Annotated in this window: 55 protein-coding genes, 1 tRNA gene and 1 pseudogene (1 of these 57 cut by a window edge); 47 read left to right on the top strand and 10 right to left on the bottom strand. The window is 64.2% G+C overall.

Annotation, left to right across the window (positions count from 1 at the left end; genetic code table 11):
* The 15 genes from rpsN to rplQ form a co-directional block, all read left to right on the top strand.
* A protein-coding gene (gene rpsN / locus AC56KZ_RS19910) for a 30S ribosomal protein S14 (RefSeq protein ID WP_497163918.1) crosses the window boundary here: on the top strand, positions 1–85 show its final stretch. It extends 221 nt beyond the left edge of the window; only the last 85 of its 306 coding nucleotides appear in the window; its start codon lies beyond the left edge, outside the window; its stop codon occupies positions 83–85.
* A 14-nt stretch (positions 86–99) separates the two neighbouring features.
* Complete coding sequence (gene rpsH, locus AC56KZ_RS19905; RefSeq protein WP_497163917.1) at positions 100–495, top strand: 30S ribosomal protein S8; 396 nt, start codon at positions 100–102, stop codon at positions 493–495.
* 10 nt (positions 496–505) lie between these two features.
* Complete coding sequence (rplF, locus tag AC56KZ_RS19900) at positions 506–1,039, top strand: 50S ribosomal protein L6 (RefSeq protein WP_497163916.1); 534 nt, start codon at positions 506–508, stop codon at positions 1,037–1,039.
* A gap of 12 nt (positions 1,040–1,051) precedes the next feature.
* Positions 1,052–1,414 (top strand): 50S ribosomal protein L18, encoded by a 363-nt coding sequence (rplR, locus tag AC56KZ_RS19895; protein WP_379724223.1) that lies wholly within the window; start codon positions 1,052–1,054, stop codon positions 1,412–1,414.
* A gap of 11 nt (positions 1,415–1,425) precedes the next feature.
* The gene (gene rpsE / locus AC56KZ_RS19890) at positions 1,426–1,944 is read left to right on the top strand and encodes a 30S ribosomal protein S5 (RefSeq protein ID WP_036208946.1); all 519 of its coding nucleotides are present in this window, start codon (positions 1,426–1,428) and stop codon (positions 1,942–1,944) included.
* Between the two features lie 11 nt (positions 1,945–1,955).
* Positions 1,956–2,135, top strand: coding sequence for a 50S ribosomal protein L30 (rpmD, locus tag AC56KZ_RS19885; protein WP_497163915.1), 180 nt, complete (start codon positions 1,956–1,958; stop codon positions 2,133–2,135).
* A gap of 29 nt (positions 2,136–2,164) precedes the next feature.
* On the top strand, positions 2,165–2,596 hold the full coding sequence (rplO, locus tag AC56KZ_RS19880) for a 50S ribosomal protein L15 (protein WP_497163914.1): 432 nt from the start codon (positions 2,165–2,167) through the stop codon (positions 2,594–2,596).
* A gap of 27 nt (positions 2,597–2,623) precedes the next feature.
* On the top strand, positions 2,624–3,958 hold the full coding sequence (gene secY / locus AC56KZ_RS19875; protein WP_497163913.1) for a preprotein translocase subunit SecY: 1,335 nt from the start codon (positions 2,624–2,626) through the stop codon (positions 3,956–3,958).
* Between the two features lie 20 nt (positions 3,959–3,978).
* Positions 3,979–4,197: a translation initiation factor IF-1 gene (gene infA / locus AC56KZ_RS19870; protein WP_005663428.1), complete on the top strand. Its 219-nt coding sequence runs from the start codon at positions 3,979–3,981 to the stop codon at positions 4,195–4,197.
* Positions 4,198–4,233: 36 nt separating this feature from the next.
* Positions 4,234–4,347 carry a 50S ribosomal protein L36 gene (gene rpmJ, locus AC56KZ_RS19865; RefSeq protein WP_005663407.1) on the top strand — a complete coding sequence of 38 codons (114 nt, stop codon included), beginning with the start codon at positions 4,234–4,236 and terminating at the stop codon, positions 4,345–4,347.
* A gap of 12 nt (positions 4,348–4,359) precedes the next feature.
* Positions 4,360–4,725 (top strand): 30S ribosomal protein S13, encoded by a 366-nt coding sequence (rpsM, locus tag AC56KZ_RS19860; protein ID WP_497163912.1) that lies wholly within the window; start codon positions 4,360–4,362, stop codon positions 4,723–4,725.
* A gap of 14 nt (positions 4,726–4,739) precedes the next feature.
* Positions 4,740–5,144, top strand: coding sequence for a 30S ribosomal protein S11 (gene rpsK, locus AC56KZ_RS19855; protein ID WP_005663404.1), 405 nt, complete (start codon positions 4,740–4,742; stop codon positions 5,142–5,144).
* A 237-nt stretch (positions 5,145–5,381) separates the two neighbouring features.
* Entirely contained in the window at positions 5,382–6,005 is a 624-nt protein-coding gene (rpsD, locus tag AC56KZ_RS19850) for a 30S ribosomal protein S4 (RefSeq protein WP_497163911.1), read from the top strand.
* A gap of 114 nt (positions 6,006–6,119) precedes the next feature.
* Positions 6,120–7,097, top strand: a complete 978-nt coding sequence (locus tag AC56KZ_RS19845) for a DNA-directed RNA polymerase subunit alpha (RefSeq protein WP_497163910.1) — start codon at positions 6,120–6,122, stop codon at positions 7,095–7,097.
* 121 nt (positions 7,098–7,218) lie between these two features.
* Positions 7,219–7,614 carry a 50S ribosomal protein L17 gene (gene rplQ / locus AC56KZ_RS19840; RefSeq protein WP_497163909.1) on the top strand — a complete coding sequence of 132 codons (396 nt, stop codon included), beginning with the start codon at positions 7,219–7,221 and terminating at the stop codon, positions 7,612–7,614.
* 74 nt (positions 7,615–7,688) lie between these two features.
* Here the strand turns inward: rplQ and AC56KZ_RS19835 are convergent, their stop codons facing one another.
* The gene (locus AC56KZ_RS19835; protein WP_497163908.1) at positions 7,689–8,588 is read right to left on the bottom strand and encodes a LysR family transcriptional regulator; all 900 of its coding nucleotides are present in this window, start codon (positions 8,586–8,588) and stop codon (positions 7,689–7,691) included.
* Between the two features lie 133 nt (positions 8,589–8,721).
* Between AC56KZ_RS19835 and AC56KZ_RS19830 the strand changes: the two genes are divergently transcribed.
* Together AC56KZ_RS19830 and dsbD are read left to right on the top strand one after the other, a co-directional pair.
* The gene (locus AC56KZ_RS19830; protein ID WP_497163907.1) at positions 8,722–9,480 is read left to right on the top strand and encodes an SDR family NAD(P)-dependent oxidoreductase; all 759 of its coding nucleotides are present in this window, start codon (positions 8,722–8,724) and stop codon (positions 9,478–9,480) included.
* Between the two features lie 84 nt (positions 9,481–9,564).
* Positions 9,565–11,448, top strand: a complete 1,884-nt coding sequence (dsbD, locus tag AC56KZ_RS19825) for a protein-disulfide reductase DsbD (RefSeq protein ID WP_497163906.1) — start codon at positions 9,565–9,567, stop codon at positions 11,446–11,448.
* Between the two features lie 65 nt (positions 11,449–11,513).
* Here dsbD and AC56KZ_RS19820 read toward each other — a convergent pair whose 3' ends face one another.
* Positions 11,514–12,044: a Spy/CpxP family protein refolding chaperone gene (locus AC56KZ_RS19820; protein ID WP_497163905.1), complete on the bottom strand. Its 531-nt coding sequence runs from the start codon at positions 12,042–12,044 to the stop codon at positions 11,514–11,516.
* Between the two features lie 198 nt (positions 12,045–12,242).
* Between AC56KZ_RS19820 and AC56KZ_RS19815 the strand changes: the two genes are divergently transcribed.
* The 5 genes from AC56KZ_RS19815 (at position 12,243) to AC56KZ_RS19795 (ending at position 19,784) form a co-directional block, all read left to right on the top strand.
* On the top strand, positions 12,243–12,971 hold the full coding sequence (locus tag AC56KZ_RS19815; RefSeq protein WP_497163904.1) for a response regulator: 729 nt from the start codon (positions 12,243–12,245) through the stop codon (positions 12,969–12,971).
* Positions 12,968–14,326, top strand: a complete 1,359-nt coding sequence (locus tag AC56KZ_RS19810) for an ATP-binding protein (protein WP_497163903.1) — start codon at positions 12,968–12,970, stop codon at positions 14,324–14,326. Before AC56KZ_RS19815 ends, AC56KZ_RS19810 begins: the two co-directional genes overlap by 4 nt.
* A 100-nt stretch (positions 14,327–14,426) precedes the next feature.
* Positions 14,427–15,602, top strand: coding sequence for an efflux RND transporter periplasmic adaptor subunit (locus AC56KZ_RS19805; RefSeq protein ID WP_497163902.1), 1,176 nt, complete (start codon positions 14,427–14,429; stop codon positions 15,600–15,602).
* Positions 15,599–18,742 (top strand): efflux RND transporter permease subunit, encoded by a 3,144-nt coding sequence (locus AC56KZ_RS19800; protein WP_497163901.1) that lies wholly within the window; start codon positions 15,599–15,601, stop codon positions 18,740–18,742. Before AC56KZ_RS19805 ends, AC56KZ_RS19800 begins: the two co-directional genes overlap by 4 nt.
* 136 nt (positions 18,743–18,878) lie before the next feature.
* Positions 18,879–19,784, top strand: a complete 906-nt coding sequence (locus AC56KZ_RS19795) for a hypothetical protein (RefSeq protein ID WP_497163900.1) — start codon at positions 18,879–18,881, stop codon at positions 19,782–19,784.
* 63 nt (positions 19,785–19,847) lie between these two features.
* On the opposite strand, the gene hemB is transcribed toward AC56KZ_RS19795, so the two are convergent.
* Together hemB and yihA are read right to left on the bottom strand one after the other, a co-directional pair.
* A complete protein-coding gene (gene hemB / locus AC56KZ_RS19790; protein WP_497163899.1) occupies positions 19,848–20,861 on the bottom strand; it encodes a porphobilinogen synthase in 1,014 nt (337 codons plus the stop codon).
* 13 nt (positions 20,862–20,874) lie between these two features.
* A complete protein-coding gene (yihA, locus tag AC56KZ_RS19785; protein ID WP_497163898.1) occupies positions 20,875–21,624 on the bottom strand; it encodes a ribosome biogenesis GTP-binding protein YihA/YsxC in 750 nt (249 codons plus the stop codon).
* Positions 21,625–21,774: 150 nt separating this feature from the next.
* Between yihA and AC56KZ_RS19780 the strand changes: the two genes are divergently transcribed.
* The 9 genes and pseudogenes from AC56KZ_RS19780 (at position 21,775) to AC56KZ_RS19740 (ending at position 30,748) form a co-directional block, all read left to right on the top strand.
* The gene (locus tag AC56KZ_RS19780; protein ID WP_497163897.1) at positions 21,775–22,458 is read left to right on the top strand and encodes a c-type cytochrome; all 684 of its coding nucleotides are present in this window, start codon (positions 21,775–21,777) and stop codon (positions 22,456–22,458) included.
* 103 nt (positions 22,459–22,561) lie between these two features.
* Positions 22,562–24,652, top strand: coding sequence for a cytochrome c biogenesis protein ResB (locus AC56KZ_RS19775; protein ID WP_497163896.1), 2,091 nt, complete (start codon positions 22,562–22,564; stop codon positions 24,650–24,652).
* A gap of 56 nt (positions 24,653–24,708) precedes the next feature.
* Positions 24,709–25,884 carry a c-type cytochrome biogenesis protein CcsB gene (gene ccsB, locus AC56KZ_RS19770; RefSeq protein ID WP_497163895.1) on the top strand — a complete coding sequence of 392 codons (1,176 nt, stop codon included), beginning with the start codon at positions 24,709–24,711 and terminating at the stop codon, positions 25,882–25,884.
* A gap of 104 nt (positions 25,885–25,988) precedes the next feature.
* Positions 25,989–26,420, top strand: a complete 432-nt coding sequence (locus AC56KZ_RS19765) for a DUF2231 domain-containing protein (protein WP_497163894.1) — start codon at positions 25,989–25,991, stop codon at positions 26,418–26,420.
* Positions 26,417–27,709 carry a PQQ-dependent sugar dehydrogenase gene (locus AC56KZ_RS19760; protein WP_497163893.1) on the top strand — a complete coding sequence of 431 codons (1,293 nt, stop codon included), beginning with the start codon at positions 26,417–26,419 and terminating at the stop codon, positions 27,707–27,709. Before AC56KZ_RS19765 ends, AC56KZ_RS19760 begins: the two co-directional genes overlap by 4 nt.
* A gap of 86 nt (positions 27,710–27,795) precedes the next feature.
* Entirely contained in the window at positions 27,796–28,776 is a 981-nt protein-coding gene (msrP, locus tag AC56KZ_RS19755) for a protein-methionine-sulfoxide reductase catalytic subunit MsrP (protein ID WP_497163892.1), read from the top strand.
* A gap of 3 nt (positions 28,777–28,779) precedes the next feature.
* Positions 28,780–29,403, top strand: a complete 624-nt coding sequence (gene msrQ / locus AC56KZ_RS19750; RefSeq protein ID WP_497163891.1) for a protein-methionine-sulfoxide reductase heme-binding subunit MsrQ — start codon at positions 28,780–28,782, stop codon at positions 29,401–29,403.
* Between the two features lie 624 nt (positions 29,404–30,027).
* Positions 30,028–30,138, top strand: a pseudogene (locus AC56KZ_RS19745) (PEP-CTERM sorting domain-containing protein); the annotation flags it as partial.
* A gap of 142 nt (positions 30,139–30,280) precedes the next feature.
* Positions 30,281–30,748: an RcnB family protein gene (locus AC56KZ_RS19740; protein ID WP_497163890.1), complete on the top strand. Its 468-nt coding sequence runs from the start codon at positions 30,281–30,283 to the stop codon at positions 30,746–30,748.
* Positions 30,749–30,818: 70 nt separating this feature from the next.
* On the opposite strand, the gene lysA is transcribed toward AC56KZ_RS19740, so the two are convergent.
* On the bottom strand, positions 30,819–32,099 hold the full coding sequence (gene lysA, locus AC56KZ_RS19735) for a diaminopimelate decarboxylase (protein WP_497163889.1): 1,281 nt from the start codon (positions 32,097–32,099) through the stop codon (positions 30,819–30,821).
* A gap of 5 nt (positions 32,100–32,104) precedes the next feature.
* Positions 32,105–32,287 (bottom strand): LPS translocon maturation chaperone LptM, encoded by a 183-nt coding sequence (gene lptM / locus AC56KZ_RS19730; RefSeq protein WP_497163888.1) that lies wholly within the window; start codon positions 32,285–32,287, stop codon positions 32,105–32,107.
* A gap of 39 nt (positions 32,288–32,326) precedes the next feature.
* Between lptM and cyaY the strand changes: the two genes are divergently transcribed.
* Entirely contained in the window at positions 32,327–32,656 is a 330-nt protein-coding gene (gene cyaY, locus AC56KZ_RS19725) for an iron donor protein CyaY (RefSeq protein WP_497163887.1), read from the top strand.
* A gap of 10 nt (positions 32,657–32,666) precedes the next feature.
* Here the strand turns inward: cyaY and AC56KZ_RS19720 are convergent, their stop codons facing one another.
* Complete coding sequence (locus tag AC56KZ_RS19720) at positions 32,667–35,006, bottom strand: penicillin-binding protein 1A (RefSeq protein ID WP_497163886.1); 2,340 nt, start codon at positions 35,004–35,006, stop codon at positions 32,667–32,669.
* Positions 35,007–35,315: 309 nt separating this feature from the next.
* Between AC56KZ_RS19720 and AC56KZ_RS19715 the strand changes: the two genes are divergently transcribed.
* The 8 genes from AC56KZ_RS19715 (at position 35,316) to AC56KZ_RS19680 (ending at position 45,362) form a co-directional block, all read left to right on the top strand.
* Positions 35,316–36,380 (top strand): pilus assembly protein PilM, encoded by a 1,065-nt coding sequence (locus AC56KZ_RS19715; RefSeq protein WP_497163885.1) that lies wholly within the window; start codon positions 35,316–35,318, stop codon positions 36,378–36,380.
* Complete coding sequence (locus AC56KZ_RS19710; RefSeq protein WP_497163884.1) at positions 36,380–37,006, top strand: PilN domain-containing protein; 627 nt, start codon at positions 36,380–36,382, stop codon at positions 37,004–37,006. The genes AC56KZ_RS19715 and AC56KZ_RS19710 overlap by 1 nt, the downstream gene beginning before the upstream one ends.
* On the top strand, positions 37,003–37,680 hold the full coding sequence (locus AC56KZ_RS19705) for a type IV pilus inner membrane component PilO (protein ID WP_497163883.1): 678 nt from the start codon (positions 37,003–37,005) through the stop codon (positions 37,678–37,680). Before AC56KZ_RS19710 ends, AC56KZ_RS19705 begins: the two co-directional genes overlap by 4 nt.
* Positions 37,677–38,213: a pilus assembly protein PilP gene (locus tag AC56KZ_RS19700; protein WP_497163882.1), complete on the top strand. Its 537-nt coding sequence runs from the start codon at positions 37,677–37,679 to the stop codon at positions 38,211–38,213. The genes AC56KZ_RS19705 and AC56KZ_RS19700 overlap by 4 nt, the downstream gene beginning before the upstream one ends.
* A complete protein-coding gene (locus AC56KZ_RS19695) occupies positions 38,210–40,378 on the top strand; it encodes a type IV pilus secretin PilQ (RefSeq protein WP_497163881.1) in 2,169 nt (722 codons plus the stop codon). Before AC56KZ_RS19700 ends, AC56KZ_RS19695 begins: the two co-directional genes overlap by 4 nt.
* Before the next feature lie 141 nt (positions 40,379–40,519).
* On the top strand, positions 40,520–42,496 hold the full coding sequence (locus tag AC56KZ_RS19690) for an Ig-like domain-containing protein (RefSeq protein ID WP_497163880.1): 1,977 nt from the start codon (positions 40,520–40,522) through the stop codon (positions 42,494–42,496).
* Positions 42,497–42,576: 80 nt separating this feature from the next.
* Positions 42,577–44,226, top strand: a complete 1,650-nt coding sequence (gene aroKB / locus AC56KZ_RS19685; protein WP_497163879.1) for a bifunctional shikimate kinase/3-dehydroquinate synthase AroKB — start codon at positions 42,577–42,579, stop codon at positions 44,224–44,226.
* The gene (locus AC56KZ_RS19680) at positions 44,223–45,362 is read left to right on the top strand and encodes a deoxyguanosinetriphosphate triphosphohydrolase (RefSeq protein WP_497163878.1); all 1,140 of its coding nucleotides are present in this window, start codon (positions 44,223–44,225) and stop codon (positions 45,360–45,362) included. The genes aroKB and AC56KZ_RS19680 overlap by 4 nt, the downstream gene beginning before the upstream one ends.
* A gap of 32 nt (positions 45,363–45,394) precedes the next feature.
* Here the strand turns inward: AC56KZ_RS19680 and mutY are convergent, their stop codons facing one another.
* The 3 genes from mutY to mutM are packed head-to-tail and all read right to left on the bottom strand — an operon-like array spanning position 45,395 to position 49,288.
* Complete coding sequence (gene mutY, locus AC56KZ_RS19675; RefSeq protein WP_497163877.1) at positions 45,395–46,504, bottom strand: A/G-specific adenine glycosylase; 1,110 nt, start codon at positions 46,502–46,504, stop codon at positions 45,395–45,397.
* Positions 46,501–48,420, bottom strand: a complete 1,920-nt coding sequence (locus AC56KZ_RS19670) for a dynamin family protein (protein WP_497163876.1) — start codon at positions 48,418–48,420, stop codon at positions 46,501–46,503. The genes mutY and AC56KZ_RS19670 overlap by 4 nt, the downstream gene beginning before the upstream one ends.
* A gap of 22 nt (positions 48,421–48,442) precedes the next feature.
* Positions 48,443–49,288 carry a bifunctional DNA-formamidopyrimidine glycosylase/DNA-(apurinic or apyrimidinic site) lyase gene (gene mutM / locus AC56KZ_RS19665; protein ID WP_497163875.1) on the bottom strand — a complete coding sequence of 282 codons (846 nt, stop codon included), beginning with the start codon at positions 49,286–49,288 and terminating at the stop codon, positions 48,443–48,445.
* A gap of 98 nt (positions 49,289–49,386) precedes the next feature.
* Between mutM and AC56KZ_RS19660 the strand changes: the two genes are divergently transcribed.
* From AC56KZ_RS19660 to AC56KZ_RS19630, 7 genes are all read left to right on the top strand, one after another.
* Positions 49,387–51,201 carry a tetratricopeptide repeat protein gene (locus AC56KZ_RS19660; protein WP_497163874.1) on the top strand — a complete coding sequence of 605 codons (1,815 nt, stop codon included), beginning with the start codon at positions 49,387–49,389 and terminating at the stop codon, positions 51,199–51,201.
* A gap of 34 nt (positions 51,202–51,235) precedes the next feature.
* Positions 51,236–51,817: a lipoprotein insertase outer membrane protein LolB gene (lolB, locus tag AC56KZ_RS19655; protein WP_497163873.1), complete on the top strand. Its 582-nt coding sequence runs from the start codon at positions 51,236–51,238 to the stop codon at positions 51,815–51,817.
* 2 nt (positions 51,818–51,819) lie between these two features.
* Positions 51,820–52,713, top strand: coding sequence for a 4-(cytidine 5'-diphospho)-2-C-methyl-D-erythritol kinase (gene ispE / locus AC56KZ_RS19650; RefSeq protein WP_497163936.1), 894 nt, complete (start codon positions 51,820–51,822; stop codon positions 52,711–52,713).
* Positions 52,714–52,779: 66 nt separating this feature from the next.
* A tRNA-Gln gene (locus AC56KZ_RS19645) sits at positions 52,780–52,856 on the top strand.
* 145 nt (positions 52,857–53,001) lie between these two features.
* The gene (locus AC56KZ_RS19640; RefSeq protein ID WP_497163872.1) at positions 53,002–53,952 is read left to right on the top strand and encodes a ribose-phosphate pyrophosphokinase; all 951 of its coding nucleotides are present in this window, start codon (positions 53,002–53,004) and stop codon (positions 53,950–53,952) included.
* A 190-nt stretch (positions 53,953–54,142) separates the two neighbouring features.
* Complete coding sequence (locus AC56KZ_RS19635) at positions 54,143–54,748, top strand: 50S ribosomal protein L25/general stress protein Ctc (RefSeq protein WP_497163871.1); 606 nt, start codon at positions 54,143–54,145, stop codon at positions 54,746–54,748.
* Positions 54,711–54,919 (top strand): hypothetical protein (locus AC56KZ_RS19630; protein ID WP_497163939.1); only part of this gene is annotated, 209 nt, incomplete at its 3' end. The genes AC56KZ_RS19635 and AC56KZ_RS19630, both read left to right, overlap by 38 nt.

The following is a 54,919-nucleotide window of genomic DNA, read 5'->3' as shown; positions in this document are numbered from 1 at the left end:
CCGTAAATTCGGCCTTGCCCGTACCAAACTCCGTGAATTCGCCATGAAAGGCGAAATCCCGGGTATGACCAAAGCCAGCTGGTAATAGGAGAATATGCAATGAGTATGAGCGATCCTATCGCCGATATGCTGACCCGCATTCGCAACGCACAAACTGTCCAAAAGACCACGGTCGCAATGCCGTCGTCGAAAGTCAAGGTTGCCATTGCCAACGTCCTGAAGGACGAGGGTTACATTGAGGATTTCGCCGTGACCACCGAAGGTGGCAAGTCGGAACTGAAAATCGGTTTGAAGTATTACACCGGCCGTCCGGTCATCGAGCGCATCGAGCGCGTTTCCCGTCCTGGCCTGCGTGTCTACAAAGGCAAAGACGAGATCCCGACCGTCATGAACGGCCTGGGCGTGGCGATTGTCTCGACCCCGCAAGGCGTGATGACTGACCGCAAAGCCCGCGCCACTGGCGTCGGCGGCGAAGTTATCTGCTACGTAGCTTAAGGAGTAGACAATGTCTCGAGTAGCTAAGATGCCAATCGCAGTTCCAGCTGGCGCCGAAGTGGCGATCACTGCAGCAGCGATCACGGTAAAAGGCCCATTGGGCACCCTGACCCAGCCGTTGACCGGCCAGGTCAAAGTAGAAAACAACGACGGCACGCTGACGTTCGCCGTGGCAGACGATTCCCGCGAATCGAACGCCATGTCGGGCACGCTGCGCGCCCTGGTCAACAACATGGTGACCGGCGTGACCAAGGGCTTCGAAAAGAAGCTGAACCTGGTCGGCGTGGGCTACAAGGCAGCAGTGCAGGGCAACGCCCTGAACCTGTCCCTGGGCTTCTCGCACCCGGTGCTGCACGCGATGCCTGAAGGCATCACTGCAACCACCCCGACCCCGACCGAGATCCTGATCAAGGGTATCGATCGTCAAAAGGTCGGCCAGGTTGCTGCCGAAGTGCGCGCTTACCGCTCCCCTGAGCCTTACAAGGGCAAGGGCGTCCGTTATTCGGACGAAGTGGTCAAGCTTAAAGAAACCAAGAAGAAATAATCGGAGCTGACGATGGACAAGAAAGAATCGCGTCTACGCCGCGGACGCCAAACCCGCATCAAGATTGCGCAGCTGGGCGTGAACCGCTTGTCGGTTCACCGCACCAACCTGCACATCTATGCGAACCTGATCAGCCCGGATGCGAAGGTCCTGGTTTCGGCTTCGACGCTGGAAGCAGATGTGCGCGCTGAACTGGCAGGCCAGACTGGCAAGGGCGGCAACGCCGCTGCCGCTGCCCTGGTTGGCAAGCGCGTCGCAGAGAAAGCACTGCAAGCAGGGATCACCGAAGTCGCGTTCGACCGCTCCGGTTTCCGTTACCACGGCCGTGTCAAGGCGCTGGCTGAAGCCGCGCGTGAAGCCGGTCTGAAGTTCTAAGGATAATTGTCATGGCAAAAATGCAAGCGAAAATGGCAAGCGACAAGCCGGATGATGGCATGCGCGAAAAAATGATCGCGATCAACCGCGTGACCAAAGTGGTCAAGGGTGGTCGTATCATGGGTTTTGCAGCGCTGACCGTGGTCGGTGACGGCGATGGCCGCATCGGTATGGGCAAGGGCAAGTCGAAGGAAGTTCCGGTTGGTGTGCAGAAGGCAATGGAAGAAGCCCGTCGCAACCTGATCAAGGTTCCTCTCAAGAACGGCACCCTGCACCACACCGTTACTGGTCGTCACGGCGCCTCGCGCGTCATGATGTCGCCAGCCAAGCCGGGTACCGGCGTGATCGCAGGTGGCGCAATGCGCGCTATCTTCGAGGTGATGGGCGTGACGGACGTGGTCGCTAAATCGACCGGTTCGTCGAACCCGTACAACCTGGTTCGCGCCACGCTCGACGGCCTGTCGAAAATGAGCACTGCTTCCGACATCGCCGCCAAGCGCGGCAAGTCGGTTGAAGACATCCTGGGTTAAGGGGAAAAAACATGGCAAACACTGTCAAAGTCAAGCTCGTCAAGGGCCTGATCGGCACCCGTCAGGATCACCGCGCCACCGTGCGCGGCCTGGGTCTGCGCCGCGTCAACTCGGTTTCCGAGTTGCAGGACACCCCATCGGTGCGTGGCATGATCAACAAAGTCTCGTACCTCGTTAAAGTAGTCGCGTAAGCCCTCGGGCTTGCGTAACGGAGAAAACAATGGAATTGAATACCATTCAACCCGCTGACGGCGCCAAGCACTACAAGCGTCGCGTCGGCCGGGGCATCGGCTCAGGCATCGGCAAGACTGCCGGTCGCGGTCACAAGGGTCAGAAGTCGCGTTCGGGCGGTTTCCACAAGGTCGGCTTCGAAGGCGGTCAGATGCCTCTGCAGCGTCGTCTGCCGAAGCGCGGCTTCAAGTCGCTCAACGCTACCTTCAAGGCGGAAATTCGCCTGTCGGACCTGAACAACCTGGCGGTCGGCGATGTCGACATCCTGGTGCTCAAGCAAGCAGGCATCCTGCCAGTGCTGGCGCGCGATGTGCGCGTCATCCTGTCGGGCGAGATCACCCGCGCGGTGAACCTCAAGGGCCTGAAGGCAACGGCGGGCGCGAAAGCGGCCATCGAAGCAGCTGGCGGTTCGGTCGCTTAAAGCGACTGTCCCTGATCGGAGCACAAATTGGCGACTAATTCACAACTTGGTAAAAGCGCCGCTGCCGGCTTCCCCTGGAGTCGGCTGTGGTTTTTGCTTGGCGCGTTGGTCGTGTACCGCCTCGGTGCCCACGTCCCGGTTCCCGGGATCGACCCGGTTGCGCTGGCATCGCTGTTCAAGCAGAACGCCAGCGGCGTCCTCGGCATGTTCAACATGTTCTCGGGCGGCGCGCTTGAACGCTTTACCGTGTTCGCACTCGGGATCATGCCTTACATTTCGGCTTCGATCATCATGCAGCTGGGGTCGATCGTCTCGCCGCAGCTGGAAGCGCTGAAAAAGGAAGGCGAAGCAGGGCGCCGCAAGATCACCCAGTACACCCGGTATTTCACGGTCGTGCTGGCACTGTTCCAGGCGTTCGGCATTGCCGCCGCGCTCGAAACCCAGCCGGGCCTCGTGCTCGACCCGGGTCTCGGCTTCCGCTTCGTCACGGTCGTGACCCTGTTGACCGGCACCATGTTCCTCATGTGGCTGGGCGAGCAGATTACCGAACGTGGCCTGGGCAACGGCATTTCGATCATTATTTTCGCCGGTATCGCAGCCGGTCTGCCGTCGGCACTGGGTGGCTTGTTCACCCTGGTCTCAAACGGTTCGATCAGCAGCATTGCCGCGATCATTATCGTGATCCTGGTGGCGCTTACGACGTATGCGGTGGTGTTCGTGGAGCGTGGGCAGCGCAAGATTCTCGTGAATTACGCTAAGCGCCAGGTCGGCAACAAGGTGTACGGTGGCCAAACCAGCCACCTGCCCCTGAAGCTGAACATGGCCGGCGTGATCCCGCCGATTTTCGCGTCCTCGATCATCCTGTTCCCTGCGACGATCGTCGACTGGTACACCCGCGGCAAGGACACCAGCAGCCCGTTCATCGGGTTCCTGAAAGACCTCGCTGCTTCGCTGTCGACCGGTGAGCCGATCTATGCGTTGGTGTATGCCTCGGCGATCATCTTCTTCTGCTTCTTCTATACCGCGCTGGTCTTTAACAGCAAGGAAACGGCGGATAACTTGAAGAAAAGCGGCGCGTTTGTTCCGGGCATCCGCCCTGGTGACCAGACCGCTCGCTATATCGACAAGATCCTGATGCGTCTTACCCTCGCTGGTGCGGTGTATATCACCCTCGTGTGCCTGGTTCCGGAGTTCCTGCAGTCGTACTGGAAAGTTCCTTTCTATTTCGGCGGCACCTCCCTCCTGATCATCGTGGTTGTCACGATGGACTTCATGGCACAAGTGCAGAACTACGTCATGTCGCAGCAATATGAATCACTGCTGCGGAAGGCGAACTTCAAGGGCGGAATTCCGACGCGATAAGCGGGGAGCGCATAGACCGAATGGCAAAAGACGACGTCATCCAAATGCAGGGCGAGATTCTCGAGAATCTCCCAAATGCGACATTTCGCGTAAAGCTGGAAAACGGGCATGTGGTCCTGGGGCATATCTCGGGTAAAATGCGGATGAACTATATCCGCATCCTCCCGGGCGACAAGGTGACGGTGGAATTGACCCCGTACGACTTGTCCCGGGCGCGCATCGTATTCCGCACCAAGTAAAAATATCAAGTAACCTCACCAGGAAGAGAGTACAAAATGAAAGTTAATGCTTCAGTCAAGCGGATCTGCCGCAACTGCAAGATCATCAAGCGCAAGGGCGTGGTCCGTGTGATCTGCGTCGAGCCGCGTCACAAGCAGCGTCAAGGTTAAGAGGAATAACGAATGGCACGTATTGCAGGGGTTAACATCCCAAATCATCAGCACACTGTTATCGGCCTCACGGCGATTTACGGTGTTGGCCGCCCGCGCTCGCAGAAGATCTGCGATTCGACCGGTATCGCGACCAACAAGAAGGTCAAGGACCTCGACGATAACGAACTCGAGAAGCTGCGTGACGAAGTCGCGAAGTTTGTCGTGGAAGGCGATCTGCGCCGCGAACTGTCCATGAACATCAAGCGTCTGATGGATCTGGGCTGCTACCGCGGCATGCGTCACCGTAAGGGTCTGCCAGTGCGCGGTCAGCGTACCCGCACCAATGCACGTACCCGCAAAGGTCCGCGCAAGGCCGCTCAATCGTTGAAGAAATAATCTAGGAACCGACCATGGCCAAGCAACAAAGCAGCGCAGCAGCAGCACGCGTACGTAAAAAAGTGAAAAAGAACGTGGCTGAGGGCATCGCCCACGTCCACGCTTCGTTCAACAACACCATCATCACGATCACCGACCGTCAGGGCAATGCCCTGTCGTGGGCGACGTCGGGCGGCGCCGGTTTCAAAGGCTCGCGCAAGTCGACCCCGTTCGCGGCTCAGGTCGCTGCTGAAGCAGCCGGCAAGGTCGCACAGGAAAGTGGCGTGAAGAACCTGGAAGTGCGTATCAAGGGCCCAGGCCCAGGCCGTGAATCGGCTGTCCGCGCACTGAACAACCTGGGTATCAAGATCACCGAAATCCAGGACGTGACGCCAGTGCCGCACAACGGCTGCCGTCCACCAAAGCGTCGTCGTATCTAAATCCAGCCGGGCGGCTTTGCTGCCCAGTTGTTTTTGGTATGGGTCGCAGTAGTAAACGCCGGTGCAGTTGCCCGAATTCGGGTATACTGCCCGGCTGTTGTCGCCTTGCGCAGTGCTTACGCACTTGCCCCGGGCGTCATTTTTTTAGCCACGTCCGCTCATTCATGGGTCGGACTAGCGCCTGCCGCATCAGCGATGATGCCTCTGGGGCGTGATTAATACATCAAAGGATTCAACGTGGCACGTTATATCGGACCAAAAGCAAAACTGTCGCGCCGTGAAGGCACTGACCTGTTCCTCAAGAGCGCACGCCGTTCGCTCGACTCGAAGTGCAAACTGGACGTCAAGCCAGGCCAGCACGGTGTCAAGTCGGGTGCCCGCACCTCGGACTACGGCAACCAGCTGCGTGAAAAGCAGAAGGTCAAGCGCATGTACGGCATCCTCGAGCGCCAGTTCCGCCGCTACTTCGCAGAAGCGTCGCGCCGCAAGGGCAACACCGGCGAGACCCTGCTCAAGCTGCTGGAATCGCGCCTGGACAACGTCACCTACCGCATGGGCTTCGGCTCGACCCGCGCCGAAGCGCGCCAGCTGGTCAGCCACAAGGCTTTCACGGTCAACGGTAACGTCGTCAACATCGCTTCCTACGCTGTCAAGACCGGCGACGTCATCGCCGTTCGCGAAAAGGCGAAGAAGCAAGTGCGTATCGTCGAAGCGCTGTCGCTGGCTGAACAAGTCGGCATGCCAAGCTGGGTCTCGGTCGATGCCAAGAAGATGGAAGGCACCTTCCGTTCGTTCCCGGAGCGTAACGAGATCGCCGCTGACGTCAACGAAGCACTGATCGTCGAACTGTACTCGCGTTAATCGTTAGTCGGACATTGCGCCCGCTCCCCTCCGAGCGGGCGTTTGCACTTCAGATAATTCAAAGCCATCAGCCTTATCGGTGTAACGAGCCGAGGGTATTGAAAAGGATATTTCATGCAAAATAGTTTGTTGAAGCCACGTATCATCGACGTCGAAGCGCTCGGCCCCGGTCATGCCAAAGTCGTGATGGAGCCGTTCGAACGCGGCTACGGCCACACGCTGGGTAACGCGCTGCGCCGCGTGCTGCTGTCGTCGATGATCGGCTACGCGCCGACCGAAGTCACCATCGCCGGCGTCGTGCACGAGTATTCGTCGCTCGACGGCGTGCAGGAAGACGTCGTCGACCTGCTGCTGAACCTGAAGGGTGTCGTGTTCAAGGTGCACAACCGTGACTCCGTGACGCTGACCCTGAAAAAGGAAGGCGAAGGCGCCGTCCTGGCTTCGGACATCGACCTGCCGCATGACGTGGAACTGATCAACCCGGATCACGTGATCGCTCACCTGACCGCCGGTGGCAAGCTGGACATGCAGATCAAGGTCGAGAAGGGCCGTGGTTACGTGCCGGGCAATGTCCGTCGCCTGTCGGAAGACACCAACAAGACGATCGGCCGCATCATCCTGGACGCTTCGTTCTCGCCAGTGCGCCGCGTGTCGTACGCGGTGGAATCGGCGCGCGTCGAACAGCGTACCGACCTCGACAAGCTGATCATCAACATCGAGACCAACGGCGTCATCACCCCGGAAGAGGCGATTCGCCAGTCGGCCCGCGTGCTGGTTGACCAGCTGAACGTGTTCGCCGCCCTGGAAGGCACGGAAGCCGCCGCCGAAGCGCCATCGCGCGCTCCGCTGGTCGATCCGATCCTGCTGCGTCCGGTCGACGACCTGGAACTGACGGTGCGTTCGGCAAACTGCCTGAAGGCAGAGAACATTTACTATATTGGCGACCTGATCCAGCGTTCGGAAAACGAACTGCTCAAGACGCCAAACCTGGGCCGCAAGTCGCTCAACGAAATCAAGGAAGTCCTGGCTTCGCGTGGCTTGACCCTGGGCATGAAACTCGAGAACTGGCCACCAGCCGGCCTAGAAAAGTAAAAGCACTACCTGCCTGGGCAATGTTGTCCGGGCAGTTTTAAACCATAAGAACCGGCCCGCGGTCATGCGCCATGCATGAACGATCGAAGAGCTGGATTTAAAAACCTCGAAAGGAATTACCATGCGTCACCGTCACGGCCTTCGCAAGCTGAACCGTACTTCGTCCCACCGCCTCGCCATGCTGCGCAACATGACCGTTTCCCTGCTGCGTCATGAAGCCATCAAGACCACCGTGCCAAAAGCCAAGGAACTGCGTCGCGTCATCGAGCCGATCCTGACCCTGGGCAAGACCGACACGCTGGCCAACAAGCGCCTGGCATTCGCCCGCCTGCGCGACCGCGAAATGGTCCTGAAGCTGTTCGCCGAACTCGGCCCACGTTACGCCAACCGTAACGGCGGCTACCTGCGCATCCTGAAAATGGGTTTCCGCGTCGGCGACAATGCGCCGATGGCGTATGTCGAACTGATGGACCGTCCGGAAGTCAGCGACATGGAAGAAGCGCCTACGGCTGAGTAATCAGTCCGTGCGACATGAAAAAACCAGGCCTTGTGCCTGGTTTTTTTTCGCTTGTTGGCGCCGTGCGCGCCCCATCATGCGCCGGTGCCGGGTGGACTCTCCACATGCGGGCGCATCAGCTCGGCCAGCCAGGTCATCACGTGCTGGGCGCGCCGGCTGAGGTGGCGCCGGCTCGCGTACAGCAGGGTTACCGGCATCGCTGCGGCGCGATGCTCGGGCAGCAGGGTCTGCAGCCGCCCCTGGGCGATCAATTCGCGTACCCCCGTTTCAGGTACCTGGATGATTCCCAGGCCGGCCAGGCAGCTTGCCTGGTAGGCATCGCTGTTATTGACCGCGACCGACGCCGCCACCGGCACGCTGACGCGCCGGCCCTCGTCGACGTACTCGAAAAGTGCCGTGCGCGGACCCAGGCTGGAGGCGTAGTCGACCAGGACATGCCCGGCCAGGTCGGCCAGCGTGCGCGGGGTTCCGCGGCGCGCCAGATAGGCGGGACTGGCGCAATTGACCATTCTGAACTGGCCCAGGCGACGCGCCACCAGCGTCGAGTCGTTCAATTCGCCGACCCGCATGATGCAGTCGAAGCCCTCGGCCACCAGATCGACGCGGCGGTCGGTGCTGCTTAGTTCGATCTGCAGGCCCGGATAGGCGTCCAACAATGCGGGCAGCTGCGGAATCACGATCGTGCGGGCGACCGCCTGCGGCAGGTCGACCCGCAGCCTGCCCGCCAGGTCGGCGTCGGCCTGGAACATGGTTTCCAGCTCGTCGAGCTCGTCGAGCATGTCGCGGCTGCGTTCGTAGAAGGCCAGGCCATCCTGGGTCATCTGCACCTTGCGCGTGGTGCGTTGCAGGAGGCGCGTGCCGAGCGCTGCCTCCAGGTCGCGGACAGCGGAGGAAATGGCGCCTTTCGACAGGCCAAGGCTGTCGGCCGCGCGGGTAAAGCTGGCCAGTTCCGCCACGCGCAGAAAAATTTGCAAGGAATCCGGGTTCAGCATTATCGTGATCTGTTTAGTTGGTGTGAACAGTGTATTCACAGAATGCTGGTTTGTCTCCAGCGCGAATACAAATACACTGGCTTGCCTTGCAGTCCCATCCATCCAGGAGCCTTTCATGCACACTCCCATCGCCCTCATAACCGGCGGCAGCCGCGGCCTCGGCCGCAATACCGCATTGACGCTGGCCGCGCGCGGTGTCGACATCATCCTGACTTACCACAGCCGCGAGGCCGAAGCCCTGGACGTGGCCGCCCAGATCGAGACGGCCGGCCGGCGCGCCGCCGTTTTGCGGCTGGACGTCGGCAACGCACCATCGTTCCCGGCGTTCGCGCGCGCGGTAAGCGCCTTGCTCGCTGATCGCTGGCAGCGCGCACGCTTCGACTTCCTGGTCAACAATGCGGGGATCGGCATCCATGCACCGTTTCGCGAGGTCAGCCAGGAGCAGTTCACGCAACTCTTCGATATTCACCTGAAGGGGCCGTTCTTCCTGACCCAGGCGCTCGAGCCCCTGATCGCCGACGGCGGCCGCATCGTCAACCTGTCCTCGGGGCTGACCCGTTTCGCGCTGCCGGGCTACTCGGCGTACGCTGCGATGAAGGGCGGGGTCGAAGTGCTGACCCGCTACCTGGCCAAGGAGCTGGGCGAGCGCGGGATCAGCGTCAACACGCTGGCTCCCGGCGCGATCGAGACCGATTTCGGCGGCGGCGCCGTGCGCGATAACGCACAGCTGAACGCCTTTGTCGCTGCCCAGACGGCGCTCGGACGCGCGGGGCGGCCGGACGATGTCGGCGGCGCCATCGCCAGCCTGCTCGATCCCGGCAGCGGCTGGATCAACGCCCAGCGTGTCGAAGCTTCTGGCGGCATGTTCGTCTAGCCCCCCGCTTCCCCCTGTGCAACGATTCGCGGCGGTGTACTATGCTGCCTGCACGCCGCCGCTCTCGTTCACTCGAAGGAAGTTATGTCCCGCATTCTGTCCGCCATCGCCTGCCGCTTCCGCATCGCCTGCCTGCTCATGCTGGCCCTCGGCGTGCTGCAGGCTGCGCCCGCCCACGCCGCCCAGGAGTTCCTCGATCCGTCGATCGCTTTCCGCGTCTCCGCGCGCATGGAAGGCGAGAAGATGGCTGTGGTCACCTATGCCATTGCCGACGGCTACTACATGTACCGCGAGCGCTTTGCGTTCACTGCCACCGGCGTGAAACTGGGCGTACCGCAGATCCCGCCGGGCAAGGTGAAATACGACGAGACCTTCCAAAAAGACGTCGAAACGTATAAAACTTCGGTAACGATCCGCATTCCGGTCGAGGGCAGCGGGGCGTTCACCTTGATTGCGACCAGCCAGGGCTGCGCCGACGCCGGCCTGTGCTACCCACCGCAGGAAGCGAGCCTGCAACTGGCCGCCGGCGGCGCCGCAAACCAGACCAGCCTGCCGATCGGCGCCAACGCAAACCCGCCGGCGCCGCTATCGTCCAGTCCCGCCAGCGAGGGCGGCACTGCCGGCCTGAGCGGCACGCCTTTCGGTGCAGCTCCAGCGCCCGCACAAGAAGGTCCAAAGACGTCGGCGACGACGAGCGCTGCCCAGGCGCCGTCCGAGATGGCAGGCATCGACGCCATCCTGCAGGGCGGCCGCCTGCTCGCCATCGTGCCTGCGTTCGCGCTGCTCGGGCTGGGGCTCGCGTTCACGCCCTGCGTGCTGCCGATGGTGCCGATCCTGTCTTCGATCATCGTGGGCGAAGGCGGCAAAGTGAAGCGTTCGCGCGGCCTGCTGCTCTCGATCACCTATTCGCTGGGCATGGCCATCGTCTACACCACGCTCGGGGTTGCCGCCGGCCTGATTGGCGAAGGCCTGGCCGCGGCCCTGCAAAACCCCTGGGTGCTGGGCACCTTTGCCTTGCTGATCGTGGCGATGGCGATGTCGATGTTCGGCTTCTACGAGCTGCAAGTGCCGGGCGCCTTGCAAACCAAACTGGCCGGTGCATCGAGCCGCCAGGCGTCGGGCAAGCTGGCGGGCGTGTTCGCCATGGGCGCGATCTCGGCCCTGATCGTCGGGCCCTGCGTCGCCGCGCCGCTGGCCGGCGCCCTGGTCTACATCAGCCAGACGCGCGACGTCTTTATCGGCGGCGCCGCCCTGTTTTCGATGGCGGTCGGGATGAGCATTCCGCTGCTGCTGGTCGGCGTTTCGGCCGGCTCCTTGCTGCCGCGCGCCGGCGCCTGGATGGAATCGGTCAAACGCTTCTTCGGCGTGCTGATGCTGGCGATGGCCCTGTGGCTGGTGTCGCCGGTGTTGCCGGCGGCGCTGCAGATGCTGCTGTGGGCCGCGCTGCTGCTCGGGTATGGCGCCTGGCTGCTGAGCCGGCGCGGGCACTGGGCGGGTCTCGCCCTGGGCGCCGCATTCGGCATCCTCGGCGCGATGCAGCTGGTGGGCGTGGCCAGCGGCGGGCGCGATGCCCTGGCGCCGCTGGCGCACCTGAGCGGCGCCCCGCGCCATGCGCTCGAGTTCAAGCGCGTGAAAACCGTGGCCGACCTCGACGCGGCGCTGGCCGCGAACCGCGGCAACCCGGCGATGCTCGACTTCTATGCCGACTGGTGCGTGTCGTGCAAGGAGATGGAAAAGCTGACCTTCGTCGACCCGGCCGTGCAGGCCAAGCTCGCCAATACCGTGCTGCTCCAGGTGGACGTGACCGCCAATGACGTCCACGACAAAGCCATGCTCAAGCGTTTCGGCTTGTTCGGGCCGCCGGGCATCATTTTCTTCGACCGGAATGGCGCCGAGATCGCCGACAGCAGGGTGATCGGCTACCAGAACGCGAGCAAGTTCCTCGGCTCGCTGCAGAAGGTGAATTAAGCCAGTGTCGCGCTACAAAAATGGGATGCCGAGGCATCCCATTTTTGTTCAATCAGCCAAATGATTCAGCTCTGCATCGCCGCGCCGCGCCCGCCGTGGCGGCCATGATGCCGGCCGTGCTTGCCGCCCATGCGCATCTTCTTGCTGTCCATGACCTGCCGCTGTTCCGGGCTCAGCACGGCGTAGAAGCTGTTCAGCGCCGCCAGGCGTGCTTCCATGCGCGCGATGCGCTGCTTCTGGCGCTCGAGGCGCAGCTCCATGCGCTGCGGCGCCGGCAGGGCGGCGATCCTGGCACGCTCGCCGCCGACCCGGGCCAGTGGACGCTGGACCGGCTTGCCGGCGGCGAGGAAGGCGGCGAAGGCCGGTTCCTGCTGGGCCGTGAGCTTCAGTTCGGCACGCAGCTTGGCGGCGCGCTGGGCCTGGCGCTCGGCCATTTTCGCCTGGCGCTCGGCCTTGTGGGCGGCGCGCTGCTCGACGCTCATGGCATTCGCGTGGCGGCCTTCGGCCGGCTGCACCGCGGCGGTCTGGGCGACGGCGGCGCCGGCGAAGCCGATGGCGGCCAGGGCGATCAGGACATTCTTGCGAAGGGTGTTCATGTGTTTCCTTTGGTGTGAGAGTGGGTCGGGGTGTCCAGCTGAACCGCTCGCTGCACAGGACTCATCATGACCAACAAGTGTAAGCCCAGCATGTCCTGTCCCGCGCACTTTGTATCAATATGTTTCCTTCTTAAATCCATATACAGTCCGATACAAAAACACTGCGCGCGCCCCGGGTAAGCAGGGATAATTGCGGCCATGGACAATCCTTCTACTATTCTCATCGTCGACGACGACCGCGACATCCGCCAGCTGCTCGCAGATTACCTCGAGTCGAATGGTTACCGCGCGCTGGCCGCCGGCGACGGCGTCGCGATGTGGAAGATCCTCGACGAATCGCGCCCCGACCTGATCGTGCTCGACCTGAACCTGCCGGGCGACGATGGCCTGACGCTGTGCCGCAAGCTGCGCGCCACCTCCAGCCTGCCGGTGATCATGCTGACCGCCCGCAACGAGCCGCTCGACCGCATCCTGGGCCTGGAAATGGGCGCCGACGACTACCTGCCGAAGCCCTTCGAGCCGCGCGAACTGCTGGCGCGCATCCGCAGCGTGCTGCGCCGTTCGCATGCGATGCCCTCCAACGCGCCGGCCGAGAACGTGCAGCAGATGCGCTTTTCGAACTGGACGCTCGACCTCACCGCGCGCCACCTGGTCAACCCCGACGGCCTAGTCATCATGCTCTCGGGCGCCGAGTTCCGCCTGCTGCGCGTCTTCCTCGAGCACCCGAACCGCGTACTCAACCGCGACCAGCTGCTCAACCTCACCCAGGGCCGTGACGCCGATCCCTTCGATCGCTCGATCGACATCCAGATCAGCCGCCTGCGCCAGAAGCTGGGCGAAGACGCGCGCATGCCGCAAATCATCAAAACCGTGCGCAACGGCGGCTATGTGCTGGCCGGCCAGGTGACCGTGGAGCCGACCGCGTGAAAGCGTTTATCGGCTCGATGACCGGCCGCGTCTTCCTCACTTTGCTGCTGGGGATCCTGGTGTCGGCCGCGCTGACCCAGTGGCTGGCCGATGTCGAGCGCCAGCGCGTGCTCGAGCGCGCGCGCGACCAGACCCTGATCGAACGCGCCGAAACCCTGATCATGGCGACCGAAATCGTGCCGTCCTCGACACGGCGCGCCTACCTCGCCGTCGCCAACCGGCCCGGCCTGCAGCTGGAAGTCGGCCAGCCGTATGCGCTGGCGCCGCAGCCTTCCACTTTTGTGAAGACCCTGTCCGAGCGGCTCGGCAGTCACTACCAGATCAGCGCCGCGGCCGGCGCGCCTGCGGCCTGCGCCCAACCGCCGCGCATGCCGATCCTGTACGGCCTGCTGAGCACCGAATGGCGCGGCGCCTGCGAAAGCCTCAACGTGCGCCTGCGCGACGGCGAACAGCTGCACCTGGCCGTGCTGCCGCCGCGTACCCTGGTGGCGGCCGAGACCGACTACCGGGCCGTGCTCGCCCTGTTCTTCCTCAGCATCGCGGCCCTCGCCTACGTGGTTGCGCGCATGACCACGCGTCCGCTGAAACAGCTGGCGCAAGCCGCGCAGGACCTCGGCAACGACATCAACCGCGCGCCGCTCGACCTGACCGGCGCCAGCGAGATCCGCCAGGCCAGCGCCGCCTTCAATGCGATGCAGGCGCGCATCCGCCAGTACATCTTCCAGCGCACGCAAATGCTGGCGGCGATCACCCACGACCTGCAGACGCCGCTGACGCGGATGCGCCTGCGCCTGGAAAAAGTGTCGGACCACGAATTGCAGGAACGCCTGATCGGCGACCTGTCGGCGATGCAGGCGATGGTGCGCGAAGGGCTCGACCTGGCGCGCAGCATGGACACCACCGAGAGCATGCAGATGCTCGACCTCGATTCGCTGCTCGACGCCAGCGTCGACGACGCCGCCGACGCCAACCAGCCGGTCACGCTGGCCGGGCGCTCGAACATGGCGCTGCTGGGCCGCCCGCTCGACCTGCGCCGCTGCCTGGGCAACCTGATCGACAATGCCGTGAAATACGGCCACAAGGCGCAGGTCGTCGTCGACCGGGTCAAGGGTGCGGCGCGCATCCGCGTGCGCGATGCCGGCCCCGGCATTCCGCAGGCGGAAATGCAGCGCGTGTTCGACCCGTTCTACCGCGTCGAAACCTCGCGCTCGCGCGAATCGGGCGGCACCGGGCTGGGCCTGACGATCGCCCGCAACATCGCCGAACAGCACGGCGGCAGCATCACGCTGGCCAACCTGGCCGAAGGCGGCCTGGAAGTGACGCTGATGCTGCCGGAGTACTACCCGGGAAAATAAGCGCTGTGCATACGCGCGTCATATTAAATTGGTAGCATCGCAGATTCGCAAAGTATTTATTGATTGATAAAGCCGCCGGTACGCGCGGTAAGGGACTTGGATGAAAAAGAATACGCTAGCAACTATCGCCGTTGTCGTCGCCGTCGCCGGGGCAGGCGTCTGGTACATGAACCGGGGCGCCCAGGCCGAGGGCGAGGGCGGGAAGGGCGGACCCGGGGGCAAGGGCGGCATGCCGCCGACCACCGTCAATGTGGTCGCGCCGCAGCGCCAGGACGTCGGTGTCGACGTCGCGGCCAACGGCACCGTCACGCCGCAGCGCACGGTCGACTTGCGTTCGCAGACGACCAGCACGATCCGCCAGGTGCACATCAAGGAAGGCCAGTTCGTCAAAGCCGGCCAGTTGATGTTCTCGCTCGACGACCGCAGCGACCAGGCCAGCGTGGCCCAGGCCCAGGCCGAAGTCCAGCGCGGCCGCGCCACCCTGGCCGACCTCGAGCGCCAGTACAAACGCAGCCAGGAACTGGTTGCACAGAAATTTCTCGCCCAGAGCGCCGTCGACACGCTGCGCAGCCAGGTCGAAGGCGCGCGCGCCGCCCTGGCCGCCAACGCGGCCGCGGTGCGCGCCAGCCAGGTCAGCGCCAGCTATTCGTCGATCCGCGCGCCGATGGCCGGCCGCGTCGGCGCCATCAATGTCTATCCGGGTTCGCTGGTGCAGCCGGCCACCTCATTGACCACCGTCACCCAGCTCGACCCGATCGACGTCGCCTTCACGCTGCCGGAATCGAGCCTCGGCTCGCTGCTGGCGGCGCAAAGGGCGGGCAAGGTCAGCGTCGAAGCGAGCACCGGCGTGGCCGATGCCAAGCCGATCACGGGCGAACTGTCGTTTGTCGACAACACCGTCGACGCCACCAGCGGCACCATCCGCGTCAAGGCGCAATTCGGCAACGGCGACGGTTTGCTGTGGCCAGGACAATACGTGAACACCCGCGTGACCGTGCGCACGCTCAAGGACGCCGTCGTGATCCCGCAAAATGCGATTATCATCAACGCACAGGGCACCTTCGTCTACGTCGTCGACGCCGGCGGCACTGCGCGCATGGTGCCGATCGAACGCCAGCACGGATTCGGCCTGAACGCGGCGGTCACCGGCCTGACCGGCACCGAGCGGGTGATTACCGAAGGCAAGCAGAACCTGCGTCCGGGCGGCAAGGTCCGTCTCGCAGGCGCCAAGCCACAAGGCGCGCCGGCGCCTGCAGGAAAGGATAAAGCCGCATGAATTTGTCCGAACTGTGTATCCGCCGCCCCGTGATGGTGGTGCTGCTGTCGATCAGCCTGGTGCTGGTCGGCGTGCTGGCTTACATGCATATCCCGGTCGCGGCGCTCCCCAGCTATAACACCCCGGTCATCAACGTCGGCGCCAACTTGCCCGGGGCCAGCCCGGAAACCATGGCGTCCTCGGTCGCCTTGCCCCTGGAAAAGCAGTTTTCCACCATCGCCGGCATCAAGCTGATCACCTCGACCAGTACCCAGGGCAATACCAACCTGACTCTGGAATTCGCCAACGAGATTGACGTCGACAAGGCTGCCGTGGACGTGCAGGCGGCGCTGCTGGCCGCGCAGCGCCAGTTGCCGCAGGAAATGACGGACCTGCCGTCCTACCGCAAGGTCAATCCGGCCGACTCGCCGATCCTGTTCATGCACATGACCTCGCCGTCGATGAACCTGTCGGAGCTCAACGATTACGCCGAGAACATGGTCTCGCCCGCGATCTCGACCCTGCCGGGCATCGCCCAGGTCACGGTGAATGGCGGCAAGCGCTTTGCGGTGCGCGTGCGCGCCCGCTCCGACCTGATGAACGCACGTAACATTTCGATGGACGAGTTGGCCGCCTCCCTGCGCGCCGCCAACTCGAACGCGCCCCTGGGCGTGCTCGACGGTCCGGCCCAGACACTGACCATCCAGGGCGGCGGCCAGCTGATGCGCGCCGCTGATTTCGCCAAGCTGATCGTCGCCACCCGCGACGGCTTGCCGGTACGCCTGCAGGACGTGGCGAACGTCGAAGACAGTTACCAGTCCGTAAAAGCGGCGGGCAGCCTGAACGGCGAGCGCTCGATCGTGCTGATGGTGCAGCGCCAGCCGAACGCGAACACGGTGCAGGTGGTCGACTCGGTGCGCGCGCTGATGCCGAAATTCGAGCAGCAATTGCCTGCCTCGATCAAGATCCACCTGGTCAACGACCGCTCGATCTCGATCCGCGAAGCCATCCACGACGTCAACCTGACCCTGGCCGGCACCGTCATCCTCGTCATCCTGGTGATCTTCCTGTTCCTGCACCGCTTGACCGCCACCCTGATTCCGGCCGTTACCGTGCCGATTTCGCTGCTGGGCGCGCTCTCCTTGCTCTACGCCTTCGGCTATAGCCTCGACAATATCTCCCTGCTCGGCATTACGCTGGCGGTCGGCCTGGTGGTCGACGATGCCATCGTGGTGCTGGAAAATATCGTGCGCCACATGGAAATGGGGAAAAAACCCTTCCATGCAGCCCTGGTCGGCTCGCGTGAGATGGGTTTTACCATCATTTCGATCTCGATTTCGCTGGTGGCCGTGTTCATCCCGATCTTCTTCATGCCGGGCGTGATCGGCCTGCTGTTCCGTGAATTCGCGGTCGTGGTCGGCCTGGCGGTGCTGGTGTCGGCGGTGGTCTCGCTGACCCTGGTGCCGATGCTGTGCTCGCGCCTGATCAAGGGCGGCGGCCACATCGAGCCGCATGAAATGTCCTGGATCGGCCGCCGCTTCGAAGCCATGTTCATGAGCGTGCGCAACGGCTACGAGCGTTCGCTCGACCGTGCGCTGCGGCACCGCTTCCTGGTGCTGATGTTGGCCGTGGGCACCCTGGTGCTGACCGTCATCCTGTATTCGACCATGCCTAAGGGCTTCTTCCCCGAGGAAGACCTGGGCCAGCTGCGCATCACCGTCGAGGCGGCCGAAGACACGTCGTCGGCCAAGCTGATGGAACTGCAAGGCAAGGTGGTGGACGCCATCCAGACCAACAAACACGTGCAGGACGTCACCTCGTTCACCGGCGGCGGCAATACCGGCCGCATGTTCCTGGTGCTGGTGCCGCGTTCGGAACGCCCGGCCATGCCGGCGGTGCTGGACGAATTGCGCAAGGCCACGCGCAACATCGCCGGCGTGCAGGTGTACATGTCGCCGGTGCAGAACCTGCAGCTGGGCGGCCGCCAGAGCAAGAGCCGTTACCAGTACACGCTGCAGAGCGTCTCGGGCGGAGAAATCGGCGGCTGGGCCGACCAGTTCCTCGAGCGCATGCGCGCCAACCCGATTTTCCGCGACGTCACCAGCGACTCGCAGAACCGCGGTTTGCAGGCCACCCTCGACATCGACCGCGACAAGGCGGCCCTGCTCGGCGTCGACATGGCCGCCGTGCGCACCGTGCTGTACGCCGCCTTTGGCGAGCGCCAGGTCTCGACCATCTATTCGAGCGCGGCCAGCTATTACGTGATCCTCGAAGCGGCCGAAGCCGACCGCTATTACGACGATGCGCTGGCCAAGGTCTCGGTGCGCGCCAAATCCGGCGAGCTGGTCAAGCTGTCGAGCTTTGCCAGCGTACGCCGCACGGTGGGCCCGATCGCCATCAACCACCAGGGGCAACTCCAGGCAATTACCCTGTCGTTCAACCTGGCGCCGGACGTGCCGCTGGGCGACGCCACCGAAGCGATCACCGAGATGGGCCGCGACATGAAGCTGCCCGCTTCGGTCATCACCCAGTACGGCGGCGACGCGGCGGTGTTCCAGGATACCCAGTCGAGCCAGCTGATCCTGATCATCACCGCCATCCTGGTCATCTACGTGCTGCTCGGCGTGCTCTACGAGAGTTATATTCACCCGCTGACCATCCTCGCCGGCCTGCCGTCGGCGGCGGTAGGAGCGCTCCTGACCTTGTGGCTGTTCGACATGGACCTGACCCTGATCGCGATGATCGGCATCCTGATGCTGATCGGTATCGTGAAGAAGAACGCGATCATGATGATCGACTTCGCGCTCGACGCCCAGAGGAACGCCGGCATGAAGCCCGAGGAAGCGATCCGCGAGGCCTGCATCCTGCGCTTCCGCCCGATCCTGATGACGACCCTGGCGGCGATGATGGGCGCGCTGCCGATCGCGCTCGGCATCGGCGCCGGCGCCGAGCTGCGCCAGCCGCTGGGCCTGGCCGTGGTGGGCGGCCTGATCTTCTCGCAGGTGATCACGCTCTACATCACGCCGGTGATTTATCTCTACCTCGACAAGTACAGCGGCACCGGGCCGATGACGGACGACGACGTGGCCGCGGCCGAGACCGCTCACAGCGCGCCCGAGCAGCACGCGCCGGTGAAGCACCATCCATCGCGCGCCGCCTGATACAAGTTGTAACAACTGTCAAGTTGGCAGGACTGTAAGCTAGGGCAGGGCAGGCCGTGCGGGAAGCACCCAAACCGGGTAGACTTCCGCACTGGCCGCCCTTCGCCGACTTGGTTCTGTTTCTCAGGAAGTGCTATTGAACTTGCGTGACGCCCCCCATACCTGCACGATCGAGAGCGATGTCTGCGCGCATTGCGGGCAAACCCTGCCCGATCGCATCGTGCCGCAGTATGGCGAGCGGCGCGCCAGCCGTACCGGCCTGGCCGTCACGATAGCGTTGCACCTGCTGCTGGTCGGCCTGTATTTCTACGAGCCGGACCGGCCCGAGAAAAAGGCCTCGGCCCCGGCCGGCGAGGAAATCGTCTACGTTGCCCCGCTCGCCAAGCCAGCGCCCCCGCCGCCGCAAAAATCGGCAGTGCGCAAACCTACCGAGCCCAGCAAAACGCCGCCGCCGCGCCAGCGCGTCGAGCGCCTGCCCGACACCATCACCATCCCCGAGGAAAAGCCGGTCGAAGTCGCCAAGGCGGAACCGACCCCCATACCGGAAAAGCGCGAGGAAATCACGCCCGAGATGGACATGTCGGAATACCTCGCCAAGCGGCGCCAGGCCCGTGGCGCGACCGACCCCAGCACGACCACCGAGGAAAGCGAAGCCGCACGCGGCAGCCGCAACGCGCTGGCCAACATCGCCGCCATCAATAACCGTGGCCGCGACGATGCCAACGAAAGCGGCGGCGTCTTTTCGATCTCGAACAAGACCTTCCACAGCATGGACCTGAAATTCCGCGGCTGGAACCCGAACTTCAAGCGCCGCTGGCTGACAGCGGTGACGGTGGAGCAGGGCAGCGAACCGGATGTCGAGACGGCCGTGGTCAAGAAGATGATCGAACTGATCCGCCGCGAAAAGAAGGGCGACTTCGACTGGGAATCGGATCGCATGGGCCGCGTCGTGAAGATGAGCGCGCGGGTACAGGATACGGCGGAGTTGCAAGCGTTTTTGATGAAGGAAATGTTCCCGGAGTACCGGCCGCCGGTCCGATAAATTCACATGCGTAAAAAAACCGTGCTTTGGCACGGTTTTTTATGTCCAACGCAGCGCTAAGCCTTACCCGCCCGCCTTCAGCTTGCGTGCAATATCCAGCGCAAAATAAGTCAGCACCCCATCGGCGCCGGCCCGTTTGAAGGCCATCATCGCTTCCATCATCACCTTGTCGTGGTCCAGCCAGCCGTTCTGGGCGGCGGCCTTGATCATCGCGTATTCGCCGCTGACCTGGTAAGCGAAGGTCGGCACCTTGAATTCGTCTTTCACGCGGCGCACCACGTCCAGGTAGGGCATACCGGGCTTGACCATCACCATGTCGGCGCCTTCGCCGATATCGAGCGCCACTTCGCGCAGCGCTTCGTCGCTGTTGGCCGGGTCCATCTGGTAGGTGTTCTTGTCGGCCTTGCCGAGATTGGCACTGGAGCCGACGGCGTCGCGGAAGGGGCCATAGAAGCTGGAAGCATATTTGGCCGAGTAGGCCATGATGCGCGTGTGGACAAAGCCGCCCGCTTCCAGAGCATTGCGGATCACGCCGATGCGCCCGTCCATCATGTCCGAGGGCGCGACGATGTCGACGCCGGCTTCGGCATGGGTCAGCGCCTGGCGCACCAGCATCTCGATGGTCTTGTCGTTGACGATATAGCCGGTCTCGTCGGGCAGGCCATCCTGGCCGTGCGTCGTGTACGGGTCGAGCGCGATGTCGGTGAGCAGGCCCAGCTGCGGGAAGCGGCTTTTCAGCGCCTTCACTGCGCGCGGCACCAGGCCGTCGGGATTGGTCGCCTCCACGCCGTCATAGGTCTTCAGGGAAGCGTCGATCACCGGGAACAGCGCCATCACCGGAATGCCCAGCGCCACGCACTCCTCGGCCACGCCAATGAGCACGTCGACCGACATCCGTTCCACGCCCGGCATCGAGGCCACCTGCTGGCGCTGGTTCTCGCCGTCGAGGATGAAGACCGGGTAGATCAGGTCCGATGCGGTGACAGTGTTTTCGCGCATCAGGGCGCGCGAAAACGGGTCGCGGCGCATGCGGCGCGGGCGGGCGGCAGGGTACATGGCGGAGGTAATCGAGCTCATCGAGGCACTTTCTTCAGATGGAATCGTCGGGCTTGGCTTCTGCATCGGCAGCGTCGTCTTCGACGGCATCGTCACCCGCCTCGTCCTCGTATTCGATTTCGCGGTCGAGTCCGACCAGCTCCTGGATCTTGGCGTCGGCTTCCTCGAGGCCAATGCGCTTCAGGGCCGAGAACAGCTGCACCGTGAACGGGAAGCCTTCGCCGTCCTCGTCGACATAGCTTTCCAGCACGCCCTTGGCTTCACGCAGCACGTTGGCCTGCTCGTTGCGGTTCAGCTTGTCGGCCTTGGTCAGGATGCAGTGGATTGGTTTGCCGGTCGGGGCGAACCATTCGAGCATCTGCACGTCGAGGTCGGTGAACGGGCGGCGCGAATCCATGATCAGCACCAGCGCGGCCAATTGCTCGCGGCGCTGCACATAGTCGCCCAGCAGCTTTTGCCAGTGCAGTTTCGCGGTGCCCGACACTTCGGCGTAGCCGTAACCCGGCAAGTCGACCAGCATGCAGCGGATTTCATCGACGATGGTCGGGTCCTTGCGGTGCTGGCCGACGTGGGCGCCGCCGATCGAGAAGTAATTGATGTGCTGGGTGCGGCCAGGGGTCTTCGAGGCGAACGCCAGGCCCTTCTGGTTGGTCAGGATATTGATCGCGGTCGACTTGCCCGCGTTGGAACGGCCGGCAAAGGCAATCTCGGGCACATCGGTGTCGGGGAGATCGCGCAGTTGGTTGACGGTCGTGAAGAAGCGGGCTTGCCAGAGTTTGGACATGGGAGAGAGGTGAGAAATGCAATGAAATGAAGCAATAGAGAAACAAAGCTATTGTACAATAAGGGGTTCTCGAATGTAGGCGTGTGGTCTTTGACGCCGGTAAGCTGCTGTATTTACAATAATTTGTTGTCGACTTTTCAGGGTGCTCGAATGAATCGTGTGTCTGTACCGTCCGCTAGCGCGGTCTTCGTGAAATCGTTATTGGTTGCAAGCCTGGGGTTCGGCGCGTTTGTGAATGCGGCCGGCGCGGCAGAAGTAGCCCGTGCAGCCAAACCCGACCCTGCCAAGGGCGCCACCCTGTACGACAGCGGCGATACCGCACGCGGCCTGCCGGCCTGCCTGTCGTGCCACGGCGCCAACGGCAACTCGACCATCGCGGCGAACCCCAAGCTGTCGAACCAGATCGAAGCCTACACCCACAAGCAACTGGTCGACTTCACCACGCCGCAGCGTGTGAATCCGATCATGACCACGTATTCCAAGATGCTCACCGACGAGGAAAAGCGCAACGTCGCCGCCTACCTCGCGATGCAGAGGGCCAAGCCGGGCGCCGCGAAGAACAAGGATACGGTCGAACTGGGCCGCAAGATCTACCGCGGCGGCATCGCCGACAAGGGCGTTGCAGCCTGCGCCAGCTGCCACGGCGCCAACGGCGGCGGCATGCCGATCCAGTATCCGCGCCTCGCCGGCCAGCAGCAGGACTATACTGTGGCGCAGCTGGTGGCCTTCCGCACCGGCGCGCGCAACAACAGTGCGCAAATGACGGTGCTGGCCCAGCGCATGTCGGACGCCGAAATGAAGGCAGTGGCAGACTACATCGCCGGCCTCCGCTAAGGATTTGAGTCATCAGTGAGAAAAGGGCGGCAGCGCGAGCTGGCGCCCTTTTTGCTGCAAGCTTGCGGTCTCCACCCGCCGCACGAGGAAGTTGCCCCAAGAAATGAGCACTACCGGAATTGAATTGAACACGCGCCGCCGCTGGCTGGCCGAAGCTGTCGAGCTGGTGTCGTCGATGCGCTTTGCCATCAGCCTGCTGGTGCTGCTGTCGACGGCCGCCATCATCGGTACGGTCGTCACGCAGAACAGCATCATGCCGAACTACGTCAACCAGTTCGGCCCCTTCTGGTATGAAGTCTTCCGCGCATTCGGCGTCTACAACGTCTATACGAGCTGGTGGTTCCTCGCCATCCTGCTGACCCTGATCGTGTCGACCAGCCTGTGTGTGATCCGCAACGCGCCGAAAATGGTGCGCGACATGCGCAGCTGGCGCGACAACGTGCGCGAAGAATCCCTGCGCAATTTCCACCATAAAAGCGAATGGACGGCGCCGCTGGCGCGCACGGCACTGGCGCAGCAGACCGCGCTGCGCCTCGGCCACGCCGGCTACAAGGTCAAGATCGTCGAGAAGGAAGGCAGCATCCTGGTGGCGGCGAAGCAGGGCGCGGGCAACAAGTTCGGCTATATCTTCGCGCACACGGCCATCATCGTGATCCTGCTGGGCGGCATGCTCGATTCGGAACTGCCCATCCGCGCTCAACAATGGTTCCTCGGCAAAACCCCCTACCACGGCGCCGGCCTGATCGCCGACGTGCCGAGCCAGCACCGGCTGGGCGTGTCGAATCCGACCTACCGCGGCAATATCCTGCTGGCCGAAGGACAGACCGGGCAGACCGCCACCATCGCCCAAGGCGGCGGCTCGCTGCTGCAGGAACTGCCGTTCGCGATCGAACTGAAAAAATTCCACATCGATTTCTACTCGACCGGCATGCCCAAGCTGTTCGCCAGCGACGTCCTGGTGCACGACCGCGCGGAGGGCAAAACCTTCCCGGCCACGATCAAGGTCAACGAGCCGCTGATCTACAAGGGCGTGGCCGTCTACCAGTCGAGCTTTGAAGACGGCGGCACCAAGCTGAAACTCACCGGCTTCCCGATGGCGGGCAAGATCGATGACGCTTTCCAGATCGCGGGCGAAGTCAATGGCGCCACCGAACTGAAGGCGGGAGGCACCAGCTTCGCGGTCGAATGGACCGGTTTCCGTCCGTTCAACGTCGAAAATACCGCCGTCAACGACCCGCGCGCGGTGACCAAGGGACAGTCGCTGAACGAGCAGTTCGCCGCCACGCTCGGCAAGGCCTCCGGCTCGGCCGCGAAGGCCGACGCCACCAAGGACTTGAAAAACGTCGGACCGAGCGTGCAATACAAGCTGCGCGACCAGACCGGCCAGGCGCGCGAATTCATGAACTACATGCAGCCGGTCACGCTCGACGGCGCCCAGGTGTACCTGGCCGGCGTGCGCGACAACCCGAACGAGGGCTTCCGCTTCCTGCGCATTCCCGCCGACGACAAGTACGGCGTGCGCGAATGGATGCGCCTGCGCGCGGCGCTGGCCGATCCGGCCCTGCGCGCGGAGGCGGCGCGCCGCTACGCCGCCCGCGCCGTGTCTCCCGGCCAGGCCGCCCAGCCCGGTTTCAGCGAGCAATTGCGCGAGTCTGCGGAACGCACGATCGGCATGTTCGCCGGCGACGGCACCCCGGGCGGTTTCGTCGCGGTGGCCCGCTTCCTGGAACGCATTCCCGCGGCCGAGCAGGAAAAGGCGGCCAGCGTCTTCATCAAGATGCTCAACGGCGTCCTGCTGGAACTGTGGCAAGCCGCGCGCGCGCGCGACGGCGAGGCGCCGGTCGAGGGCAGCGACACCCACGCACGCTTCCTGCAGCTGGCCACCAATGCCCTGTCGGACAGTTTCTTCTACGGCGCCCCGGTCTACCTGCAGCTCGAAGAGTTCAACGAAGTCAAGGCCTCGGTGCTGCAGGTGACGCGCTCGCCGGGCAAGAAGATCGTCTACCTCGGCTGCACGCTGCTGGTGGCCGGCATCTTCGCGATGTTTTATATCCGTGAACGGCGCCTGTGGGTGTGGATACGCGACGCCGATGGCGGCGCCCACGCGCTGATGGCGATGAGCACCCAGCGCAAGACACTGGACTTCGAAAAAGAGTTCGCCGAGCTGGCAGCGAAGCTGCCGCAAACGGCGTAAGCTTGGCAGTCGCTGCCGAGAGCAAACGCCGTAAAAATCAGGTAATGGAGACAAGTATGGAAGCATCCCGACCGAACCCTGGCGTCACGACGCCGGGCATCACCTATAAAGAGACGCCCGGTTATTTCCGCCGCCTGAACGCCATCGACTGGCTGTTCGCCGCAGCGCTGATGGGCGCGGCCCTGTTCGCGCTGAACCGCTATGCGGCCAATATGGACGGCTACGAGCGCGTCATCCTGCTGCTGACCGCGCCGACCTTCGCCGCCCTCGGCTGGCACTGGAAGCCGGTACGCTGGCTGATTCCGCTGGTGGCCCTGCTGTCGCTGTGGGCCATTTCGCTGTATGGCGGATCGCTCCCGGCGGCCGAGCAAAAGTTCCTGCTGAAATACATGCTGTCGAGCCAGTCGGCCATCCTCTGGATGAGCGCGCTGTTCGTGTTCGCCACCGTGTTCTACTGGATCGGCCTGCTGGCCCGCTCGGATGCCGGCAGCGCCATCGGCTCGCGCATGTGCTGGGCCGCCGTGGTGATCGGCTTTACCGGCATGATGGTGCGCTGGTTCGAGTCCTACCTGATCGGGCCGGACATCGGCCACATCCCGGTGTCGAACCTGTACGAAGTGTTCATCCTGTTCGCGCTGATCACGGCGCTGTTCTACCTGTATTACGAACAGCATTACCGGACGCGCCAGCTGGGCGCTTTCGTCCTCCTGATCATTGCGGCGGCCGTCGCCTTTTTGCTCTGGTACACGGTCTCGCGCGATGCCGCCGCCATCCAGCCGCTGGTGCCGGCCCTGCAAAGCTGGTGGATGAAAATCCACGTGCCCGCCAATTTCATCGGCTACGGCACCTTTGCGCTGGCCGCCATGGTCGCCACCGCCTACCTGCTGAAGTCGCACGGCATCCTAGCCGACCGCATCCCGAGCCTGGAAGTGCTGGACGACCTGATGTACAAGTCGATTTCGGTCGGTTTCGCCTTCTTCACGGTCGCCACCATCCTGGGCGCCCTGTGGGCGGCCGAAGCCTGGGGCGGCTACTGGTCCTGGGACCCGAAGGAAACCTGGGCGCTGATCGTCTGGCTGAACTACGCCGCCTGGCTGCACCTGCGCCTGATCAACGGCCTGCGTGGACGCGTGGCGGCCTGGTGGGCGGTGGTGGGCTTGCTGGTGACGACGTTCGCCTTCATCGGCGTCAACATGTTCCTGTCGGGCCTGCACTCCTACGGCGAATTGTAAGCAGCTGCCTGACCGGGAACTAGCTTCCCGGAATCAGGCCTGCGACAGGTCCTTGATGAAATCGATATGATTCGATTAACACAACCATCATCAAGGACGTTTCAATGTCATCTTCCATTACGGGCAATCCTGCTTATCGCAGCCCGCCCGGCCCGCTGCACGCCATTCTGCTGGGCGGAACCGTCCCGCTCTTTATCGGCGCAATGCTCAGCGATGCCGCCTATTACCGGCAGCATCAGATCCAGTGGAGCAATTTTGCGTCCTGGCTGATCGTCGGCGGCTTGCTCTTCTGCGGCCTCGCCCTGCTGTTTGCGCTGGTCAACCTGATCCGTGCCCCACGCAAGTCGGGCCATCCGCTGACCTATTTCCTGTTGCTGCTGGCCACCTTCGTGCTCGGCCTCGTCAACGCATTCGAACATGCCAAGGATGCCTGGGCCGTCATGCCCTCCGGCCTGGTGCTGTCGATCATCGTCAGCCTGCTGGCCCTGGCCGCGGCCTGGGTTGGCCTGAACCATCGTTCGGGAGGTGCACGATGAACCGCATGAACTCGCTGACACTGATCGGCACGGCGCTGCTGCTGGGCGCGTGTACCAACGAGGGAGTCACTACCCAGGCCTACGGGGCCGATCCCAAACTGCCCGCGCCCGAACGCGGCCTGTTCCCAAGCATGAAGATCGCCGAGCCCGAGTTGTGGGGCAGCCAGAAGCCGACCGTCCCCCAGGGTTACACCATCACGGCGATCGCGACCGACCTGAAGATTCCACGCCAGATGCTGGTGCTGCCGAATGGCGACATCCTGGTGGCGGAAGGGCGGGGCGGCAACGCGGCCAAGCTGAAACCCAAGGACGTGATCGCGGGCTACATCAAGGCGCAAGGCAATACCAAGGTCAAGGGCGGCAATCGCCTCACCTTGCTGCGCGATGCCGACGGCGACGGTGTCTACGAGCTGAAAACCGTGTTTGCGGAAAACCTGAACGCCCCGTATGGCCTGGCGTTCGCCAACAACACGCTGTACGTCGCCAACCAGGATGAACTGGTCAGCTTCGCCTACCAGCCGGGCATGACCAAAGCCGCCGGCGCGCCGAAAAGCATCGCCAAGCTGCCGTCCGAGATCAATCACCACTGGACCAAGGCAATGACGATCAGCCCGGATGGGCGCCACGTCTATGTCGGCATCGGCTCGAACAGCAACATCACCGAGCGCGGCATGGAGGCCGAGGTGGACCGCGCCCTGGTGTGGCAGATCGACGTCCAGAGCGGCGCCTACAAGCCCTTCGCAACGGGCCTGCGCAACCCAACGGCCCTGGCGATGCACCCCGAGACCGGACAGTTGTGGTCGGTCGTGAACGAGCGTGACGAACTGGGCCCGGACCTGGTGCCCGACTACCTGACCTCGGTGCGCGAAGGCGGCTTCTATGGCTGGCCCTACAGCTACTGGGGCCAGAACGTCGATCATCGCGTGATGCCGCAAGACCCGAAAAAGGTCGCCGCCTCCATCAAGCCCGATTACAGCCTGGGCTCGCACGTTGCCGCGCTGGGCCTGGACTTTTCCCGGCCGACCATGGGCGCGCAGTTTGCCCAGGGCGCTTTTGTCGGCGAGCACGGCAGCTGGAACCGGGCCAACCCGGTGGGCTACAAGGTGATCTTCGTACCCTTCGCCAACGGCCGTCCGTCGGGCGCACCGGTCGACTTCGTGACCGGCTTTCGCGACGGCGAAGGCAAAACCCGTGGCCGGCCGGTGGGCGTGACGGTCGATCCGCGCGGCGCACTCATCGTGGCGGACGACCTGGCCAACACGGTATGGCGGGTCGCCCCGGCCCGTTAAGGGCGGCTTAAGGCGGGAACGACGATAAGCGGCAAGGTAATTTGACGAAATCGTGTATCGTAGGACTTCACTCCTGGAGTTCTCTGATGCTGATCAAACCAAACCGCGACGGATCGAATCCGCCGCTCGCCTCCGAAATTACGCCGCGCGAAGTCTACGAAGAGCGGCGCAAGTTCATCCAGAAGATGGCCGCCGGCGCGGTCGTCGGCGGTGCGCTGTGGGAGATGGCGAACCGCGAGGCTTTTGCCCAGCAGCCAGCGGCCCAGAAACTCGCCGCGCGCGCCAACCCTGGCTTGTCCACCACCGAGCCCCGCACCCCCTTCAAGGATGCGAGCACCTACAACAATTTCTATGAGTTCGGGCTGGATAAGAGCGACCCGGCCGAGAACGCGCACACTCTCAAGACGCGTCCCTGGACGGTGCTGGTCGACGGCGAAGTGAAAAAGCCGCTGCGCTTCGATATCGACACCCTGACCAAGGTCGCGCCCCTGGAAGAGCGCGTCTACCGCCTGCGCTGCGTGGAAGGCTGGTCGATGGTCATTCCCTGGGTCGGTTACTCGCTGTCGAACCTGCTCAAGCAGGTCGAACCGAACGGCAACGCCAAATTTGTCGAATTCACCACCCTGGCCGATCCGAAGCAGATGCCGGGCCTGCGCGCCGACGTGCTCGACTGGCCCTACGTGGAAGGCCTGCGCCTCGACGAAGCGATGCATCCGCTGGCGCTCCTGACGGTCGGCATGTACGGCCAGGTGCTGCCGAACCAGAACGGGGCGCCGGTGCGCCTGGTGGTGCCCTGGAAGTACGGTTTCAAGTCGGCCAAGTCGATCGTGCGCATCCGCCTAACCAGCCGCCAGCCGCGCACCGCCTGGAACGTGTCGGCGCCGTCGGAATACGGTTTTTATTCGAACGTGAATCCGCGGGTCGACCACCCGCGCTGGTCGCAGGCGACCGAACGCCGCATCGGGGAGGACGGCTTCTTCAAGAAAAAGCGCGACACCCTCATGTTCAACGGCTATCCCGAGGTTGCCTCGATGTACGCCGGTATGGACCTGAAAAAATACTTTTAAACGATGGCGTTCAATCCCCCGCCAAAACAGCTCACTCTCATCAAGGGCGCCGTGTTCCTCGCGGCGCTGCTGCCCTTCCTGTGGGGGCTGCAGCTGGTGCTGCGCCAGGTTCCGGTCGATCCGCTCGAGTACATCACCCACGAAACCGGCGACTGGGCTTTATACCTGCTCTGCATCACGCTGGCAATCACGCCCCTGCGCCGCCTGAGCGGCTGGAACTGGCTCGTCAAGCTGCGCCGCATGCTGGGGCTGTTCACCTTTTTCTATGCGCTGCTGCATTTCATCGCCTTCCTCTGGTTCGACCATTTTTTTGACGTCGCGGCCATGCTGCGCGACGTCGTCAAGCGGCCCTTCATCCTGGTCGGCTTCACCGCATTCGTGCTGCTCGTTCCGCTGGCGGTAACGAGCACCAACGGCATGATCAAGCGCCTGGGCGGCAAGCGCTGGCAATGGCTGCACCGCCTGATCTACCTGGTCGCGCCCTTGGCGGTGCTGCATTTCTGGTGGATGAAGTCGGCCAAGAACAACCTGGTGCAGCCGATGCTGTTCGCGGCGATCGTGGCGGCGCTGTTGCTGGTGCGGGTGTACTGGAGCCGGGTCAAGTCAAAGGCGCCGGCGCGCGCGTGAATGTCGGAAAAGCTTACAGACCAGCCCGCGCGGCAAGCGCGTACAACCACAAGTCGTTGTATTGAAACAAGGAAATTTTCTGGCACGAAACATGCTATGTCTCTTCCAACATCAAATTAATCGGGAAGAGACATGAACAAAATAGTCAAGTTATCCGCATCCGTACTTGCCGCAGTCGCCTTGCACCTGCCGGCGATGGCCGCACCGATCCTGGACCAGAACCATCCTGTGCCAGTCGGAGCGTTCTGTGCAGTCACGATGACCGACTGGTGCGGGCAATCCTTCCAACAAACGAATGCCAACATTTCCGGCGCCGGCATCTACCTGGTGGGCTCCGAGGGCGGCCGTACCGACCCCGCGACCCTGACGATGTCGGTCTACAGTTCCTATGGCGGCTCCGGCCTGTCGGGCCTGGTCGCCTCGGGTTCCACCGCGATTGCCGGCAATTATTTTGGTTTTGTCGATATCTTCTGGACGCCGGCCGCCGTGCAGGCAAATACCCAGTATTACCTGGTGCTGGGATCGACGAACAATGTGTTTGCGTCGTTCTCGACGTCGACCTACGCCAACGGCACGTCCCTTTTCCAGGGTGGAAGCATTTCGAATTATGACCTGACCTTCCGCACCTTCGCCGACAACGGCGCACCCCAGGACGTGCCCGAGCCAGGTGCGCTGGCCCTGCTCGGTCTTGGCCTGGCCGGTCTCGTCGCTGCGCGGGGCAAGAAGCGCGGCTGATACCAGGTTCTGCATCGCCGGTGTGTATTTACGGTCTGAAACGTTTGGTAGCGTTCCTTACCGGTCTGGCTCACCTGACGGGGTCGATACGCGGTGTAATGGGTTCATTCGCAAGCCCACCGTGACACCGAAAGGAAGCACAATGAAAACCACTATGATCGCATCGGCGCTGATTGCTTTGACCATGGCTGCCAGCGGCAGCGCTTACGCCCAACGAGGCGAGCAGGGTTACGATCGTTACGACAACGACCGCAACGGCCGGGCCGAGCAGCGCGACGGACGGTATGACGGCGGCCGCTACAACAACGACCGCAACGATCGCAACGACGGCCGCAACGACCGTTACGACCGCAACGACCGCAATGGCCGCTACTACAATGCGCAGAACTTCCGTCGCGACGATTATCGCGGTGGCGGTCCCCGCCACGACCTGCGCCGCGGCCAGCGCCTGAGCCAGGAATACCGGAGTAACCGCTACATCGTCAGCGACTGGCGCGAACGCCGCCTGAGCGCGCCGCCGCGGGGCCATCATTGGGTCAGCACCGGCAACGACTATGTGTTGGCGGCGATTGCCACCGGCATCATCGCCCAGGTCTTGCTGAGCAATTAAGCCGCAGCCGTAAAAACAAAAGCCGCGCCCTCGAAAGATGGCGCAGCTTTTTACGTCCCGGAGACAGCGTTTATTTGATCATCGATTCCAGCGCGAACAAATCCGCCGGATTCTCGCGCTGGCGCACCAGGTGCACCTGGTCGCCGTCGACCATGATTTCGGCGGCGCGCCCGCGCGTGTTGTAGTTCGAGGCCATCGTCATGCCATAGGCGCCGGCGCTCATCATCGCCAGCAGGTCGCCCGGCTCGACGGCGAGTTTGCGCTCGCGCGCCAGCCAGTCGCCCGATTCGCAGACCGGGCCGACCACGTCGTAGAGATCGAGGACGGCGCCGTCGCGCGGCGCCACCGCCTTCATGTCCATCCAGGCGCCGTACAGGGTCGGGCGCATCATGTCGTTCATGGCAGCGTCGATGATGCAGAAGTTCTTTTCCGCGCCCGGCTTCAGGAATTCGACCGTGGTCAGCAGCACGCCGGTGCTGGCGACGATCGAGCGGCCCGGCTCGAAGATCACTTTCACGGCGCGGCCGTCGTGGCGCCCGGCGCGCCAGGCGTCGATGCGCGTGAACAGGCGGCCAAGGTAGTCGCCCACCGGCACCGGCGGCTTGTCGCCGGCCGCACCGTAATCCACGCCCAGGCCGCCGCCGATGTCGAGGTGGTGGATGTGGATGCCTTCGTCATCCAGCGTGTCGATCAGTTCGATCAGCTTGTCGAGCGCCTCCAAAAGTGGCGCGTCGTCCAGCAGCTGCGAGCCGATGTGGCAGTCGATGCCGACCACGTCCAGGTGCGGCAGGGCGGCGGCGCTGCGGTAGGTTGCCAAGGCCTCGTCGAAAGCGACGCCGAATTTATTCGCCTTCAGGCCGGTCGCGATATACGGATGGGTCTTGGCGTCCACGTTCGGGTTCACGCGCAGCGATACCGGCGCGCGCCTGCCCATGCTGCCGGCGACTTCGTTCAGGCGGTGCAGCTCGGGAATCGACTCGACATTGAAGCAGAGGATGTTCTTTTCCAGCGCCAGGCGCATTTCAAGCACGGTCTTGCCGACGCCCGAGAAGATCACCTTGCTCGGGTCGCCGCCGGCCGCGATCACGCGCAGCAGCTCGCCGCCCGAGACGATGTCGAAACCCGCCCCCTGGCGCGCCAGCAGGTCGAGAATCGCCAGGTTCGAATTCGCCTTCATCGCATAGCAAACGAGGGCGTCACGGCCGGCGCAGGCGTCGCTGTAGGCCGCGAAGTTCTCCAGCAGCGCCGCTTTCGAATACACATAGGCCGGCGTGCCGAAGGTTTCGGCAATCCTGGACAAGGGGGTGCGCTCGGCGTGCAGCACGCCGTCTCGGTACGAAAAGTGGGACATGGATCTTATTGGGAGGAGGCTGGGGTAGTTGCGGTGGCCGGGGTCACGCTCGCCGGCGCCGGTACTGGATTCGGCGCGGCCGGCTTGGCCGGGGGCTGCGGCATGTAGAGCGGGCCGGTCTGGCCGCAGCCGGCGAGGATGCTGGCGGCGAACACGGCGGCAAATAGGAGCGCGTCAGGTGACTTCACGATTAGAATCAGGGTTTGATCAAGACCTTGGAGTGTAGCATGACCGAAACCGAATTTTTGGACCTGGCCGAATCGACCCTGAACCGCATCGAAGCCTGCTTCGACGACCTCAACGACAAGGACGTGGTCGACGTCGAATGCAAGCGCAACGGCAACGTGCTGGAGATCGAATTCATCGACAACGGCTCGAAGATCATCGTCAACAGCCAGGCGCCGCTGCAGGAAATGTGGATGGCGGCGCGTTCCGGCGGCTTCCACTACAAGCGCGTGGGCGACGAGTGGCGCAATACGCGCGACGATTCGGAATTTTTCGCCGCGCTGTCGGACGTGGCGACCCAGCAGGGTGGGGCGCCAGTCCGGCTGGGCTAGGTAGCTTGGCTTAGAACAGCTCGTTCCTCACCGCGTCCTGCGCCTTCTGCTGCACAGGCGCCGGCGTGGTGCCGACATCGAGCGAGGTCACGCCGGTCCCCGGCGGATTCTCGGCGTAGTAATACTCGCCATTCACCATGATCAGGCCGCCCGGCACCGGGCGTTCCTCGACCGGCATGGTTTTCAGCACCGTCTGCATGTAGCCGATCCAGATCGGCAGCGCCAGGCCGCCACCGGTTTCCTTGTTGCCCAGGTTCTTGGGCTGGTCGTAACCCATCCAGGCGATGCCGACCAGTTTCGGCTGGTAGCCCGCGAACCAGGCGTCGATCGAATCGTTGGTGGTGCCGGTCTTGCCGGCGATGTCCGTCCGCTTGAGGGCTTGCTGCGCCTTGGCCGCGGTGCCGTAGCGCGCCACGTCCCGCATCATGCTGTCCATCAGGTAGGCATTGCGCGCGTCGATCACGCGGTTGGCTTCGACGCCGGCGCGTTCCGGCCGCGCTTCCGACAAGACCTTGCCGGCGCTGTCGGTCACCTTCGAGATCAGGTAAGGGCTGACGCGGTAGCCGCCGTTGGCGAACACGGCATAGGCGCCCGCCATCTGCAGCGGCGTCGTCGAGCCGGCGCCCAGGGCCAGGGTCAGGTAGGGCGGATTGCGTTCGGCGTCGAAGCCGAAGCGGGTCGCGTATTCCTGGCCGTAGCGCGCGCCGATGCGGTCCAGGATGCGGATCGAGACCATGTTCTTCGACTTGGTCAGTCCGCGCCGCATCGTCATCGGGCCTTCGAACTTGCCGTCGTAGTTCTTCGGCTCCCAGGCCTGGCCGCCGGTCTGGCCGGCGTCGAAGCGCAGCGGCGCGTCGTTGACCAGGGTGGCCGGCGACAGGCCGCGCTCGAGCGAGGCCGAATAAATGAAGGGCTTGAACGCGGAGCCCGGCTGGCGCCAGGCCTGGGTCACGTGGTTGAACTTGTTGCGGTTGTAGTCGAAGCCGCCGACCAGCGCCTTGATCGCGCCGTCCTCGGTGCTGGCCGAAACGAAGGCCGATTCGACCAGCGGCATCTGCGTAATCTTCCAGTTGGCATCCTCGCCCCGCATGACGCGGATCAGCGCGCCGCGGCGGATGCGCCGGTTCGGCGCGGCCTTGGCCTGCAGCCAGTTCGATGCGAAGGACAGGCCGGGACCGCTGATCCTGATTTCCTCGCCCGAGGCCAGCACGGCGGTCACGCCGGTCGGCGCGGCAGCCAGCACGACGGCGGCGACGATGTCGTCGCTGTCGGGTTTCTCGGCCAGTTCCGCCTCGATCGCCTCATCGGCTTCGGTCTTGTCCTTCGGGATGTCGATGTAGGACTCCGGGCCGCGGTAGGGGTGGCGGCGTTCGTAATCCATCACGCCCCGGCGCACCGCGAGGTAGGCCGCGTCCTGGTCGGCCTTGGTGATGGTGGTAAACACGTTCAGGCCGCGCGTATAGGTGTCTTCCTTGAACTGCTCGTAGACCAGCTGGCGCGCCATTTCGGCCACGTATTCGGCGTGCACGCCGAAGGCGGTGCTGTCGGTCTTGATGGTCAGTTCTTCGTCGCGCGCGGTCTTGAACTGGGCGTCGGTGATGTAGCCCAGCGAATGCATGCGCGTCAGGATGTACTGCTGGCGCGTGCGTGCGCGCGTCGGGTTGACCACCGGGTTGTAGGCCGACGGCGCTTTCGGCAGGCCGGCCAGCATGGCCGCTTCGGCCACGGTGATGTCGCGCAGGTCCTTGCCGAAATAGATCTGGGCCGCGGACTGGAAGCCGAAGGCGCGCTGGCCCAGATAGATCTGGTTCATGTAGACCTCGAGGATCTGGTCCTTGGTCAGGTTCTTTTCGATCTTCCAGGCCAGCAGCGCCTCATAGGCCTTGCGTTTCAGGGTCTGCTCGCTCGACAGGAAGAAGTTGCGCGCCACCTGCTGGGTGATGGTGGATGCGCCCTGGCGCGAGCCGCTGGTGGCGTTGTGCAGCATGGCGCGCAGCACGCCCCAGTAATCGACGCCGCCGTGCTGGTAGAAGCGGTCGTCTTCGATCGACAGCACCGCCTTCTTCATCACGTCGGGGATTTCCTTGAAACGCACCAGCGTCCTGCGCTCCTCGCCGAACTCGCCGATGAGGACGTTATCGGCCGTGAAGATACGCAGCGGCATCTTCGGACGGTAGTCGGTAATCGTGTCGAGCGCCGGCAGGTTCGGGTAGGCCATGGCCAGCGCGAACACGACGACCAGCACGCCGGTCAGGGCCAGGCCGGTCAGGCCGGCCAGGGCCAGCAGGATCAGGCGTTTCGGGCTGTATTTGTTCGGCGCCGCGGAGTTCTTTGCTTGGGAGGATTTCATGCTGGATTCGTTAGTTGATCCGTTTCATTATAAGTCAGGGCTTCGCGCCGCGGCGCGGACTCGGCGGCAGGGCGGCTTTGTGGTACGGCTGACAAGGGGTATTACCAATGAAATATCAGAGTGTGGCATCCCGGCCGGATTGTAATGTTCCAGTGTAGAAATATCTTGTCGCCACGCATTATTCTGGCTACGATTTACCGCAGTGCCTCATAAACATGCACCAAGTTACTGAATCTCAACAAGACTTTTCCCCGTGCGGGCGTTGAAACATTGGTCTGCCAGGCAGACAGCAGCTGAGGGAGTACGCTCGTGATCAATCTAGGTTCCTTGTTCGGAAAGTCGAGTCCGCCGCTTGCCGGTCTCGATATCAGCACGTCAGGCTTGCGCCTGGTCGAGCTGGCCGATGCCGGCAAGGGCGTGCTGAGGCTCGAGTGCCATGCCTTCGAAGCGCTGCCGCGCGGCGCCGTTGTCGACGGCAATATCGAAAACTTCGACCAGGTCGCCGACGCGGTGCGCCGCATCTGGAAGAAAAGCGGGACCCGTGCCCGCATGGTCGCCCTCGGCATGCCGCCGGCTGCCGTCATCACCAAGAAGATCATCCTGCCGGCCGGCATGGCCGAAGACCAGCTCGAAGTGCAGGTCGAATCCGAAGCCAGCCAGTACATCCCGTTCGCGCTCGATGAGGTCAGCCTCGACTTCGACGTGGTCGGCCCGGCCGCCAACTCGCCGGACGACATGGAAGTGATGCTGGCCGCCGCGCGCCGCGAAAAGGTCGAGGACCGCGTCGCCATCGCCGAAGCCGCCGGTATCACCGCCACCGTGATGGACATCGAATCGTATGCCGCGCGCGCCGCACTGATGCGCGCGGCGCCGGCCGACCCTGAAAAAATCGTCGCCCTGTTCCAGATCGGCGGCGGCATGACCCACGTATCGATGCTGCAGAACGGCGACACCATCTACGAGCGCGAGCAGCCTTTCGGCGGCAACGCGCTGACCCAGGAAATCGTGCGCGCCTACGGCATGTCCTACGAGGATGCGGAAGCACGCAAGAAGTCGGGCGACTTGCCGGAGAATTTTCGCCCTGACCTGCTCACGCCCTTCCTGGAAAACGCCGCGATGGAAGTGACGCGCGCGATCCAGTTCTTCTTCACCTCGACCCCGTACACCCGTATCGACCAGATCTGGCTTGCCGGCGGCAGCGCCCAGTTGCCTGGCCTGGCCGAACTGGTCGGCGGGCGCACCCGCATCCCGACAGGAAGCGCGACGCCCTTCGACGGCATGTTGCTCGCCCCCGGACTGCGCGAATCGCAGCTGCGCCTCGAGGGCCCGTCCTACCTGGTCGCCTGCGGCCTGGGCTTGCGGAGGTTTGGCTGATGATCCGGATTAACCTGCTCCCGCACCGGGAAGCGAAACGTAAACAAAAGCAGAAGGCGTTCATCGCCATGCTGGTGCTCGGCGGCCTGCTCGGCGCGGCCGTGGTGCTGCTGGTCGGCGGCTGGAACGCCAGCCGCATCGCGATCCAGGAAGAACGCAACAACGTCCTCCAGATGGAGAACGCGCAGCTCGACAAGAAGATCAAGGACATCGCGACCCTGAAGGAAGAGATCAATGCCCTGAAATCGCGCCAGCAGGCCGTCGAGGACCTGCAGGGCGACCGCAACCAGCCGGTCTACCTGTTCGACGAACTGGTGCGCCAGGCGCCGAACGGCGTCTACCTGAAAGGCTTCGACCAGGATGGCCAGCGCGTGGTCCTGAACGGCTACGCCCAGTCGCAGGAACGGGTAGCCGAGCTGCTGCGCAACCTGTCGAACAATTCGCCCTGGCTCGAGCGCCCGGAACTGACCGAGGTGAAAGCGGCCGTCATCACCCAGGACAAGATCGTGCGCAAGGCGGTCGAGTTCACCCTGGCCGTGGCGATCAAGCGTGCCCGCGAAGAGGACGACACGGAATCGAAACCGGGCGCCCTGGCCACCGGCGCCCCTGAAGGCAGCAAGCCATGAACATCGACCTGAAACAACTGGGCGCCGAGCTGTCGGCGCAATTCCAGAATCTGCAAGGCCGCCCTCCGGGCCTGTGGCCGCTGGCGCCGCGCCTGCTGTGCGCGGCCGGCGTGCTGGCCGCGGTCGTCGTGCTCGGCTACTTCCTGTACTGGAGCGGCCAGTTCGAAACCCGCGAGGCGCTCGCCGTGCAGGAAACGACGCTGCGCGACGAGTACCGCAGCAAGATCACCCAGACCGTCAACCTGGAAGCGCTGCAGGCGCAAAAGGTGCAGGTCGACCAGTCGGTCGAGCGCCTGGAGAAGCAGTTGCCGAGCAAGGCCGAGATGGCCGCGCTGCTGTCGGACATCAACCAGGCCGGCGTCGGCCGGGGCCTGCAGTTCGAGCTGTTCCGTCCCGACCAGATCATCGTGCGCGACTACTACGCCGAGCTGCCGATCGCCATCAAGATCAGCGGCAGCTACCATGACCTGGGCGCGTTCGCGGCCGACATGGCCCACCTGCCGCGCATCGTCACGCTCAACAACATGCACCTGAAAATGGACAAGGACGGCAAGCTGACCCTGGACGCCATCGCCAAGACCTTCCGCTACCTCGACGCCGACGAACTGTCGACCCAGAAAGCGGCGCGCCTGAAGGCGAAGAAAAGCAAGCAAGCCACGGAGGCCACGCCATGAAGACCTTACATTGCGCCTTCGGCCTGCTGGCGACCCTGCTGCTGGCCGGCTGCGGCGACAGCGACGTGCGCGAAGTGCGCACCTGGATGGAAGAAACGAAGGCGCAGACCAAACCGGCCGTGAAACCGCTGCCGGCGCCGAAGGAATTCGTGCCCTTCGCCTACAACCAGGGCGAGGCGGTCGATCCGTTCAATCCGGGCAAGCTGGCCGGGCCGGGCGCGATGCCGCAGGCGCCGAGCGCGCAGCAGCCGGACCTGGAGCGCCCGCGTGAAGCGCTGGAAAACTACCCGCTCGACACGATGCGGATGGTGGGCATGATGCAGAAGGATGGAATCGGTTTCGCCCTCGTGCAGATCGATCGCAGCGTCTACCGGATACGGGCGGGACAGCGGCTGGGCCAGAACTTCGGCCAGGTGCGGCGTGTGACCCCGGGCGCGGTTGAAATCCGGGAAATGGTACAGGACGCAGGCGGCGATTGGGTCGAGCGGATATCGAAGCTGGAATTGCAGGAAAGTAAGGAGATCGCGAAATGACCCGATTTGCAATGAAGTGCGTGGCGCTGGTATTTGCGCTCGGTGCCGGCACGGCCCAGGCCCAGGCTCAGGTCCCGGCCCAGGCCCAGGCTCAGTTACAGGACAACGCGATCGAATCGATCACGGCCAACCAGCAGGGCGCCAACGTGGTGGTCAACATCGCCATGAAGATTGCGCCCGTCAAGGCGCCGCTCAGCTTCGCCATCACCAATCCGGCGCGCATCGCGCTCGACTTCGGCGCCACCGTCAACGCCACCGGCAAGAGCAGCCAGGAGATCAACCTCGGCGAAGTGCGCGGCGTGAACGTGGTGCAGGCAGGCGAGCGCACCCGCCTCGTGATGAACCTGAAGCGCCCGGTTGCGTATTCAACCGCGATCGACGGCAAGTCGGTGGTGGTGACCGTGCAGGGCGCCGGCGCCCAGGCCTTGCCTTCCGCTGCCGCTGCTTCCTCGGCCGCGGCGCCCGTCGCTTCCGGCGCGCGTCAGCAACTGCGCAACCTCGACTTCCGCCGCGGCAGCGAAGGCGAAGGCCGCGTCGTGGTCGACCTGCCGAACAGCGGCGTCGCGGTCGACGTGCGCCAGCTCGGCAACAAGGTGCAGGTCGACTTCTTCAATACCGGCCTGCCGGAAACGCTGCGCCGCCGTCTCGACGTGACCGATTTCGGCACCCCGGTGACGCGCGTGACGACCAATGCGAACGGCGCCCACACCCGCATGATCATCGAAGCGCAAGGCCGCTGGGAGCAGTCGGTGTTCCAGAGCGACACCCAGCTGATCGTCGCCGTGCGCCCGGTCAAGGAAGACCCGAACAAGCTGGTCCAGGGCACGCAGGGCTTCCGCGGCGAGAAAATCAGTTTCGACTTCCAGAACATCGAAGTGCGCGCCGCGCTGCAGGCGGTGGCCGACATCTCGGGCCTGAACATCATCGCCAGCGATTCGGTCGCCGGCAGCCTGACGCTGCGCCTGAAAGACGTGCCGTGGGACCAGGCGCTCGACGTCATCCTGCAGTCGAAAGGCCTGGACATGCGCAAGAACGGCACCGTGATCTGGATCGCGCCGAAAGAAGAGCTGCTGTCGAAGGAAAAGCTGGAACTCGAGCAGCGCGCGCAGATTTCCGAACTCGAGCCGATGCGCTCGGAAATCTTCCAGCTGAACTACCAGAAGGCCGAGTCCTTCCGCAACGTGTTCGGCCTGGACGCAGGTGGCGCCGCTGCCGGCGACAACCGCAACCGCGTGCTTTCCAAGCGCGGCAGCGCCATCATCGACGCCCGCACGAACCAGCTGTTTGTGACCGACATCGCGTCGAAGATCGAAGACATCCGCATGCTGATCCAGAAGACCGACGTGGCCTCGAAGCAGGTGCTGATCGAAGCGCGCCTGGTCGAAGCGAACGACGGCTTCTCGCGCAACCTGGGTGCGAAGATCGGCTTCAACGACATGCGCGGCCTGCGCGGCGGCGATGCCGGCTACGGCATCGGCGGCAACAACCGCGCCGCGGTCGGCGGCAACATCAACAACGTCGCCCAGGCGACCGGCCAGGCCGAAGGCGGCACCTTCAGCGACACCACCATGGTGAACCTGCCGGCGGCCCTGATCGGCGGCCTGTCGCCGGCGAGCATCGCCTTCTCCCTGTTCTCGTCGGCCGACAACCGCTTCCTGAACCTGGAACTGTCGGCGCTCGAAGCCGACGGCAAGGGCAAGATCATCTCCAGCCCGCGCGTGGTCACCGAAGACAAGATGGTGGCCGTGATCGAGCAGGGTATCGAACTGCCCTACCAGGTGGCATCGTCGAGCGGCGCGACCTCGATCGAATTCAAGAAGGCCAACCTGCGCCTCGAAGTGACGCCGCAGATCACGCCCGACGGCAACGTCGTGCTGGAAGTGGACGTCAGCAAGGATTCGAAGGGCGAGGAGACGCGCGCCGGCTTTGCGATCAACACCCAGCACGTCAAGACCAAGGTGATGGTCGAAAACGGCGGCACGGTGGTACTGGGCGGTATCTACCAGCAGACCGAGCGCAGCAACGAATCGAAGGTGCCCTTGCTCGGCGATATCCCGCTGGTCGGCTATCTGTTCAAGACCCAGGGGCGCGAAAGCGCGAAGACCGAACTGCTGGTCTTCATCACCCCGAAGATCGTGGCCGACCGCGTGGCCGGCGCGCGCTGACCGACGTCCCCGACGAATACATTCGACATAGTCCCGACAGCGACGCGCCGCAAGGCGGGTCGCTGTGTCGTTTCAGGGACCGCAATCCATGCGGTGCGCATAGACCGCCAAACCAAATAATCAATAAGAACTGGAACCATCATGCTGCATTATTCGACACGCACTGTACGCACTTCGGCCCTGACCCTGATCGCCGCGGCGGTCCTTTCCGCCTGTGGTGGCGGTGGCGGCGATCCGGGGGCGGTTGGGCCCCGCACCGACGTCGGCGGCACGACGCCGACGACCCCGACAACGCCGACCACCCCAGTTGCCCCGGCTACTCCGACGGTCACCCTGAGCACCCTGTCGAGTGGTGGCGTGGCCAGTAATTCGCTGACCGGCGCCACCCCGTTGACCGTACGGGCGGTGGTCAAGGACGCCGCCGGCAAGCCGGTGCCGAACGCCCTCGTTACCTTCGCCACCGACGCCACGCTGGCCGTGTTTTCGCCGTCGGCGGGCACCGCGCTGACCGATGCCAACGGCGTGGCCAGCGTCACCTTGCGCTCGGCAACCCTGGCGGCCGGCGGCGCGGCCAAGCTGACCGTCACCAGCAGCGTCGCCGGCTCCACGATCACCAGCGACAGCAATTTCATGGTCGGCGCCACGACGCTGACCTTCGGTGCGATCACCGCGAGCAAGACCAGCATCGCCGCCTACGATTCGACCGACCTGTCGGTCGAGCTGGTGGCCGGCGGCACGCGCTACACGGCCCAGCAGGTCAACGTCAACTTCAGCTCGGCCTGCCTGGCTGCGGGCAAGGCCACGATGGCGGCCACTGTGGCCACCAGTGCCGGTTTCGCCAAGACCGTCTACCGCGACCTCGGCTGCGCCAACGACGACGTCATCACCGTCACCTCCGACGGCGTCTCGGTCCCGGGCAGCCTGCCGATCAAGATCGCGCCGCCAACGGCTTCGTCGGTACAGTTCGTCTCGGCCGCGCCAAGCGACAAGTCGATCGTCATCCAGGGGCAGGGCGGTATCAACCGCACCGAAACGGCCACCCTGAAATTCCGCGTATTCGATACCTTCGGCCAGCCGCTGCCGCGCCGCCTCGTCAACTTCACGGTGTCGGCGCCGACGCTGGTCACGCTGAACAAATCAAGCGACAGCACCGACGAGAAAGGCGAAGTGATCACCACCGTCAATTCGGGCAACGTGCCGACCTCGTTCCGCGTCTTCGCCACGCTGCCGAACACCGCTACGGCGACCCAGCCGAACATCTCGACCACGTCCGACTCGATCGTTGTGACCACCGGGCTGCCGGTCCAGCGCGCCTTTTCGCTCAGCGCCGGCAAGTACAACCTCGAAGGCCTGACACGCGACAGCTCGCCGACCGAACCGGCCACCGGCATCCAGGTCTTGATCGCCGACAGTTTCGGCAACCCGGTGCCGGACGGTACCCCGGTCGTCTTCCAGACCAACATGGGCTCGGTCGGTTCGTCCGACAAGGGCGGCTGCAACACGGTCAACGGCGGCTGCACGGTCGACTTCCGCACCCAGGCGCCGCGCTTCCCAACCAAGAATCAGCCGTCAACGCCGTGCAATACCGGCAGCAGTGCCGGTGTCAGCGACGATAGCAGCCGTGTCGGCCTGTCGACGATCTGCGCAAGCAGTACCGACGGCACCAATACAATTTTCGGCAAAATCGCCTTGTTCTTCAGCGGCAGTACGGCGTCGAAGGTGTTCCTCGATGGGGGCTCGACGGCGCTTTCCGGCACGACCGACCTCGGCACCGTGGGCGCCACCGACGCCAAGGTCTTCGTATTGCAGCTGAACGATATCAATTTGAATCCAATGCCTGTCGGTACCAAGGTCGAGGTGACGAACATGGTCAACGGCTCGGCTGGCGCGGCGGTGCCGGCGACCGTGCCGAATATCTACCCTCACAATGCCGACCGTGACGACATCACGGGCACAAATGTCGCAAATCCCCAGGGTTCGTCGCATACTTTCTCGATCTCCAATCCGTCAGGAAAGACGTGCACGGCGCCAGTCACGGCAACATTTAACGTGACGGTTACCTCGCCAAGTGGAGTCGTGACGACGATTCCGTTTAAACTGGCGTTCAGCTGCCCATAACGGACGACTGCAGGCGGTTCATCCCGTAACCAACGGCCAGGCTTGCACTGGCCGTTTTTTTTTGAAGCGAAGTCGATATCGTGCCCGAGGAAAAACAAAGCAACATCTTCCTGGTCGGACTGATGGGGTCTGGCAAGACCACCATCGGACGCCAGCTCGCGCGCCGGTTGGGCAAGCGCTTCGTCGATTCCGACCATGCGATCGAATCGCGCACCGGCGCCACCATTCCCTGGATCTTCGAGATCGAGGGAGAGGCGAGTTTTCGCCGGCGCGAAGCGGACATGATCCGCGACCTCACCAGCCAGCGCGGCATCGTGCTGGCCACCGGCGGCGGCGCCGTGCTCGACGCCGCCAACCGCGCCTACCTGGCCGAACGCGGCACCGTGGTCTACCTGCGCGCCAGCATCGGCAGCATCCTGCAGCGCACCTCGCACGACAAGAACCGCCCGCTGCTGCAAACGGCCGATCCACGCGCCAAGCTCGAACAACTCATGGCCGAGCGCGAGCCGCTGTATCGCGAGATCGCCGACCTCGTCATCGATACCGGGCGACCTAACGTACAATCGATGGTTCAGACAATTTTGGACCAGCTGGACGCGCTCGAAACGGGCCGCGTCCGGCGTGCAAGGGCGGCATCGATGAACGGACAGGCAACCATCAACCTCAATGTCGAACTGGGCGAGCGCAGCTACCCCATCGCCATCGGCCCCGGCGTGCTCGATGACAGCGCGCTGCTGGCGCGCCACATCGGCGGCACCCGGGTCGCCATCGTAACCAACACGACCGTGGCGCCGCTCTACCTGGACAAGGTGGCGGCGCCGCTGCGGGCGGCCGGGCGCGAGGTGCTCGAGATCGTCCTGCCGGACGGCGAAGAACACAAGCATTGGGGCTCGTTGATGGCCGTGTTCGATGCGCTGCTGGCCAACAAATGCGACCGCAGCACCACCCTGGTGGCGCTCGGCGGCGGCGTGATCGGCGACCTGACCGGCTTTGCCGCGGCCAGCTACATGCGCGGCGTGCCCTTCGTGCAGGTCCCGACCACCCTGCTGGCGCAGGTCGACTCGTCGGTGGGTGGCAAGACCGGCATCAACCACCCGCTTGGCAAGAACATGATCGGCGCCTTCTACCAGCCACGCGCGGTACTGGCCGACACCGGCACCCTGGCCACGCTGCCGGAGCGCGAGCTCTCCGCCGGCATGGCCGAAGTGATCAAGCATGGCGCCATCCTCGATGCCGAATTCTTCGACTGGACCGAGGCGAATATCGCGCGGCTCATGGCGCGCGACCCGGCCGCGCTGTCGCATGCGATCGCGCGCTCCTGCGAGATCAAGGCGGAAGTCGTGCGCAAGGACGAGCGCGAAGGTGGCCTGCGCGCGGTACTCAATTTCGGCCATACTTTTGGCCACGCGATCGAGGCCGGCCTGGGCTACGGCGCCTGGCTGCATGGCGAAGCGGTCGGCTGCGGCATGGTAATGGCGGCCGACCTGTCGCAGCGCATGGGTTTTATCGACGCCGATACGGTCGAGCGCATCCGGGCCCTGGTTGCCGCCGCCGGGCTGCCGACGCGCGCCCCTGACCTGGGCGAGGCACGCTGGATCGAGCTGATGGAAGTCGACAAGAAGAACGAGGGCGGGGCGATCAAGTTCATCCTGCTCAAACCCCTGGGCAGCCCGAACATCACGGGCGTACCGCTGGCGCTGCTGCAAGCCACCCTGAGGGCTTCCACATGATCGATTTCGACTGCAACCTGGCCCCGTACGCGGCGCACTCGGCAACATCGCGCGGACGTGTCTTCGCCGAGCCGGCGCCCGGCTCGCGCAGCGAGTTCCAGCGCGACCGTGACCGCATCATCCACTCCACCGCCTTTCGCCGCCTCGAATACAAGACCCAGGTCTTCCTGAACCACGAGGGCGATCTGTTCCGCACGCGCCTGACGCATTCGATCGAGGTCGCGCAGATCGGGCGCACGCTGGCGCGCAACCTGCGCCTGAACGAAGACCTGGTCGAGGCCACCGCGCTCGCGCACGACCTCGGCCACACGCCCTTCGGCCACGTCGGCCAGGACGTGCTCAACGAATGCATGAAGGACCACGGCGGCTTCGAGCACAACCTGCAGAGCCTGCGCGTGGTGGACCACCTGGAAGAGCACTACGGCGCCTTCGACGGCCTGAACCTGACTTTCGAGACGCGCGAGGGCATCCTCAAGCACTGCTCGTTCAACAATGCGCGCACCCTGGGCGAACTGGGCCAGCGCTTCCTCGACAAGACCCAGCCCAGCCTGGAAGCGCAGCTGACCAACCTGGCCGACGAGATCGCGTACAACAACCACGACATCGACGACGGCCTGCGTTCGGGCCTGCTTGGCATGGAACAGATGATGGAAGTGGCGCTGTTCGCGCGCCACCGCCACGCCGTGGAAGCGCAGTATCCGGGCCTGCCGGGCCGGCGCGCGCTCTACGAGACGATCCGCCTGATGATCACGGCGATGACGGCCGACCTGGTCGAGACCTCGGCCGCGCTGCTGCTCGAGGCCGCGCCGCGGGGCATCGACGACGTGCGCGCCGCGCCGCCCCTGATCCGCTTCTCGGACCAGATGCGCACCGAGACCACGGCCCTGAAACGCTTCCTGTACGCGAACCTGTACCGCCACTTCCAGGTCAACCGCATGCGCGTGAAAGCCAGCCGCATCGTGCGCGAGCTGTTCGACGCCTTCATGACCGACCCGGTGCTGCTGCCGCCGGATTACCAGATCGTTCCGGGCGACACCCACAGGCAGGCGCGCAAGATTGCGGACTATATTGCGGGGATGACGGATCGGTATGCGATTCGCGAGCACCGAAGGATTTTTTCGCTGGATGAATTGTAGGGTGTGGCCGGGCCGCGTGGGCGGAGCTCACCCTACGAAAACAAACTCGGCCGAGTTAGGTCCAGCAACAGCTTCTTGACCGGCGCCGGTAGCGCCGCGTCGCCAATCGCAGCCATCGGCACCCACACATGCCCCGGCGGCGGCGTCCCACGCCCGGCCAGCGTCACCTTGTGCGGGTAGATATGCAGCTTGTAGTGCGTGAACACGTGCACCAGCGGCAGCAGCGCCTGCACTTCCTCGACCTCGCCGAAACGGGGCAGGGCGGCTGCCAGCGCCAGCCCGGCGTCATCCGGCGTCTCGATACCGACGTGCCCGTCGACTTCGGGCAGCGACAGCAGGCCGCCCCAGATGCCGCTGCCCGGGCGCTGCTCGAGCAGCACCTGGCCGGCGTGGAGCACGACCAGCATGTGCGCGCGCTTTTCCGGCGAGGTTTTTTTCGGCTTGCGCACCGGCAGCTCGGCCGTGCGTCCGGTGGCGTAGGCCACGCAGCGGTCCTGCAGCGGGCAGCGCGGGCAGTCCGGCCGCGAACGGGTGCACAGCGTCGCACCGAGGTCCATCAAGCCCTGCGTGTAGCGCTCGATGCCAACCTGGGGCAGCAGCGCGTCGGCGCGGCGCCACATGCCGTCCTCGATCCGTTTTTCGCCGGGGAAGCCCTCGACCCCGAACACCCGCGCGAACACGCGCTTGACGTTGCCGTCGAGGATGGCGGCGCGGGTGCCGTTCGAGAAGGCCGTGATCGCGGCCGCCGTCGAGCGGCCGATGCCGGGCAGGTCGGCCAATAGCTGCGGGTCGGCCGGGAACACGCCGCCGTAGTCGCGTACTACCCGGATTGCGCAGGCATGCAGGTTGCGCGCGCGCGTGTAGTAACCGAGGCCGCTCCAGTGGGCCATCACGTCGTCGATCGGCGCGCCGGCCAGGTCCTGCACGGTCGGGAAGCGCCCCAGGAAGCGTGCGTAATAGCCCAGCACTGCGGCCACCTGCGTCTGCTGCAGCATGATCTCGGACAGCCACACGCGGTAGGCGTCGCGCGTGTTTTGCCAGGGCAGGGTATGGCGGCCGTGGGCGCGCTGCCAGTCGATGACGGCCTGCGAGAAGGTGGGGTCGTCGAAGTCGGCCAGGCCGAATTCGGTCAGGCGCTTCAAGCCGCCTCCCGCAGCGGCGCCTGCGCCAGCAGGACGCCGACCACGTCCGCAAGCGCCGTCAACTGCATGCGCTGCAATTCGAGCACGCCCTGGTTCGCTTCAAAAGCCTCGATCTTGTGCTCGAGGGAGTCGGTGGCGTCGTGGATGCGCTGGATCGAGGCCAGGCGGTGGCGCAACTGCTCCTTGTGCTGGCGGATCTGCGACTCCAGCGGCGCCATGATCACCTTCAGCCAGGCTTCGACATCGGCGTTGGCCGCGCGGAAGGTGCGCCGCACGTTCGACGCGATCGAATCGAAGAAGCGCTCGAGCAGGGTGGCGCGGCTGGTCATCAGGAGGGTGGCCGTGCCGAACTGGCGCGCGTACAGCGCCTCGACGGCGTCGATCTCCGCGCGGTAGCGGGTGAGCGACAGCGGCATCGACGGCGACATCGTCAAGCCGTGCTCGGTGGCGAAGCCGCGCATCATCGCGTCCGTCATCGCGCCGATTTCGGCGACCTGGTTGGCGGCGGCGTCGAGGCTGGCGCGCGCGCCCTCGAAAAAGGTGCGCACCGGGACCCGCATGCCGGTCGCGAAGCGCACCCCTTGCATCGCCACCCGCACCGCATCGGCCTGGCGGCCGACGGCGTCCGTGCCGAGCGTCGAATACAGGTTGCCTGACAAGGTGGCGAAGCGCGTGCGCGCCTCCTGCAGTCGCAGCAGGCCGGCGTCGAAATCCTTCCGTTCGGCCTCGATGCGGCGCATCATGTGCGCCAGCACGGTCTGGTTCTTGCCGCGCAGGCTTTTCAGTTCCTGCAGCTGCTCGACCAGGTTGCGCGAACGCGAAGCCAGCGCCGCGTTGCGCGCCGTCTCGATGGCGGCCAGGTCCTCGCCCAGCTGCTTGCCGAGGATGGCGCGCTTTTGCGGGATCAGGCCATGCATCAGCGCCGCTTCCAGGGCGCCGAGGCGGCTGCGTTCGAACAGGGCCATGTCGCCCTGGATGCGCCCGACCAGCGCCTTGTGCGCCGACACCGGATAGACCTGGTCTGGCGATAATCCAAGCTGCTGCGCCACGCCATGCTGCTGGCGCGCGATCTCGGCGTCGTTCTCGGCGTCCGAGCGCAGGGTGTCCCACATCGCATCGATCTTGTTGAGCACGACGATGCGCCCCGGGCCGGCGCCGATGTGCGTGCGCCAGACCTCGATGTCGCTGCGCGTGACGCCGGTATCGGCGGCGAGCACGAACAGCACCGCGTGCGCGTTCGGGATCAGGTTCAGGGTCAGTTCCGGCTCGGTGCCGATCGCATTCAGGCCCGGCGTGTCGAGGATCACCAGGCCCTGCTTCAGGAGCGGATGGGGCAGGTTGATGATGGCATGGCGCCACTGCGAGATCTCGACCAGGCCGTCCGCGCCGACGGCGTCCGCCAGCTCCGGGTCGTCCGGGTCGTACAGGCCGTAGCGCTGCGCTTCGTCCAGGCTCACGCGGCGCGACATGCTGACCTGGCGGAAGGTTTCGGTCATGCGTTCGGGTGCGTCCAGATCCAGCGGCAGCACGGTCCAGCTGGCCGGGTCGTCGCGAAAATCGCTGGTCGACAGATGCCGCTCGCGGGTCTCGATCGGCAGCAGGCGGATGCAGGGCTCCCAGGCGGCGTCGTACAGCAGCTCGGTCGGGCACATCGTGGTGCGGCCGGCCGAGGAGGGCAGGATGCGCTGGCCGTAGTCGGCGAAGAAGATCGCGTTGATCAGCTCGGACTTGCCGCGCGAAAATTCGGCGACAAAGGCGATGGAAAGCCGGTCGTCGCGCAGGCGCGCCGCCGCTTGCGCGGTACGCTGCTGCGTCCCCGGGTCCGACAGCTCGCAGGCGGCCAGCGCCGTGCGGTAGTCTTCCAGTGCCTTTGCGATCGCGGCGCGCCAGGCGCCGTATTCTTCGATGTCTTGCATTTGTCCGCTCTTCAAAGTGTTGCTAGCGCTGGCAGGTGGCGCAATAAAACGTCGACCGCTGCCCCTGCTTGATCTGGCGCACCGGCGCGCCACAGTTGCGGCAAGGCACTCCAGCACGATCATAGACGAAATATGTTTGCTGGAAATATCCAGATTGGCCATTTACGGCAATAAAGTCACGGAGTGTGCTGCCGCCCTGCACGATGGCGTCGGCCAATACCGTACGGATCGCCGCGGCCAGCTTTTCGTAGCGCGCGCGGCCGATGCGCGAGGCGGCCGTCTTCGGGCTGATGCCGGCATGGAACAGGCTTTCGCAGGCGTAGATGTTGCCGACGCCGACCACGATATCGCCCGACAGCAACACCTGCTTGATCGGGGCGCTGCGCTTGCGCGTCGCCTGGTACAGCAACTCGGCCGAGAAGCCGTCTTCCAGCGGCTCGACGCCGAGGCCGCGCAGCAGCACGTGCTGGTCGAGTTCGCCATCGTCATGGGGATGCCAGAGTACGGCGCCAAAGCGGCGCGGGTCGTGCAGGCGCAGTATTTGACGCAAGCCCGGACGTACGCTGTTGTCGATCACCACCAGGTCGAAATGGTCATGTTTTTTCAGCTCGGCGCCCGGCGCCAGGACGCGCAGGTGGCCCGACATGCCGAGGTGGACGATCAGGGTGCCGGACTCGAAACCGATCAGGAGGTATTTGCCGCGCCGCCTGACGTGCAGGATCGTGTGTCCGACCAGCAGCCCGGCGATGTGCGCGGGGAAAGGCCAGCGCAGGCCCTCGCGGCGAAACACGAGCTCTTCGACGGTGCGGCCTTCCAGGTGCGGAGCAACTCCGCGCCGGGTAACTTCTACTTCGGGGAGTTCAGGCATGAAGATCTGACAAAATTCTTGTAAATTCGGTGGGCGGGGCCGCACGCGCTTTTCGACTCCGGCGTAGAATCGAACATCACTCGACACATGGACTTGCCTTGAAAAACGCTTTCGTCATTGTAACGCTCTCCGGCTTGCTGTCGGCATGTGCTGTGGCGCCGCAACCGCAGTCCGAAGGCAAAACGGCGGCGCAGGCGGCCGTGATCGAAGCACCGGCCGTCTCGCCCGAGGCTGCCGAGGCGGCAGCCCTGGCTGCCCAGAAGGCAAGCATGGAAGCGGAACAGGCGCGCTTGCCGAAAGTCGAATTGACCGGCGCCCTGCTGAACCAGTTGCTGCGCGCCGAGTTCGGGTTCCGGAATGGCGACTGGCAGGGCCCGTATCTCACCATGCTCAGCCTGGCGCAGCAGACGCGCGATCCGCGCCTGGCGCGGCGCGCCGCCGAAATGGCGCTGGCCGCGCGCCAGCCCGAAGATACGCTGGCCGCCGTGCGCCAGTGGCGCCAGCTCGACCCGCAATCCGACGAAGCCACCCAGTACTATCTGGGGATGGTGATCCTGTCGGACAATATCTCCGATGCGGAAGCCATCTTCCGCAAGCGTCTCGAAGGCACGCCGCCCGGCGCCCGCGGCATCGTGCTCTACCAGGTGCAGCAATTGCTGTCGCGCGCCAAGGACAAGGAGGCGGCCAGCGCCATGCTGGCGCGCCTGGTGGCGCCCTACCGCAACACGGTCGAGGGCCATGTGGTGCTGGCCCAGGGCCTGATCGCACAGGGCGACAAGGCCGGCGCCGTGCGCGAAGCCCGGGCCGCGCTGGCGCTGGCGCCCAATTCCGAGATCGCCGTGCTGACGCTGGCCCAGGCCAGCGACAACGACGCGCAGGTGCGCACCATCTTGACAAGCTTCATCGCCGCCAATCCGAACGCCCGCGAAGTGCGCGCCGCCCATGCGCGCATGCTGGTCAACGACAAGCGCTTCGAGGAAGCCCGTACCGAATTCCTGCTGCTGGAGAAGCAGCAGCCGGACAACGTCACCACGCTCTACGCGCTCGGCGTGCTGTCGACCCAGATGAACGACCCGAGTGGCGCCGAACGCTATTTCACGCGCTTCGTGGAAGTTCTGGGGCGCAATCCGAACGACGAGCGTGACCCGTCCAAAGCATTGCTGATCCTGTCGCAGCTGGCCGAGGAACGCGGCGACCTGAAAGCGGCCGTCGACTGGCTCGACAAGCTGCCCGACGGCGACGAAAAAACGGTCCTGGGCGTGCAGTTGCGGCGCGCCCAGCTGCTTGGCAAGGGCGGCGACCTGCCGGCCGCGCGGCGCCTGCTTGCCTCCTTGAAACCGGCCGACCCGGCGGCACAGGCCCAGGTGGCCGCGGCCGAAGCGCAGGTGCTGCGCGAGGCCGGCCAGGCCGAACAAGCCTTCGCGTTGATGCAGGCGGCGGCCAAGCGCTTCCCGGCCAATCCCGACCTGCTCTACGATTTTGCGCTGCTGGCCGAAAAGACCGGCCACCTCGAGGTCATGGAAGCGACGCTGCGCGAAGTGATGCGCCTGGCGCCGGACAACCACCATGCCTACAATGCCCTCGGCTATTCGCTGGCCGAGCGCAACCTGCGCCTGGACGAGGCGCGCGCCCTGGTCGAAAAGGCGCTGGCGATGGCGCCCCAGGACCCGTTCATCATGGACAGCATGGGCTGGGTCGAGTACCGCCTCGGCAACCTCGATGCCGCCGAAGGGCACCTGCGCCGCGCCTATGGCCTGCGCCGCGATCCGGAAATCGCCGTGCACCTGGGCGAAGTGCTGTGGCAGAAGGGCAAACAGGACGACGCCCGCAGCCTGTGGCGCGAAGCGCGCGCCCGGGACCCGCAGAACGGCACGCTGCGCAGCACGCTCGCGCGCCTGGGCCAGTCGCTGTGAAATAATGGCGTTCGTTCAATTTACTTACTGACCAATGCCCATTCTTCGCCGCCTGTCCCTGTTCGCCATCGCCGCCGTGCTTGCCGGCTGCGCCACCACTCCCCAGTCGACCGCCACGGTCGGCGCCTACCGCGACACCATCGAGCTTGCCGGCCGCCTGTCGGTGAACTACCAGAAGGACGGCCAACCCGGTTCCGTGACCGGCAACTTCGAGTGGTCGCAGCAGCCGGGCCGGATCGACGTCACCCTGCTTGGCCCCACCGGCCAGACCGTGGCGCTGCTGAACGTGACGCCCGCGCAGGCCACGCTGACCCAGGCCAACCAGCCGCCGCGCAGCGCGAAAGACATCGACACGCTGACGGCGCAGACCCTGGGCTGGTCGCTGCCGGTCTCCGGCCTGCGCGACTGGCTGCAGGGCTATGCCACCGACGCCTCCGGCAAGCGCGTCGCCGTCTCGCCGGCTAACAACGAAGTCGTCACGAGCGACGGCTGGCGCCTGCGTTTTGTTTCTTGGCAGAAGGGCGCGATCCCGATGCCGAGCGTCATTCACGCCGACCGCAGCGCCACCGCCACCTCCGAGGAACTGGCGATCCGCATCGCGCTCAACCAGTCGTGAGCATGGTAAGCACAATAGGCTCGCTGCACAATTGCCCGGCCCCGGCCAAACTGAACCTGTTCCTGCACGTCGTCGGTCGCCGGCCCAATGGCTACCACCTGCTGCAAAGCGTGTTCCAGCTGGTCGACCGCGGCGACGTCCTGCATTTCGACCTGCGCGGCGATGGCCGCATCCGGCGTACGACCGAGCTGGCGGGCGTGCCGGAAGAGAGCGACCTGATCGTGCGTGCGCTGCACCGCCTGGCCGCGGCGTTTCAATGTCGCCACGGCCGCGCCGCGCCCGGGATCGACGTTGCCGTTGAAAAGATCCTGCCGATGGGCGGCGGCCTGGGGGGAGGGTCGTCGGATGCCGCCACCGCCTTGATGGCGGCAAACCACTTGTGGCAGGCCGGTTTTACTGATGCGGAGCTGATGGAGATCGGCCTGCCGCTGGGCGCCGACATCCCGTTTTTCATATTTGGCGAGACCGCCTTCGTCGAAGGTGTGGGCGAGGCGATGCAGCCGATCGCCGGTCCCGATTGCTGGTATGTCGTGATCGAGCCGGGCGTATCCGTGCCGACGCCGGCGATTTTTACTGCTGAGGATTTGACGCGCGACACGAAGCCCGTTAGAATAGCGGACTGTCCTGAAGCACATTTGTTAAGTGAGTTTGGGAAGAATGATTTGCAGGCAGTGGCGTCCCGATTATTCCCGCAGGTAGGTCTGGCGGTCGAGTGGCTGGGGCAGTTCGGTGCGGCGAGGATGACTGGTTCTGGTGCTTGCGTGTTTTGCGCGCTGCCGGGAGAGGCCGAAGCGGATCGCGTGGTGGAGGGAGTTCCTCCTGCCTGGCGAGCGTGGAAAGCCCGGTCGCTGAGGCGACACCCGATAAAATCGCTCTTGCAAAACAGCGAGTTGTAGAATAAAATTTTGCCTGTCGCAGGGTTTGATGTTCAGTTAGATGTTGCGGCATGCTGTAAGTTGCGTAGGGGAATCGCCAAGCTGGTTAAGGCACTGGATTTTGATTCCAGCATACCAAGGTTCGAATCCTTGTTCCCCTGCCATTCGTTTTGTCCGGCCTGTCGATGCGTATGTGTCCAGCGGATGAATCAGGCGGTACCGCTCCCGCGGCCTGTCTTTAAGCGCATAATCAGCCGGTATATCCGGCTGATTGTTTTTCAAGAATCAACATCACCTCCTGGAACTCCCATGGCTTACGAAAACCTGATGGTTTTTACCGGCAACGCTAATCCGGCGCTCGCAGAAGGGGTCGCAAAAAGCCTCGGTATTCCCCTCGGTAAAGCCGTGGTCTCGAAGTTCTCCGATGGCGAAGTCATGGTCGAAATTAACGAGAACGTTCGTGGCAAGGACGTCTTCGTACTGCAATCGACCTGCGCTCCCACCAACGACAGCCTGATGGAAATCATGCTGATGGTCGACGCCCTCAAGCGCGCATCGGCCGGCCGCATCACCGCCGCCATCCCTTACTTTGGTTACGCCCGCCAGGACCGCCGCCCGCGTTCGGCCCGCGTCGCCATCTCGGCCAAGGTCGTGGCCAACATGCTGGAAGAAGCCGGCGTCGAGCGCGTCCTGATCATGGACCTGCACGCCGACCAGATCCAGGGCTTCTTCGATATCCCGGTCGACAACATCTACGCCTCGCCGCTGCTGCTGGGCGACCTGCAAAAGCGCAACTACGACGACCTGCTGGTCGTGTCGCCCGACGTCGGCGGCGTGGTGCGTGCCCGTGCGCTGGCCAAGCGCCTCGGCTGCGACCTGGCAATCATCGACAAGCGCCGCCCGAAGGCGAACGTGTCGGAAGTCATGAACATCATCGGTGAAGTCGAAGGCCGCAACTGCGTCATTATGGACGACATGGTCGACACCGCCGGCACGCTGTGCAAGGCCGCCGAAGTGCTGAAAGAGCGCGGCGCCAAAAAAGTCGTCGCCTATTGCACGCACCCGGTCCTGTCGGGTCCCGCCATCGAGCGCATCGCCGCATCGCCACTGGATGAACTGGTCGTCACCGACACCATCCCGCTGAGCGACGCCGGCAAGGCCTGCAGCAAGATCCGCCAGCTGACCTGCGCGCCGTTGCTGGCCGAAACGTTCAAGCGGATTGTGAAAGGCGACTCGGTCATGTCGCTGTTCGTCGACTAAGAGCGACGCTCCTGAAATGCGGCGCGCCCGGCTATGAGCCCGGCGCGCCGTTGTAACGTCAAAGAATTCGGATTTTCTTGAGTGCGCAGCTAGGCGCTCAGCCACGCCAGCCCCTGGTCGCGGGGGCGGGCAAAACCGGGAAATCGGGCAGGGTATTCCTGCATGCGATCCCAAACTTATGGAGTTTCACATGAAAGTAGTTGCATTCAACCGCACCCTGCAGGGCACCGGAGCGAGCCGCCGCCTGCGCAAGGCTGGCCAGACCCCAGGCATCATCTACGGTGGCGCCGCAGCCCCGGTCCTGATTGCCCTGGACGGCAACGCCCTGTGGCACGCGCTCAAGAAAGAAGCATTCCACGGTTCCGTGCTCGACCTCGAAATCGAAGGCGCGACCCAGCAAGTCCTGCTGCGCGACTTCCAGATGCACGCATACAAGCAACTGGTCCTGCACGCTGACTTCCAGCGCGTCGATGCATCGCAGCCGATCCACACCAAGGTCGCCCTGCACTTCATCAACGCCGAGACCTCGCCAGCCGTCAAGCTGAGCGCAGCCGTCATCTCGCACGTGCTGAACGAGCTGGACGTGTCCTGCCTGCCAGGCAAGCTGCCTGAGTTCATCGAAGTCGACCTGGCCAACCTGGAAGCCGGCCAGTCGATCCACGTCAACGACATCACCATGCCAGAAGGCGTGACCGCGCTGACCCATGGCCAGAACCTGACCATCGTGACCTCGTCGATCCCACGCGGCGCCGTGTCGGATGCAGCTGCTGAAGCCGCTCCTGAAGAAAAGAAGTAATTTTTTTCCTTCGCTGCGCGAGCGGCGATGCAAGCGAAACCCGCCGCGCGCAAGTGAACTGACCCCAATAAGTTGGACACCAACTTATTGGGGTTTTTTCATGTCGAAGTACTCGGAGCAGTTCAAGCTAGCCGTTGTTGAGCAGTACCTGGCCGGCCCATTGGGATTTCA

Source organism: Telluria sp. LT2P34 (assembly GCF_059685915.1).
Note: the sequence above shows the minus strand (reverse complement) of the source record. Positions and strands in the feature narration are given on the sequence as shown.

Excerpts from the sequence above, each read along its gene's own strand:
- rpsH (WP_497163917.1), top strand. The coding sequence starts at position 100 with ATGAGTATGAGCGATCCTATCGCCGATATGCTGACCCGCATTCGCAAC.
- rplF (WP_497163916.1), top strand. The coding sequence starts at position 506 with ATGTCTCGAGTAGCTAAGATGCCAATCGCAGTTCCAGCTGGCGCCGAA.
- rplR (WP_379724223.1), top strand. The coding sequence starts at position 1,052 with ATGGACAAGAAAGAATCGCGTCTACGCCGCGGACGCCAAACCCGCATC.
- rpsE (WP_036208946.1), top strand. The coding sequence starts at position 1,426 with ATGGCAAAAATGCAAGCGAAAATGGCAAGCGACAAGCCGGATGATGGC.
- rpmD (WP_497163915.1), top strand. The coding sequence starts at position 1,956 with ATGGCAAACACTGTCAAAGTCAAGCTCGTCAAGGGCCTGATCGGCACC.
- rplO (WP_497163914.1), top strand. The coding sequence starts at position 2,165 with ATGGAATTGAATACCATTCAACCCGCTGACGGCGCCAAGCACTACAAG.
- infA (WP_005663428.1), top strand. The coding sequence starts at position 3,979 with ATGGCAAAAGACGACGTCATCCAAATGCAGGGCGAGATTCTCGAGAAT.
- rpmJ (WP_005663407.1), top strand. The coding sequence starts at position 4,234 with ATGAAAGTTAATGCTTCAGTCAAGCGGATCTGCCGCAACTGCAAGATC.
- rpsM (WP_497163912.1), top strand. The coding sequence starts at position 4,360 with ATGGCACGTATTGCAGGGGTTAACATCCCAAATCATCAGCACACTGTT.
- rpsK (WP_005663404.1), top strand. The coding sequence starts at position 4,740 with ATGGCCAAGCAACAAAGCAGCGCAGCAGCAGCACGCGTACGTAAAAAA.
- AC56KZ_RS19845 (WP_497163910.1), top strand. The coding sequence starts at position 6,120 with ATGCAAAATAGTTTGTTGAAGCCACGTATCATCGACGTCGAAGCGCTC.
- rplQ (WP_497163909.1), top strand. The coding sequence starts at position 7,219 with ATGCGTCACCGTCACGGCCTTCGCAAGCTGAACCGTACTTCGTCCCAC.
- AC56KZ_RS19830 (WP_497163907.1), top strand. The coding sequence starts at position 8,722 with ATGCACACTCCCATCGCCCTCATAACCGGCGGCAGCCGCGGCCTCGGC.
- dsbD (WP_497163906.1), top strand. The coding sequence starts at position 9,565 with ATGTCCCGCATTCTGTCCGCCATCGCCTGCCGCTTCCGCATCGCCTGC.
- AC56KZ_RS19820 (WP_497163905.1), bottom strand. The coding sequence starts at position 12,044 with ATGAACACCCTTCGCAAGAATGTCCTGATCGCCCTGGCCGCCATCGGC.
- AC56KZ_RS19815 (WP_497163904.1), top strand. The coding sequence starts at position 12,243 with ATGGACAATCCTTCTACTATTCTCATCGTCGACGACGACCGCGACATC.
- AC56KZ_RS19805 (WP_497163902.1), top strand. The coding sequence starts at position 14,427 with ATGAAAAAGAATACGCTAGCAACTATCGCCGTTGTCGTCGCCGTCGCC.
- AC56KZ_RS19800 (WP_497163901.1), top strand. The coding sequence starts at position 15,599 with ATGAATTTGTCCGAACTGTGTATCCGCCGCCCCGTGATGGTGGTGCTG.
- hemB (WP_497163899.1), bottom strand. The coding sequence starts at position 20,861 with ATGAGCTCGATTACCTCCGCCATGTACCCTGCCGCCCGCCCGCGCCGC.
- yihA (WP_497163898.1), bottom strand. The coding sequence starts at position 21,624 with ATGTCCAAACTCTGGCAAGCCCGCTTCTTCACGACCGTCAACCAACTG.
- AC56KZ_RS19780 (WP_497163897.1), top strand. The coding sequence starts at position 21,775 with ATGAATCGTGTGTCTGTACCGTCCGCTAGCGCGGTCTTCGTGAAATCG.
- AC56KZ_RS19775 (WP_497163896.1), top strand. The coding sequence starts at position 22,562 with ATGAGCACTACCGGAATTGAATTGAACACGCGCCGCCGCTGGCTGGCC.
- ccsB (WP_497163895.1), top strand. The coding sequence starts at position 24,709 with ATGGAAGCATCCCGACCGAACCCTGGCGTCACGACGCCGGGCATCACC.
- AC56KZ_RS19765 (WP_497163894.1), top strand. The coding sequence starts at position 25,989 with ATGTCATCTTCCATTACGGGCAATCCTGCTTATCGCAGCCCGCCCGGC.
- AC56KZ_RS19760 (WP_497163893.1), top strand. The coding sequence starts at position 26,417 with ATGAACCGCATGAACTCGCTGACACTGATCGGCACGGCGCTGCTGCTG.
- msrP (WP_497163892.1), top strand. The coding sequence starts at position 27,796 with ATGCTGATCAAACCAAACCGCGACGGATCGAATCCGCCGCTCGCCTCC.
- msrQ (WP_497163891.1), top strand. The coding sequence starts at position 28,780 with ATGGCGTTCAATCCCCCGCCAAAACAGCTCACTCTCATCAAGGGCGCC.
- AC56KZ_RS19740 (WP_497163890.1), top strand. The coding sequence starts at position 30,281 with ATGAAAACCACTATGATCGCATCGGCGCTGATTGCTTTGACCATGGCT.
- lysA (WP_497163889.1), bottom strand. The coding sequence starts at position 32,099 with ATGTCCCACTTTTCGTACCGAGACGGCGTGCTGCACGCCGAGCGCACC.
- cyaY (WP_497163887.1), top strand. The coding sequence starts at position 32,327 with ATGACCGAAACCGAATTTTTGGACCTGGCCGAATCGACCCTGAACCGC.
- AC56KZ_RS19720 (WP_497163886.1), bottom strand. The coding sequence starts at position 35,006 with ATGAAATCCTCCCAAGCAAAGAACTCCGCGGCGCCGAACAAATACAGC.
- AC56KZ_RS19710 (WP_497163884.1), top strand. The coding sequence starts at position 36,380 with ATGATCCGGATTAACCTGCTCCCGCACCGGGAAGCGAAACGTAAACAA.
- AC56KZ_RS19705 (WP_497163883.1), top strand. The coding sequence starts at position 37,003 with ATGAACATCGACCTGAAACAACTGGGCGCCGAGCTGTCGGCGCAATTC.
- AC56KZ_RS19700 (WP_497163882.1), top strand. The coding sequence starts at position 37,677 with ATGAAGACCTTACATTGCGCCTTCGGCCTGCTGGCGACCCTGCTGCTG.
- AC56KZ_RS19695 (WP_497163881.1), top strand. The coding sequence starts at position 38,210 with ATGACCCGATTTGCAATGAAGTGCGTGGCGCTGGTATTTGCGCTCGGT.
- AC56KZ_RS19690 (WP_497163880.1), top strand. The coding sequence starts at position 40,520 with ATGCTGCATTATTCGACACGCACTGTACGCACTTCGGCCCTGACCCTG.
- AC56KZ_RS19680 (WP_497163878.1), top strand. The coding sequence starts at position 44,223 with ATGATCGATTTCGACTGCAACCTGGCCCCGTACGCGGCGCACTCGGCA.
- AC56KZ_RS19670 (WP_497163876.1), bottom strand. The coding sequence starts at position 48,420 with ATGCAAGACATCGAAGAATACGGCGCCTGGCGCGCCGCGATCGCAAAG.
- mutM (WP_497163875.1), bottom strand. The coding sequence starts at position 49,288 with ATGCCTGAACTCCCCGAAGTAGAAGTTACCCGGCGCGGAGTTGCTCCG.
- lolB (WP_497163873.1), top strand. The coding sequence starts at position 51,236 with ATGCCCATTCTTCGCCGCCTGTCCCTGTTCGCCATCGCCGCCGTGCTT.
- ispE (WP_497163936.1), top strand. The coding sequence starts at position 51,820 with ATGGTAAGCACAATAGGCTCGCTGCACAATTGCCCGGCCCCGGCCAAA.
- AC56KZ_RS19640 (WP_497163872.1), top strand. The coding sequence starts at position 53,002 with ATGGCTTACGAAAACCTGATGGTTTTTACCGGCAACGCTAATCCGGCG.
- AC56KZ_RS19635 (WP_497163871.1), top strand. The coding sequence starts at position 54,143 with ATGAAAGTAGTTGCATTCAACCGCACCCTGCAGGGCACCGGAGCGAGC.